This is a genomic window from Gammaproteobacteria bacterium (assembly GCA_032250735.1).
Taxonomy (GTDB): Bacteria; Pseudomonadota; Gammaproteobacteria; order SZUA-152; family SZUA-152; genus SZUA-152.
Genome location: JAVVEP010000010.1, coordinates 58,895 through 111,742 on the forward strand (window position 1 = coordinate 58,895; position 52,848 = coordinate 111,742).

Genomic DNA, 52,848 nt, shown 5'->3' on the forward strand with positions numbered 1-52,848 from the left:
TCGCCAATCACGGTGCAGATGATCGGCGTCTTGAGCTGCGACATCACAAACAGGTTGCGGGCGATGGCCTCGGACTGGCCACGCTCCTCGGCATCGATACCGGGATAGGCGCCGGGGGTGTCGATGAAGGTGAGAATCGGCATCCTGAAACGCTCGGCCAGCTCCATCAGTCGACGGGCCTTGCGATAACCCTCGGGACGCGGCATGGCGAAATTGCGTTTGAGCTTTTCGGTGGTGTCGCGGCCCTTCTGCTGGCCCATTACCATCACCGGTTTTCCGTCCAGTCGCGCCACGCCGCCAATGATGGCCGGGTCATCCGCAAAGGAGCGATCACCGTGTAATTCCTGGAAGTCGGTAAAGATGCGCTCGATGTAGTCCAGGGTGTAGGGGCGTTGCGGATGCCGCGACATCTGCGAGATCTGCCAGGGATTGAGATTGGAAAAGATCGACTCGGTCAGCTCCCGGCTCTTACTCTGCAAGCGGGAGATCTCGTCGGAGATGTTGATCTCGCTGTCGTTGCCCACATAGCGCAGCTCTTCGATCTTGGCCTCAAGCTCGGCGATGGGTTGTTCAAATTCGAGAAAATTCAGGTTCATAGGCGTTCAGAGTAAAGATAAAATGGGAAAGATAAAAGTGTCTGGCATTCTACCCTTTTCTCTTTACCCTTTCCTCTTTTCTCTGCCGTTTTAATACTCTACCCGCACCTGACCCCGGCCGGCGAGGTCGTCCAGCCGGCGGATCAGTTCGTCGGTCGGGCGTACCCGCCAGCCGGCACCCAGCTGGATCTGGGCGCTGGCATCGGCGCACAGATAATCGACCCGCACCGGGCAGTGGCCTTCGCGATAGGGGCCGAGCACCTCCGCCAGCTCACGGATAAAGCCGTTGGCGGCCTTGTTCTGATCCACTTTCAGCACCAGCTGGCGGGCGAAGGCCTCGCGGGCGTGATCGATGTCATAGATCTTGTTGGCGCTCATCTTCAGGCCGCCGGTGTAGTCGTCCGTCGTTACCTGGCCTTCCACCACCAGCAGGCGGTCTTTGGCGATCAGGTCACGATAGTGGTTGTAGGTCTCGGAAAACACCCCCAGTTCGAGGCGGCCGGTGCGGTCGTCGAGGGTGATGAAGGCGATGCGGTCGCCGCGTTTGGTGTTCATGGTGCGCATCGCCACCACCAGGCCGGCGACGGTGATGGTCTGGTCGCTCTTGGGGTTGAGCTCGGCGATGCGCATGGAGACAAACTGGCGTATCTCGTGTTCGTAGCGGTCGATGGGGTGTCCGGTGAGGTACAGGCCGAGGGTCTCTTTTTCACCGTTGAGGCGCTGCTCATCGTCCCAGTCCCTGGCCAAAATGAACTGCCCCGCCTCCTCTTCCGCCTGCGGCTGGGCGACGCCGAACATGTCATCCTGGCCGCTGGCGAGATTCTTGTGGTGCTGCTCGGCACGCTGCACGGCGGATTCCAGGGTGGCCATCAGGGTGGCGCGATTAGGGCCCAGATCATCCATGGCGCCGCAGCGGATCAGGCCTTCCAGGGTGCGTTTGTTGGCCTTTTTGAGGTCGACGCGCTGGCAGAAATCAAACAGGTCCCGGAACGGGCCGTCCTGCGCACGGCTGATGATGATGCCCTCGATAGCCCCCTCGCCCACCCCCTTGACGGCGCCGAGGCCGTAGAAGATGGCCCGGTCATCCTTCACCGTAAACTTGTAGTGACAGGCGTTGACGTTGGGTGACACCACCTCCAGCTTCATCTCGCGGGCGTCTTCGATGAGCGTCACCACCTTGTCGGTGTTGTCCATGTCCGCCGACATCACCGCCGCCATAAAGGCCGCCGGGTAATGCGTCTTGAGCCAGGCGGTCTGATACGAGACCAGCGCATAAGCGGCCGAGTGGGACTTGTTAAAGCCGTAACCGGCGAACTTCTCCATCAGGTCGAAGATGTAGGTGGCGGTCTTTTCCTCGACGCCACGCTCCAGAGCGCCTTTGGTGAACAGTTCGCGCTGCTTGGCCATCTCCTCGGGCTTTTTCTTGCCCATGGCGCGGCGCAGCATATCGGCACCGCCCAGGGTGTAGCCGGCCAGCACCTGGGCGATCTGCATCACCTGTTCCTGATACAGAATGACGCCGTAGGTGGGTTTGAGAATCCCCTCGATCTTCGGATGCGGGTACTGCGCCGCCTTCTTGCCGTGTTTGACGTTGATAAAGTCATCCACCATGCCCGAGCCCAGCGGGCCGGGACGGAACAGCGCCACCAGGGCGATGATTTCCTCGAAGGCATCCGGCTGCAGGCGCTTGATGAGATCCTTCATGCCGCGAGATTCCAGCTGGAACACCGCGGTGGTATTGCAGGCCTTGAGCAGCGCGTAACTGGCGGGATCATCCAGCGGGATGGTCTCGATGTCCGGACGGGCGTCTTTGCCCTTCTGTTTCTCGATATTGTCCAGCGCCCAGTCGATGATGGTCAGGGTGCGCAGACCCAGAAAGTCGAACTTGACCAGGCCCACCGCCTCGACGTCGTCCTTGTCGAACTGACTGACCACGTTGGCGCCGCCCTCTTCGCAGTACAGGGGGCAGAAATCGGTCAGCTTGGTGGGCGCGATGACCACACCGCCGGCGTGCTTGCCGGCGTTGCGTTTGAGGCCCTCCAGCGACTTGGCCATGTCGATGAGGGTGGCCACCTCCTCGTCCTGCTCGTAGAGCTCACGCAGGGTCTCCTCCTGCTCCATGGCCTGGTCGAGGGTGATACCCACCTCGAAGGGGATCATCTTGGAGATGCGGTCCACGAAGCCGTAGGGGTGCCCGAACACGCGGCCCACGTCGCGTACCACGGCCTTGGCGGCCATGGAGCCGTAGGTGATGATCTGCGAGACCTTTTCACGGCCGTAATGCTGGGCCACGTAGTCGATGACGCGGTCGCGGCCCTCCATGCAGAAGTCGACGTCAAAGTCGGGCATGGAGACACGTTCGGGGTTGAGGAAACGTTCGAACAGCAGGTCGTATTCCAGCGGGTCAAGATCGGTGATGGTCAGGGCATAGGCCACCAGCGAACCGGCGCCGGAACCACGCCCCGGCCCCACCGGCACGCCGTTGTTTTTGGCCCAGCGGATAAAGTCGGCAACGATCAGAAAGTAGCCGGGGAAACCCATCTCGATGATGACGTCGAGTTCGGTCTCCAGGCGTTCGTCGTAGGGCCGGCGGATCTCGGCGAAGTCGGGCGCGCTGCGGTCGAACAGCTTGTCGAAGCGGGCCTCCAGGCCCTTGCGGGATTCCTGGCGGAAATACTCCGCCTCGGTGAGCCCCGCAGGGATAGGGAAATCGGGCAGGAAGTTCTTGCCCAGGGTCAGCCCGACGTTACAGCGCTTGGCGATCTCGACGGTGTTTCCCAGCGCCTCGGGGATGTCGGAAAACAGCTCGGCCATCTCCTCGGGCGAACGCAGGTACTGCTGCTCCGTGTAATGCTTGGGACGACGGGGATCGTCCAGGGTGCGGCCATCGTGAATGCAGACCCGCGCCTCGTGGGCTTCGAAATCTCCGGCCTTGAGAAAGCGCACGTCGTTGGTGGCCACCACCGGCAGATCCGCCGACTGCGCCAGGGCCACGGCGGCGTGCAGGTAATCCTCTTCCTCGGGGCGTCCGGTGCGTTGCAGCTCCAGGTAGTAGCGATCGGGAAACAGCCGCTGCCAGCGCTGCAGACAGGTCTGCAGGCGGGCGCGATCCTCGGCCAGCAGGGCCCGGCCCACATCCCCCTCGCGGCCGCCGGACAGGGCGATCAGGCCCGCGCTGTGTCCGTCCAGCCAGGCGCTGTCGAGGATGGGAATGCCGCGGTGCTGGCCCTCGGTATAGCTGCGGGAGACCAGTTCGGTGAGATTGCGATACCCCTGATTGGTCTCGCACAGCAGGGTGAAGCGAAACGGCTGGGTGGGTTCGTCCTCATTGGCCAGCCACAGGTCGACGCCAATAATGGGCTTGATGCCCTGGGCCATGGCTGCCCGATAGAACTTGACCATCGCAAACAGGTTGCTCTGGTCGGTCACCGCCACCGCCGGCATGCCCTTTTTGGCCACGGCCTTGGCCAGGGGTTTGATGCGTACCACTCCATCCACCAGCGAATATTCTGTGTGCAGGCGTAGGTGAACGAAGCCGAATGTCATCCGGCGATTTTCCGGTGTAGTGGGGGAAGTTTCAAGACTTGACAGGCCACTTAATGGCCGATGATTTGCCGATAGCGGCAAACCCGCGAATAAACCCAAACACGGCCCGGATTGCTACAGCTCCAGTCGGGAGATCTGCTGTTTGGAATAACTCAGTTCCTCCTCCAGGATGGTCTTCAGCTCAATGCCCAGCGAACCCGGCTCCAGTACCTCGACAATGGACAGTGCCTGACCGGACTGTTCCCACACTGCGTTGGAGAGATTAATCAGCCGACGCGGCAGGTAGGCCTTGCCCTTCGCGTCCATCGCCAGCAACACGATGGGTTTGATGCGGTGATCCGCATCGGTGGCGACCACCACGCCAACGGCATTGGTATTCAGTCGCACCACACTGCCGATGGGGTAGATGCCCAGGCACTTGATGAATTTTTCCAGTAGCGTGACGTCGTAATTTCCGGCCGACCATTTGAACAGGTTCTCCAGCGCCAGGGCCGGAGCGATACCGTCATGGTAGCAGCGGTCGGAGGTGATGGCGTCATACACGTCCACGATACTGGAGATGCGCGTCAGCAGCGGGATCTCCTCCCCCGCCATGCCGCTGGGGTAGCCCTTGCCATCCAGGCGCTCATGGTGGTGCAGCACAATATGCAGGCTATCTTTATCCAGGTTATGGTCGTCCATCAGCATGGCATGGCCATGAGTTGGGTGCCCCATCATGATGGCGAACTCTTCCCTGGTCAGCCGTCCCGGCTTATTGAGCACGGCATCCGGCACCTGCATCTTGCCGATATCGTGCAACAGGGCGCCCATGCCCAGACGATGCAGCTGCGGGTCATCCAGCCCCAGCTCACGACCAAAGGTGAGGGCCAGGATGCAGACGTTGATGCAATGGGTCGCGGTGTATTCGTCCCGGCTGCGCAGATGGGTCAGCCAGATCAGGGCGTCCGGATTGGTGATCACCTGATCCGCGAGCTCGGTGACCAGCTCGCGCGCCCTCTGGGTATCGACACTCTCGCCCAGCCGACAGTCCTCCAGCATGGTATCAATCCAGCCCCGGGCGTCCTTATAGACAACGTGGGCCCTGGCCAGCGACTGGCGAAAGGCCATTTCAGAGAAGGGGGCGGCCTTTTTGGCCTTTTTGGGCGGCTTCTGGCCGACACTGCCGGGGCGGACGGGCCGAAACCCCGACATCACGCCGGGTTTTGAGCGTTCAGCATCGACATACACATATTCACAAACGGATCTTAACTCATTGATATCCTGTTCATTATTCAAGATAAAGCCCTGAAACAGGAAGCTCGTCTCCAGCCAGGGCCGGTCCAGTTCCGCGACATACATACCCAGCTGCAGGTCACTGGTATAAACCACAATTTTATCTACCACGAGGTCCATCTCTTGAAATGGGAACACCCATACTTTATCGGATGGCGCAGGAATGCCTTGATGATTTAACCCTATATTAAGAGAGTGAAAATGCCGCTTGCTGTTGTGCTCCTGGCCGAGGTGGCCCGGAACGGCCGGGAAGCGCAGGCGCCACCGGCCCGCCCGCTTTACTCGACGGGCATCGGCCCCATGCGATAGGTTTCCGGGAGCTTCTCCGGGGCGTCAATCATGATGCCCAGGTCATTCAGCAGCCCGTCCCGCAGGCCATACACCCAGCCATGCACCGCCAGCGCCTGCCCGCGCTGCCAGGCATTCTGCACGATGGTGGTATAACAGACATTAGCGACCTGTTCGAGGACGTTGATCTCACAGACACGGGCCTTGCGTTGCTGCTCATTGGCGATACCGTCAACCTCAAGCTTGTGTTTCTGGTAGATATCCTTGATGTGCCGCAGCCAGTTATCAATCAATCCGTGCTGGGTGTTTTCCATGGCGGCATGTACCCCGCCGCAGCCATAATGCCCGCAGACGATGATGTGCTTCACCTTCAGGATGTCCACGGCGTACTGGATCACCGACAGGCAGTTCATGTCGGTATGCACCACGACATTGCCGACATTACGGTGCACAAAGACCTCACCCGGATCCAGGCCGATGATCTCGTTGGCCGGCACCCGGCTGTCCGCGCAGCCGATCCACAGGTACTCCGGGCGCTGGTGGGTGGAGAGACGCTGGAAATAATGCGCGTCATCCGCGGTTTCATTCGCGGCCCATTGGGTATTGTTGTCGAGTAAATGTTGTAGTGGGTGCGTCATCGTCTTCACCTGGCACTTGTTGTCGTTCTTTACATAGGCCTGTCTGCAGGCCTTACATCGCAAGGTCAGCCCGAGGCATTAACCCCTAATCTATTGGCCATCATCCAATAATCGGCGCACGGGTGCAAAAGAGCGCCGGTGAATCGGGGTCACACCCAGTTCCTGCAAGGCCGCCACATGCGCCTGGGTGGGATATCCCTTGTGGCCCGCCAGCCCATAACCGGGATATTGCGCATCCAGCACCACCATCTCACGATCGCGGGTGACCTTGGCAATAATCGAGGCGGCACTGATCACTGGCACCGTGCCATCGCCCTTGATGATGGCCTCCGCACTACAGGCAAACACGGGGCAGCGATTGCCGTCGACCAGCACATGGTGTGGCGCAGGCGCCAACGCAGCCACCGCCCGCTGCATCGCTAGCAGGGTCGCCTGCAGAATATTCAGCGCATCGATTTCCTCGACCTCGGCACGGCCGATGGCCCAGGCCAGGGCCTTGTGCTGAATCTCATCAAACAGGGCCTCGCGACGTTTTTCCGTCAGGACCTTGGAATCGGCCAGCCCGGCAATCGGCCGCGCAGGATCAAGGATCACCGCCGCCGTCACCACCGGACCCGCCAGTGGTCCACGCCCTACTTCATCCACTCCCGCGATGTAATGTGGTGGTTCGGCCGTAAAGGCAAAATCGATTTGCTGGGTCATAATGATGTGTCTACTTAGCGTTTTATTTTGTGGCCATCGGCTCAGGAGGAGATCAGCGCCAGCACCGCATCCGCGGCGTGCTGACTGGCATCCTGTCGCAGGCTTTGGTGGATTTCGTTAAAACGTTGATTGACGGCCTCACTCAGCTGCGCGTTTTCAAGAAAATTCAGCACCGCCTGACCCAGGCGCTCCGGTGTCGCCTCATGCTGGATGAATTCAGGCACCAGCGTTTCGTTGGCCAACAGATTGGGCAGTGATACATTCTCGACCTTCACCAGCCACCGGGCCAGCCAATAGGTGAGTGGCGACAGTCGATAGGCCACCACCATAGGCCGCTTCAACAACATGGCCTCCAGTGCCGCAGTGCCGGAGGCCAGCAGCACCACGTCAGCGGCCGCCATCACCTCGCGTGACTGTCCATCGATCAGGGTCATCTCCGGCGCATCGGTGGCCTGCGCCATGGCCTGTTCAAACTGTGCGCGGCGCACCTCATTAGCCAGCGGGACGACGACCTGCAGTGCCGGATAACGCTGGCGCAACCAACGCACGGTCTCGATAAAACTGGGGGCAAGATAGTGTAATTCGTTGGATCGACTGCCGGGCAGCATCGCCAGAATGGTGCGCTCCATCGACAGACCCAGGGCCTTGCGTGCGGTGGACCTGTCGACCTGCAGGGGGATGGTGTCGGCCAGCGGATGGCCCACAAATTTCACCGGTACCTGATGCTGGCGATAGAACTCGGCCTCAAACGGAAACAGCGTCAGCATCAGGTCCGTCGATCGGGCGATCTTCTTGACCCGGCCCTGGCGCCAGGCCCACACCGAGGGACTGACATAGTGCACGGTCTTGATCCCCGCCTGACGCAACTGTTTTTCCAGGCCCAGGGTGAAGTCGGGGGCATCGACGCCAATAAAGACATCGGGGGGATGTTTGCGAAAGTGGTTGGCCAGTTGCCGACGGATACCCAACAATTCGCGATAGCGGCCCAGCACCTCAACAATGCCCATCACCGACAGGCGGTCCATGGGAAACAGGCTGCTCGCGCCGGCGGCCATCATCTGTGGCCCGGCAATACCTTCGAATACGGCATCGGGATAGCGTTGTCTGATGGCGCTGATCAGGCCCGCCGCCAATAAATCGCCCGAGGCCTCGCCGGCGACGATTCCGATACGCATGCGGGCTAGCGCACGATCCCGCGAGTGCTACCTTTCAGAAAAGTCAGCAATTGATCCACTTCCTTACAGGACTGGGCCTTGACCTCGATCTGCTCCACTGCCTGCTCCAGGGTCAGATTGGATCGATAGATGATTTTATAGGCACGACGCAGTTCGCGAATCGCCTCGCTGGAAAAACCACGCCGCTTGAGGCCCTCGGTATTGAGGCCGTGTGGTTTGGCCATGTGACCGGAGACCATCAGAAACGGCAGTACATCTTTCGAGATCACACTATTCATCGCGGTGAAACAGTGTGCGCCGAGTTTGCAGAACTGGTGCACCAGGGTGAAGCCGCCAAGGATGACGTAATCTTCGATGGTGACATGTCCCGCCAGGGTGACGCTATTGGCGAAGATGGTGTTGCTGCCGATCTGGCAATCGTGGGCGATATGTACCGTGGCCATGATCCAGTTGTCATCACCAATGCGGGTAACACCGGCATCCTGCACGGTACCGCGGCTGATGGTGCAATATTCACGAATCACATTGCGATCACCAATCTCCAGACGGGTCGGCTCACCGGCGTATTTTTTATCCTGCGGGTCGCCACCGATGGCGGCGAAGGAATAGATTTTGTTATCGCGACCAATGCGGGTGGGGCCATCAATCACCACGTGTGAACCGATCGTGGTACCTTCCCCAATCTCGACATCCGCCCCGATCACCGCGAAGGGGCCGACGCTGACACCATCGGCGATACGGGCACTGGGATCAATTATGGCCTGGGGGTGGATCAAGGATCACTTTCCTCTCACGATACTTTTTTAAACAATGCTGCTTTCTTTAACGACGCTGGCTGAGGGTAGATGTCTTGCACGTCTACTCTCATCGACAACCATAAAAAGATCCCGCCACTGGCGTGAGCCTGTCCGCTGGTTTTAGATGCTGCGCTCAGCACACATCAGTTCGGCAGAGCAGACGATGTTGCCATCCACCTTCGCAACACCGTTAAATTTCCAGACACCCCGCTTGGTCTTAACGAGATCGACCTCCAGCACCAGCTTGTCACCCGGCACCACCGGTTGTTTGAAACGCGCACCATCAATACCGACGAAATAATACAGTGACTCGTTATCCGGCACTTTTCCGCTGGTACGAAAAGCGAGAATGCCGGTGGCCTGCGCCAGGGCCTCCAGAATCAGCACGCCGGGCATCACCGCACGATTGGGGAAATGGCCCATGAAGTAGGGTTCATTGTAGGTGATATTTTTATACCCGATCAGGCTTTCACCCACCTTGCATTCGGTCACCCGGTCAATCAACAGGAAGGGGTAGCGGTGGGGAAGATGTTCCAGGATCTGGTAAATATCCAGCGTGTTCATCGATGAATCTAGCGGCTTACTCATTATTTTTCTTTTCACCCAAGTGTTCAATAGCGCCCATTTGTTTTTCCAGCATTTTCAACCGGCGCGACATGTCATCCAGCTGTTTTAAGCGGACAAAGTTACGGTGCCACTGCGCATTTTTTTCCAACGGGGTACCGGATGAATACACGCCCGCCTCCAGAACCGACTGGCTGACATGCGACATCCCTGTGATCGTGACATTATCCGCGATCTCGAGGTGGCCGACAATGCCCACACAGCCCCCAATTGCACAGCCTTTGCCGATGCGGGTGCTGCCGGCCACCGCCGTACAGGCCGCGATCGCCGTGTGGTCGCCAATCTGGACGTTGTGGCCCACCTGTATCAGGTTATCCAGCTTTACCCCGGTGCCGATCACCGTGTCATCAATAGCACCACGGTCGATCGTGGTATTGGCGCCCACCTCCACATCATCACCCAGCACCACCTTGCCGACCTGCGGCACCTTGACCCAGCGCCCCTTGTCATTGGCCAGGCCAAAGCCATCGGCGCCAATCACCACGCCGGGGTGCAGAATCACGCGCCGACCGATCTGCGAACCGTGACAGAGGGTGACATTGGCCGACAGACGCGTCTGTTCGGCGATCTGCACATTTCTGCCCAGCACGCAGCCCGGCCCAATGCGACAGTCCGCACCGACCACCACCCCGGCCTCAACCACACAGTGGGCGCCAATGGAGGCGGTTGGGTGTATCCGGGATTGCGGATCAATCGTGGCCGTGGGATGGATGCCTGCGGGACTATCCTCCTGCGCATACAACCAGCCCGCCACATGGGCAAAAGCCACATGCGGGTTATCGACCACAATGGCGTGCATGGGTAACTGCTCCCGCTCGGATTCCCGTACCAGCACCGCGGAGGCGGCGCAGTCCAGCAGACACTTTTTATAACGGGGATTGGCGAGAAAGGTGATCGCGCCCTTCGCGGCGTGGGTGAACGCGGCGACCGATTCAATCGGGCAATCTTCATCCCCTTCAAGACGCGCCGGGATGCCCTGCTCGTTAAGCCTATCGACGATTGCCTTCAGGGTTAACACGCGCGGTGCTTTATGGCTTGGTGGATGGCTTGAATTCCTGCTTCAGGCGATCAACCACCTTGCTGGTCATATCAACGCGCTCATTCGCATAAACCACGCCATCGCTGACCACCAGGTCATAGTTTTCCTTTTTCGAGATATCGGTAATCACCTCGAACACGCGGCGTCGCAATATATCAAAGGCCTCGTTGCGGCGAATATTCAGGTCTTCCCGGAACTCCTCCTGCGAGCGTTTCAGATCACGCTTCTGCGAAATGATGTCCCGCTCCAGCTTACGACGCTCGGACTCGCTCATGATCGCGCCGTCACGGGTAAGTTTTTCTTCCATATTTCGCACCGCCTGCTGCGCCTTCACCAGGGCCTGGTCGCGGGGGGCGAATTCCTGTTCCAGACGGTTGCGGGCGTCATCGGCCTGCGGCGCCTGTTCCAGCACCTGGGCGGCATTCACAAAGCCGATCTTCAGCTCAGCGGCCTGCGCCCCAAGTGTGGCAAAACACAATGACATTCCCATAAACGCTGTTGCCAGACGGTTAGTCCACATTTTCATGCTGATTCCCATGGTTGCGGTACACAAAGTTGCTGTACATAAAGTTGCTGTAACACTGGTGCCAAGATTACCCCGAACAGGCCCAGGATGACACAAAACCGGGGCCGGTCCGGCAATGATGCCACGAAAAACCCCGGCTTCACCAGTGGCGCCTGGCGCCGTCGCGGCTAGAAAGGCGCACCGATGGAGAACTGGAAGACCTCCGTCTCGTCACCCGCCTTGGCATTGATCGCCCAGCCCCAGTTAAAGGTCAGGGCCCCTACCGGCGTCAGCCAGATGGCGGACAGACCGTAGGCGGAGCGCAATTCCTTGCTATCAACATCCTCGCTGGTGGCAAAAACATTACCGGCATCAACGAAGGCGCTCAGGCGGAAGTTGCGCTCCGACTCGGCAAAGGGCGAAGGAAAGAACAGTTCCAGCTGGGTAATGATCTTGGTGTTGCCACCAATGGGCTCATCGGTGAGTGTGTCCCGTGGCCCCAGGCTATTGCCCCGGAAACCGCGCACAGAGCGCCCGCCACCGGCATAATAATTTTTGTAAAACGGCAATGCCGAGGTATCACCATAGGCGTCACCGTAACCCAACTCCGCGCCGAGTGACAGGGAGGTGCCCTTACCCATCGGCACATAATATTTCTGGCGCACGCTCAGTTTGTAATATTCCAGATCGCCACCCGGCAAGGCGACTTCGGCCGACAGCAGGCTGAAATAACCGCTGTCCGGGAAGATGGCCCGGTTACGGGTATCGTGCGACCAGCTCACCGTGCTCGAGAAGGTATCAAAGTTATCACCGTTCTCCGCCACCCACTCGGAGTAGGAGATCGGCGCCGTCGTCGTATTGATCTGCAGGTCCGTGTTTTCATAACCCAGACTCCAGGAGGCGCGATTGTATTCACTGATGGGGAACCCAAAATTCATGCTCGCGCCATAGGAATCCGTCGAATAATCGGCGAGATTGGCCTCTGCGGCATCGGTCGACTGCGAGTGCAGGCTAAATCCGCGGCTGATGCCGTCCTGAGTGTAATAGGGATTGGTATAACTGAAACGATAGACAGTATTCACTTTACTGTTATTCACTTCGGTGCTGATACGCTTACCCGAACCCATGAAGTTGTTAAACGTCACACTCATGTTAAACAACAGGCCCTGGGTGTCACCATAACCAAGACCCGCCGTGAAGTTACCGGTTGAACCCTCGGTCACATCAAAGTTCAGATCCACCTGATCGCTGGCGCCCACAACCGCAGGCGACTCCACGTTCACCGTGTCAAAATATCCCAGTTTCTGCAGGCGTATCTTGGAACGTTCAACCAGCGGTGACGACAACCAGCCACCCTCCATCTGTCGCACCTCGCGACGCACCACGTCGTCACGCGTCTTGGTATTGCCGGTAATATTGATCCGTCGCACATAGACCCGGTTGCGCGGGTTAATGACGAAATTGATGGCGATAGTGCGATCCTCATCATTGATATCCGGCACCGCATTCACATTCGCAAAGGCATAGCCATCAATCCCGAGACGCTCGCTGATCTTATTGCTGCTTTCCGCGATATTGCGCCGGGAAAAAATATCGCCGGCCTTTACGGTGAGCAACTGACGAAGCTCCTCTTCAGGCACCGGCATATCACCACTGAGTTTGACGTCACGTACGGTATATTGCTCGCCTTCCGTCACATTCACGCTGATGTAAACATCGCGCTTATCCGGGGTAATGGAGACCTGGGTCGATTCGATATTGAAATGCAGATAGCCTCGATCCAGATAATAGGAACGCAAACTTTCCAGATCACCCAGCATCTGCTGCTTGGAATAGGTGCCGCTACCGGAAATGCCCGACCACATCGTCGGGGTGGACAGCTCGAAGCTGTCCAGCAGGGTCTGTTCGTCAAATTTCTGCACGCCGATAATATTGATGAGCCTGATTTTTGCCGCATCGCCCTCGTCAATATCAATGGTGATCTCAACCCGGTTGCGCTCCAGCTCGGTCAGTTTGGTCTCAATCTTTACGCCATACTTGCCGAGGCTGAAATACTGCTGATGCAATTCCTGTTCAATCTGGTCCAGCAAGGAACGGTTGAAGATACGGCCTTCGGTAAGGCCGATGGTTTTCAACGCGGTATTCAGGTCTTCCGTATTCAGATCTTCATTGCCGAACACGTCAATTTTGGCAATCGAGGGACGCTCTTCTACATGCACCACCAGCACACTGTCCTCGCGCGTTAACTGCACATCCTCGAAAAATCCGGTCTTGTACAGCGCCTTGATGATCGCGCTGGCCCTGGCATCATCCAGGGTCTCTCCAACCTTTATGGGCAGATAGTTGAATGTGGTGCCCAGTGAGATGCGTTGCAGTCCCTGCACCTGGATATCCTGTACCACAAAGCTCTCAAAGGCCCAGGCGTTTACCGACAGCAGCAGCGACAGCGCAATTGCCAGCAGGCATTGCATTCTTGTTATTCGAGACACTAAACCCAAAATCACACCCCTACGACCCGGCAAACCCTGATCAGCTCATATCCAGCGGACTTCATCAAGAGTTAGCCAATAAACGCATGACGTCGTTGTATAACGCCAGACTCATTAAAACCAATAAAAACGCAATGCCGAGCTGTTGCAGCCTTAACTGCAACGCATCAGAGACAGGGCTGCCCTTCACCATTTCCACCAGGTAATACATCAGGTGCCCGCCATCCAGCATCGGTACCGGCAACAGATTCAGGACACCCAGGCTGATACTGACCACCGCCAGAAAATACAGAAAGGCGGTGAAACCAACGCTCGCCGTATAACCCGCATAGGTGGCGATGGTGATGGGACCGCTGAGATTTTTGACCGACACCTCCCCGACGATCATCTTACCGATCATGCGCAGGGTAAGCACGGACATCTGCCAGGTTTTGGCGGCCGCCACCGTCAGGGATTCGAACACGGGATATTCTTCACGGGCCAACAGCTCGGGTGGCAGAGGTCCGGCCGGTGCAGGTGCGGCCCCGATACGGCCGATATCGCCGCTGTCGGTTGGGCGGCGTTCGGTGGTGACCGTGATGGTCTGCACTACGCCGTCACGCTCGATCTCAAACTCGATGGCCTGGCCGGGATTGGCGCGCACCAGCTCCACCACCGCCATCCAGTCACCCATGGGCTGGCTATTGGCGCGCAGGATATGATCCCCCGCCTTCAGCCCCGCCGCCTGTGCCGGCCCGTCAGCGGATAATTCACCCAGCACCGCCGGCAGCACCGGCCGGACAGGCGCAATCCCCAGATGGCTCAGCAGCTGCTTCTGTTTGATCTCGTTGGAAATGTCGGCCACCGGGATGCGCAGGGTGTGGGTCTCGCCACTGGCGCCCTGCACCTGAAAGCTCACCTCATCGGAATTGAGCGCGGCATCCAGTAGATTGAACCGCGCCACGCCCCAGGTGGGTGTGTTGCGGCCGTTGATGTCGATGATGCGGTCACCCGCCCGAAATCCGGCAAGCGCCGCGGCGGACTGCGGGGTGACCTCACCGACGATGGGCGCCACGCCCGGCACGCCGATGAGATACATCATCCATAGCGCCAGGATCGCAAAAATGAAATTGAACAGCGGGCCCGCCGCGACAATCGCGAAACGTCGCCACACCGATTGGCGATTAAAGGCGCGATGCCGTTCCGACTCGGCGACCTCGCCCTCGCGTTCGTCCAGCATCTTGACGTAGCCGCCCAGGGGAAAGGCCGCCAGTACATATTCCGTCTGATCCGGCCCGTATTTTCGCAGCCACAGCGGTTTGCCAAAACCCACCGAGAAACGCAGCACCTTGACGCCCAGTTTGCGGGCCGTCCAGAAATGCCCGAACTCATGGAAGGCGATAAGCAGCCCCAGGGTCACCAGCAGGGCCAGGGCCGAGGTGATAAAGCCGCTCATTTCGCCTGCCCCGCCAGATTCGCCTGCGCGGTCGCTTTGACCAGCCGATCTGCCATCTCACGCGCCGCCTGGTCCGCCGCCAGCACCACCTCCAGCGAACGGACGGGCTGGGTTTCTATCGCGGCCATGGTCTGGGCGATAATCGTGGGGATGTCGGTAAAGCCGATCTCTGCGTCCAGAAAACTTTGCACGGCAATCTCATTCGCGGCATTCATAATCGCCGGGGTGGTACCGCCGGTCCTGGCCGCGCGATAGGCCAGCGACAGACACGGGAAGCGCTGCAGGTCCGGGCGTTCAAAATTCAGTTGGGCCACCGCAAACAGATCCAGCGCATCCACCCCGGAGCTGATGCGTTGCGGCCAGGCCATGGCATGGGCGATGGGGGTGCGCATGTCCGGATTGCCGAGCTGTGCCAGTACCGAACCATCGTCATACGCCACCATGGAGTGAATCACGCTTTCCGGATGAATCACCACCTCGATGTTATCCGCCGTGGTATTAAACAACCAGCACGCCTCGATGACCTCCAGCCCCTTGTTCATCATGGTGGCGGAGTCCACCGAAATCTTGCGCCCCATTTTCCATTTCGGGTGCGCACAGGCCTGCTCAGGTGTGACTTTTTCCAGTTGGGCGGGATCGGTGGTGCGGAAGGGGCCGCCCGAGGCGGTTAACAGAATGCGTTTAATCCCCAGCGTACTCAACGAATTGCTGGCCACATGCTTCGACTGGGCACAGGCATAGTCCGCCGGCATGCTCTGAAAGATGGCATTGTGTTCGCTGTCGATGGGCAACAGCTCGGCGCCGTTGTCGCGCACCGCGTCCAGCAGGATCTGACCCGACATCACCAGCGCCTCTTTATTCGCCAGCAGGATGCGCTTGCCGGCCTGGGCCGCCGCCAGCGTGGGCCGCAGCCCGGCAGCACCGACGATGGCCGCCATCACCTGTTGCACCTGCGTCAGTGCCGCGACCGTCTCCAGGCCGTCCACACCGCTCAGGACGATGGTATCCAGACCGGCATCACGCAATTTTTGCCGGGCCTGTTCGGCGCACCCGGCGTCAACCATCACTACATATTCCGGGGCAAAGGCGATGGCCTGTTCCACCAGTCGATCCACCTGGCGATGCGCGGTCAGGGCCACGACGCGATAGCGTTGCGGATGCCGGGCGATGACGTCCAGGGTGCTCAGGCCGATGGAACCGGTGGCGCCGAGGATAGTGACGCCGATGGGCCCACAGGGAATGGATCTGCTGGGCGTGCCGTCCAGCTGCACAGCGGCTTTCCCGGTAGTGTTCATAGTGGCGCTCATACTGGAGTTCATAGCAAAGAGATGCCGGCGCCGGTGAGGCCTGTGAACCCACCCAGCCAATAACCCACCACAAACACCGGCGCCGCCGCGGTCACACTGTCGATGCGATCCAGCACCCCGCCGTGGCCGGGCAGCAGCGTGCCGCTATCCTTAATCCCTGCATGGCGTTTAAACATACTTTCAGTGAGATCCCCCAGCACGGAAAACAAAACCGTGATCAGTGACAGGACCACAAACAACGGCCACTGGTTCCCGGGAAGTTCAAGCAGCTGCGCCGCGCCCAGCGCATAGGCCAGGCTCAGGAGCGCGCCACTGGCCACGCCCTCCCAGGTTTTTCCCGGGCTGACCGCCGGTGCCAGCTTATGCCGACCCCAGGCCCGGCCGCCGAAATAGGCACCGGAATCGGCCACCCAGATCAGGCTCAGCAGATACAGGACCAGCAGCGGGCCCTGCGCGCCACTCTCGTGCAGGGCGATCACCGCCAGCCAGGTGGGGACCAGCACGATCAGACCGATGAGGGACTGCGCCACCGATGAGGACCAGCGCGCCGCGGAATTCGGAAAATGCAGCACGAAGGCAATGGCCAGCAGCCACCAGAACAGGCTCAATACCGGCAACGCCATCCAGTTGGCGGCCGCGTCACGCAGCATCCACCATGCGCCCGCCAGGCTGGCCGCCACCACCAGGGTATACAGGCCCCGCTGCGCTACAGAGCGCATTTTCATCAGGCCGCTCCACTCCCAGCCGCCCTGGATCACAAACAGGGCCAGTACCAGGGCAAGGTAGTCGGTGGGTAAACGCAGAATGCCCCATACCACCAAAGGCACCAGAATCGCGGCGGTGAGCAGGCGCTGTTTCAGCATAATGGTGTCGGCATGTCAGGCACCCTTTTCCTGTTCGACCTGCTTGCCGGTACGACCAAAGCGTCGCTGCCGCGCGGCAAAGGAATCCAGCGCCGCCTGCAGTGCCGCCTCGTCGAAGTCCGGCCACAGGGTGTCGGTGAAGTACAGCTCGGTATAGGCCAGCTGCCAGAGCAGGAAATTACTGATGCGACTTTCGCCGCCGGTGCGGATGAACAGATCGGGCTCGGGCAGCTCGTGCAAACACACACACTCGGCCAGCAGCTCCGGCGTCACCTCTGCCACCTCCAGCTCGCCGTCCTTCACCCGTTGCGCCAGTTGCTGGGCCGCCTGGGCGATATCCCAGCGCCCCCCGTAATTGGCGGCCACCACTACGGTGAGGCCGGTATTGTCCTTGGTCAGCGCCTCGGCGCTGGCAATGCGCTTTTGCAGCGGCTGGCTGAAACGGTCAATGCCGCCAATCACCCGCAGCCGCACATTATTTTTGTGCAGGCGCTTCACCTCCCGCCCCAGCGCCGTCATGAACAGCTCCATCAGCAGTCCCACTTCCTGCTTGGGGCGACGCCAGTTTTCACTACTGAAGGCAAACAGTGTCAGCACCTCAATGCCCTGTCTGGCACAGCCGCTGACAACGCCACGCACCGCTTCGACGCCGGCGCGGTGTCCCATAATACGCGGCTGATTGCGTTTTTCGGCCCAGCGCCCATTGCCGTCCATGATCATGGCGACATGGCGGGGAATCCTGGCTTGATCAGCGGGTGTGCGCTCAGCCGTGCTCGTATCGTCCGCCATCACGAATCTCCCGCACCGGCTAGCCGGGGCTGATTCACGGGTTTCAACAAGAGACGGTAAGCGGCTGACACAGGAGTTTCAATTTCGATATACAGGAATAGTGGGAAACGGTGATGGTGAGGTCGTCTGCTCAGGCCATGAACACGGATAGTGGGCCCAGCGCGCCCGGTTTTTTCGTGGCGTAGCCTCGCAATAGCCGGCAATTAACTGCATGTTGCGCCTCGAATGTGAACATCGTGAACCTCAATATTTTTCGCCCGAACGCAATTTGCGTAACTCTGGGAATCTGTCTGTATGGCTCCAGGTATTAACAAGGCGCATGACACAACCGCCCTTACACCTCCAGCAAATCTTTTTCTTTGATCTCCAGCATCGCGTCAACTTCGGCCGTCCGCTTGTCGGTGAGCTTCTGTATTGCCGCCTCTGCCTGATGCTCCTGATCTTCGGAGATCTGTTTTTCTTTCAGCAGATCCTTGAAGTCGCCAATGGCATCGCGACGAATATTGCGAATCGCCACCTTGGTTTGCTCGCCTTCACCACGCACCACCTTGATCATGTCACGGCGACGCTCTTCGGTCAGCGCGGGCAGCGGCACACGAATCACCGTGCCGGAGGTGGCCGGATTCAGGCCCAGATTCGAGGTCATGATGGCTTTTTCCACCGCCTGCACCATGTTCTTTTCCCATGGCGTCACCGTCAGCATACGCGCGTCGCCAACACTGACTGTCGCCACCTGATTGAGCGCCGTCTCCGTGCCGTAATAATCCACCGTGATGTGATCCAGCAGACTGGTGTGCGCGCGACCGGTACGCAGCTTGGTCAATTCAGTTTTCAGGGTCTCGATGCTTTTACCCATTCGGGCATCGGCGTCTTTAAGAATGTCATCGATCATGGATTAATTCTCGTTGTCTGTTGTTGCAACTGGTTGTGCGTTTATCGTGGGCAGTGATGCGGTGCGTTGCCTGGGCGCCGGTTGAACCGATACTCAAACCTTACTTAACGAGCGTACCTTCCTGCGCCCCTCGCATAATCGCCATCAATGTCCCCGCCTTGTTCATATTAAACACCCGCACCGGCATGGATTGATCGCGACACAGCGCAATCGCCGTCGCATCCATCACGGCCAGACCCTTGGCCAACACCTCGTCATAGCTCAGGGTGTCATACAGGGTGGCGTTTTTGTCTTTCATGGGATCGGCAGAATACACGCCGTCCACCTTGGTGGCCTTGAGCACCAGCTCAGCGCCGATTTCGATGCCGCGCAGACTGGCCGCGGAGTCGGTGGTGAAAAACGGACTGCCGGTACCGGCGGCAAAGATCACCACGCGGCCCTTCTCCAGGTGGCGTACCGCACGGCGTTGAATGTAGGGCTCACAGACCGTGTCAATCGGCAAGGCCGACATCACCCGCACCGGCATGCCGTGGCGTTCCAACGCATCCTGCATGGACAGGGCATTGATGACGGTCGCCAACATGCCCATGTAATCACCGGTCGTACGATTCAGGCCACTCGCGGCCAGACTGACGCCGCGAAAGATATTGCCGCCGCCAATCACCAGCGCGACCTCGATACCCGCATCCACCAGCTCTTTGACTTCCAGCGAGGTTCGGTCGATAACGCCGGGGTCAATGCCAAACTCGGCATCGCCCATCAACGCCTCGCCACTCAGTTTCAGTAGGATACGCTTATAAACCGTGGTCGCCGTTGTGCCCGTCATTCCCCGTCCTTCTTAATATATCGCCAGGATGTCTGTGTAGTATTGTGGGCAGCGCGCGCCTCCGCTGCGCTACGCCGCCCGTAGTTTATCGATGGCCTTCCTGTTTTATACACCGAAAGATACGCATCGAAAGATATGCGTCGAAAATTGTACGTCGAAAATCAGTGGCCACGTGCCTGCGCCATGACTTCCTCGGCAAAGTTTTCGACCTTCTTCTCGATACCTTCGCCTACTTCCAGACGGTCAAAACCGACCACGGTGGCGCCTGCCGCTTTCAGCAGCTGCTCAACCGTCTGATCCGGGTTTTTCACAAACGGCTGGCCGGTCAGGGTAATCTCCTTGAGGAATTTCTTGATCCGACCGTCGACCATCTTTTCGATGATTTCCGCGGGCTTGCCACTCTCGGCGGCCTGCGCGACAAAGATCTCTTTCTCTTTTTCGATCAGCGCCGGCGACACTTCCGCCTCGGAAACACAGGCAGGATTGCTGGCCGCCACATGCATGGCGATATCTTTCGCCAGTGCCTCATCGCCACCCTGCAATTCCACCAGCACGCCGATACGGCCACCGTGCAGGTAACAGCCCAGCACGCCGTCAGTGGTTTTGCTCACGAAACGACGCACATTCATGTTCTCACCCACCTTGGCGATCAGGTTCTTGGTGGCCGCTGCCACCGTCTCGCCATCGTCCATCGTCAATGCCAGCAGGGCATCGATATCGGCCGGCTTCTTGTCCAGCACCAGTTGCGCAACCGCCGAGGAGAAATTCAGGAAATCATCACCCTTGGTGACAAAATCTGTCTCGCAGTTCACCTCGACCATCGCGGCATTTTTGCCGTCAGCGCTGGACTTGAATACGATCAAGCCTTCAGCCGCCGTACGTCCGGCCTTTTTGTCGGCCTTGGCCGCGCCACTTTTACGCATCAGCTCGATGGCGGCATCGATATCGCCGTCCACTTCCACCAGTGCCTTCTTGCATTCCATCATGCCGGCGCCGGTGCGCTCGCGCAGTTCTTTTACTAACCCAGCAGTAATTGCCATTGTATTGTTCCTCGAATTAGGTCTTCGAATTCGCGGTTCGAATGTATTCCGCAAATGTCAGATGTTGTCTGTACTGCCGAAACCACCCGCAGGTGTGTGACAGTCCTTAAACAAATGTCGACCGGGTTGAGCCGGTCGACATGTTTGTTGCCTGCAGAGAGATAGTTAGCTGGCGGCCGCGGTTTCGTCGATTTCGACAAAGGCGTTTTCATCCGCGCCCCTGGGCTGCAAGGCAGCCGCACGACTCTCAACCACCGCATCGGCCACACCGCGCACGTACAGCTGAATGGCACGCATGGCGTCATCATTGCCGGGAATCACGTAATCAACGCCGTCCGGATTGGTGTTGGTATCCACGATACCCACCACCGGGATGCCCAGCTTGCGGGCTTCAGAGACGGCGATCTTTTCGTGGCCCACATCAATGATGAACACCGCCGCAGGCAGACCCGTCATGTCCTTGATACCGCCCAGGCTGCGTTCCAGCTTTTCCATCTCGCGGGTCATCATCAGCGCTTCTTTCTTGTTGACCTTGGCAAAGCTGCCGTCGGCCGCCATGACTTCCAGCTCCTTGAGACGCTTGATGGAATTCTTCACGGTGTTGAAATTGGTGAGCATGCCGCCCAACCAGCGGTGATTGACGTAAGGCATACCCGCACGATCGGCATGTTCCTTGATGCTGTCACGGGCGGCGCGCTTGGTGCCGACGAACAGGACCTTGCCCTTGCCGGCAGCCAGTTTGCCCAGGAAGTTGGTTGCCTCTTTATATAAAGGCAGGGACTTTTCCAGGTTGATGATATGGATTTTATTGCGTTCGCCAAAGATGTAGGGTGCCATCTTGGGATTCCAATAACGGGTTTGGTGACCGAAATGAACGCCGGCCTCCAGCATTTGACGCATAGTAATTTGAGACATAGTAAACTCCTTCTGGGTTAAGCCTCCACGCGTCCCATACGCCAACCCTGTGCTGACTAGACCCTAACGAAACGTTAGCTAGCACAGCAGGGGCACCCTGGCATACGTGTCGACACGTGTGTGGATTACAGGGTCAGACAATGGCAACATGGCCATGCTTTCCCCAGTGATTGCTCTTTCATTGCGACGCTTTGCAAAAACAGCGCGGGCTTTATACCATACCCGGCCTTTTACAACAATCTGTTACCTCGATTTTGGGGTCAAACCGGCAGTAAAAAACACTATGAGCATTACCCTGAAAACCCCCGATGAGATCGAAAAGATGCGTGTGGCCGGCCACTTAGCGGCCGAACAGCTGCGAATGATCGCCCCGCACATCAAGCCTGGCGTCAGCACCGACGAACTCGACCAGATCTGCCACGATTACACCCTGAACGTGCAGCAGGCGATCCCGGCGCCGCTGAACTACCACGGCTACCCCAAATCCATCTGCACCTCGGTGAATCACCAGGTCTGCCACGGCATCCCCAGCGACAAAAGGCTGAAAAACGGCGACATCGTCAATATCGACGTCACCGTCATCAAGGACGGCTACCACGGCGACACCAGCAAGATGTTCTTTGTCGGCGAGCCCTCGATCCTCGCCGAGCGGCTCTGCCGGGTGAGCCACGAGTGCATGAAACTGGGCATCGAGATGGTCAGACCGGGCATTCATCTGGGCGATATCGGCCATGCCATCCAGCGACACGCCGAGGCCAATCACTTTTCTGTGGTGCGGGAATACTGCGGCCACGGCATCGGCAAGGTGTTCCACGAGGAGCCCCAGGTGCTGCACTATGGCAGCCCGGGTACCGGCATCATCCTCGAACCGGGCATGACCTTCACCATCGAACCCATGATCAACGCCGGCAAGCGCCATGTGAAAATGCTCAATGACGGCTGGACCGTGGTCACCAAGGATCGCAGCCTCTCCGCCCAGTGGGAGCACACCCTGCTGGTCACCAAAGATGGCCACGAGGTACTGACCCAGCTCCCGGGTGACGAACTCTAACCGTCTGCCGGACTCAGGATGGCGGGGCCGCAGGGATGCCCATCCGCCGCTCACAACACCATTCATCCCCAGCCAAAATCCCCAACCAAGGCCCCGCAATGAAGACTCCATGCGATCAACTCTGTAACTGGCAGGAATTTGATACCGCCGTCGCAGAGGCCCGCACGCCATTAAGCATCTTTCGCGCCCAGCTGGAATCCGCCAAGCGGACGCTCAAGGCGCAATTTGAGTCCGGCACCCCGGTGCAGGAACTGGTGGCCCAGCGGGCGAGCCTCATTGACGAAATGCTGGTGCGCATCTGGTCCCGCTACCTCGGCGACAGTCAGGACATCGCCCTGGTCGCCGTCGGCGGCTATGGCCGCGCCGAACTGCACCCGGCCTCGGACATCGATCTGCTGATCCTCACCGCCGATAGCGCAGTCATCGAGCACTACGCGGCGAAGATCGAGCAGTTCCTGCTGTTTTTATGGGACCTCGGGCTGGAGGTGGGACACAGCACCCGCAGCATCACCGACTGTGTCGAACAGGCCACCGCCGACATCACCATCGCCACTAACCTGATGGAGGCCCGCCTGCTGACGGGGCCGGAGGCGCTGTTCGGGAAGATGAAACAGGCCGTCGGCCCGGAACGGATCTGGCCCAGCCTGAAATTTTTCCGCGCCAAACGGGAGGAGCAGATCGCCCGGCATCGCCGCTTTCATGACAGCGCCTACAATCTGGAGCCCAATATCAAGGAAAATCCCGGCGGCCTGCGGGATCTGCAGGTCATCGGCTGGGTCGCCAAACGCCATTTCGGCGTCGACACCCTGCACGACCTGGTCGGCCACGGCTTCCTCACCGAGGATGAATTCCACACCCTCATCGAGGCGCAGAATTTTCTCTGGCGCATCCGCTTTGCCCTGCACACGCTCACCGGCCGGCGCGAGGATCGGCTACTGTTTGACCATCAGCGCACCCTGGCCACACAGTTTGGCTACAGGGATGAGAAAAACCGCCTGGCCGTCGAACATTTCATGAAGGAATACTACCGCACGGTGCTGGAGCTTTCGCGGCTCAACGAAATGCTGCTGGACCTGTTTGAAGAAACCATCCTCTTTCAGGGTAACCATGAAAAGCCTCTAGCCATTAATGAGCGCTTCCAGTCACGCCACGGCAAACTGGAAGTCACCCACCCCGAGGTATTCGTACAAACCCCCTGGGCCCTGCTGGAACTGTTTGTCCTCGGCGCGCGCGACCCCAAACTGCGCGGCGTTGCGGCAAACACCATTCGTCTGATACGCCAGCACCATTATCTGATCGACGAAGACTTCCGCAACAACCCGCACTGCCACCAGTTGTTCCTGGAGCTGTTCCGCCAGGGTGCCGGTTTAACCCATGAGCTGCGGCGCATGAATCGCTATGGCGTACTGGCCGCCTACCTTCCGGTGTTCGGCAACATCGTGGGACAGATGCAGCACGACCTGTTCCATGTCTACACCGTCGATGAACACACCATGTTTGTGGTGCGTAATCTACGCCGCTTCACCGTACCCGAATTTGCCGACGAATTTCCGCTCTGCAGCAGGATCATCCAGCGCATCGAGCGACAGGAAGTGCTGATGCTGGGTGGATTCTTTCATGACATCGGCAAAGGCCGCGGCGGAGACCACTCCAGGTTAGGCGCCATCGATGCCGCCATCTTCTGCCGCAAACACGGCATTGACCCACACGATACCGAGCTGATCAAGTGGCTGGTGGAGAGCCATCTCATCATGTCCTCCACCGCACAGCGCAAGGACATCAGCGACCCGGAAGTGATCGCCGAATTTGCCGCACAGGTCGGCGACCAGCAGCGACTGGATCATCTCTACCTGCTGACCGTGGCCGACATTCGCGCCACCAGCCCCAGCCTGTGGAATTCCTGGAAAGATGCCCTGCTCGCCGAGCTGTATCACGCCACCTCGCGCGCCCTCAGCCAGGGGCTGGACAAGCCGCTTGATCATCAGGAGCTGGCGGAAGACACGCAGGCCGAGGTGCTGGATCAATTAAAGCAAACCGAGACCGACACCAAGGCGATCGAAAACCAGTGGCAACACCTGGGACAGGACTATTTTTTACGCCATTCCGCCGAAGAGGTCGCCTGGCACACCCAGGCCATCATCGAACACCGCAAGCGGTATCAACAACAGGATGTCCCACTGGTGGTTATGCGCGGCGAGACGGACCGTGGCGGCTCCGCGATCTTTGTCTATACCCGGGACAACAACTATCTGTTCGCCACCATCACCGCCACCCTGGAGCAGCTCGGACTGGACATCATCGATGCGCGGGTTATCACCTCGGACGATGGCTTCACGCTGGATACCTTCCTGGTCCTGGATCACAACCAGGAACTTATCACCGCCCCGGCGCGCAAAAAAGAGATCTGCGAGCGGCTCAACGAGAGCCTGCAACACCCGGAACAGATCGCCCAACCCAGCACCCACTTTACGCGCCAGCAAAAGCATTTTCCCATTGCCACCAGGATATTGTTCCGCGAAGACCACAACAACCAGCGCACCTGCATGGAGGTCATCACCAACGACCGCCCCGGCCTGCTGGCACGCATCGCCCGTGGCCTGCTGACCTGTAACATCCTGTTGCAGAACGCCAAGATATCCACCTTCGGCGAACGGGCCGAAGATATCTTTTTTATCAGCAACCTCAAAAAGCAGCCACTACTGGATGAAGAAAAGCAATGTCTGCGCGCGACCATTCGCCAACTGTTGGAGAAGTGAAATGGGAAACCATGCGTGGCAAATGACTAAGGCATCAAGTTTACGATCGACTCCAAAACCATAAGCGGCAAACCACAATGAACCTCTACCCCATCATCCTCGCCCTCGTCGCCCTGGGCGGTATCGGCATCAGCCTCTGGGGCTGGATGATCCTGCAAAAATCCCGCCGCACCCGACAATGGCCCCGCACCACAGGCAGGATCGAGGTCTCTGAACCGCGCTCCGCAGAAAACGACCTGTTGCCCGAGATCGTCTTCAGCTATCGGCTTGATGGAAAAGACTATCGCCGGCCGTTCACCTTTCCCGAAGGCACCCACCCTCTGCCGGAATTCGCAACCTTCTACAATAAAAAATACCCGGTCGGCGCAGCAGTGGACATCTATTACAAGCCCGACCAACCTGAAATAGCCACCCTTGAACCCGGCGCGCAAGGCGACTGGATGATTCTGGCCATGGGTATTGCAATGACCCTGGGTGGTACACTGAGTTTATTGCTGTAGCGGGACAACACCGTGCAGCTAAGGCGACAGCCGCTGCCGGCGACCGTTAATCCGCATTTTCAGCCAACCACACTCATACCCCCACCTGCTGACTGACTGCAGTTTCGCAAAATAATGTCTATGGTTATAGCATGCGGCCGCAACCCGGCGCGTTATGCCGCCTATTTATACCGACAAGGAGAAAATAAACCGTGGAATTTTTTGAGATGGAATTTATGGGCAATGATCTGCTCGACTGGCTGATCGCGTCGACGATCCTGGTCTCCAGCGTGATCCTGCTATGGATATTTCGCCGCCTGGTCGGCGGTCGCCTGAGCCATCGCGCCAGCCTCAGCAAGACCCACTGGAACAACATTATTGCCAAGCAGATTACCCGCACAAAATTACTCTTTCTGGTTGTGGTGGGACTCTATCTGGGATCGCTGTTTGTGGAACTCCCCGCACGCCTGGATGCCATGGTTTACAGCATTCTGGTGATTGCGCTATTGATTCAGGTCGGCATCTGGGGCGTCATACTGATCAGCGAACTGCTGGAATTATATGAGCGGCGCGCACTGGAAAAAAATGCGGCGGCAGTCGCCACCATCAACATCATCGGCCTGGCCAGCAAACTGGTGTTGTGGTCCATTGTGGCCCTGCTGGCCCTCGACAATCTCGGCATCAATATCACGGCCCTGGTGGCCGGCCTGGGCATCGGCGGCATCGCGATCGCCCTGGCCCTGCAAAACATTCTCGGCGACCTGTTCGCCTCGCTGTCCATCGTGTTCGACAAGCCCTTTGTGATCGGCGATTTTGTGATTATCGATGAATACCTCGGCAGCATTGAGCACATCGGGCTGAAAACCACCCGCATCCGCAGCCTCTCCGGAGAACAACTGGTTTTTTCCAACTCGGACCTGCTCAACAGCCGGATACGCAACTATGGCCGCATGTTCGAGCGGCGCGTGGTCAGCAGCCTCGGCGTGACCTATCAAACGCCACGAGAAAAACTCAAACTCATTCCGCTCATCATCAGGGAGGCCGTCGAGGCCCAGGAAAAAACCCGCTTCGACCGCGCCCACTTCATGAAATACGGCGACTACGCCCTGGCGTTCGAAACTGTCTACTACGTGTTATCCCCGGACTACAACACCTACATGGATATCCAGCAGGCGATTTACTTCGCCATTCACGAGCGCTTTGAACAGGAACAGATCGAATTTGCCTACCCGACCCAGACCCTGTTTATTTCTCAGCAAACCGAAAGCCAGCAGACCGAAAGCGCCGGCGGATAACCGGCCCTGGAAGGGCCGGTAGGGTGGGCACGTCTTTTGTGCCCACGCGGCATGGATGAACAATAACTAATGTAATGCTGCAAAACCTGAAGGTCTGTTGCGACCTCGGCGTGGTCAGCCTCTCTCGCCCGATTCCAGCTCTTCCCAGCGCGCAAAGCACAGTTCCAGTTCGTTGCCGACCTTTTCGAGCCGTGCCAGTGTGTTTGCACTTTGTTCCTTGTCCTGCTGATAGAACTCCGGGGCATTAATCTGCTTTTGCAGTTCGCCTTGCTCGGCTTCGAGCGATTCCATCTTTGCCGGAAGGCCATCCAATTCCCGTTGCTCTTTGTAGCTGAGCTTTTTTGTCTTCACCGCGGCCTCGGTCTTCACCGTGTCGGCCTGACTGACTTTTGCGGTCCTCGCCACGGCCTTGTCACCGGGCTGGCGACGCTGGCGTAACCAGTCCTCGTAGCCACCGACGTAGTCATTCACCACGCCATCCCCTTCGAATACCAGGGTGCGGGTGACGACGTTGTCGAGAAAGGCGCGGTCATGACTCACCAGCAGCAGGGTGCCGGTGTATTCTCCCAGCAGCTCTTCCAGCAGCTCCAGGGTTTCAACGTCGAGGTCATTGGTCGGTTCGTCCATCACCAGCAGGTTGGCGGGCTGGGTGAACAGGCGCGCCAGCAACAGACGATTGCGTTCACCGCCGGAGAGTGAGGAGACCGGTGAGCGCACCCGCTGTGGGGGAAACAGGAAATCCTGCAGGTAACTGATGACGTGTTTTTCACGGCCATTCACGGTCACCGTGTCGCTGCCGAAATTGAGGTTGTCCATCACGGACATATCCGGGTCGAGCACGGCACGCTGCTGGTCAAAATAGGCAATTTCCAGTTTGGTGCCCAGCTGCACGCTACCCGTTGTCGGTTGCAACTCGCCCAGCAGCAATTTCAGCAGGGTGGTTTTGCCCGCCCCATTGGGGCCGATGATGCCGATGCGGTCACCGCGCTGGATGCGGGTGGAAAAATTGCGCACGATGGTTTTATCACCATAGCCGACGCTGGCATTCTCCACCTCGACCACCAGCTTGCCGGAGCGATCGGCCGTTTCGAGTTTCAGGTTGACCTTGCCCTGCACCTGACGGCGATCACTGTATTCACGGCGCATGGCCTGCAGGGCGCGCACCCGGCCTTCGTTGCGCGTGCGGCGGGCCTTGATGCCCTGCCGTATCCAGACCTCTTCCTGTGCCAGCCGTTTGTCGAATTTGGCATTGTGGTCCGCCTCGATGGCGAGCGCCTCTTCTTTCTTTTGCAGATAGTTCTGGTAGTCCCCCGGCCAGGAGCTGATGTTGCCACGGTCCAGTTCCACGATGCGGGTTGCCAGGCGTTGCAGGAAGGCGCGGTCATGGGTGATGAACAACACGCTGCCATTCCAGCCCAGCAGGAATTCCTCCAGCCATTGAATGCCGGCGAGGTCGAGATGGTTGGTGGGCTCATCCAGCAGCAGCAGGTCGGGCTCCTTGACCAGGGCCTGCGCGAGCATGACCCTGCGCTTGAGACCACCGGACAGATCCGCCAGAGGCGTGTCGGCGGGCAGGTCCAGGCGGGTGATGACATCCTCCACCTTCTGTTCCAGGCGCCAGCCGTCCTCGGCCTCCAGCCTGCCCTGTAGCTCGGAGAGCCGATCCAGCACCGCGGCCGAGGCATCCTGCTCCAGCGACAGCACCACATGGTGATATTCGGCTAGTAGTTCGCCGACCCCTTCGAGGCCGGCGGTTATCACCTCAAACACCGTCTGATTCTGGTCCGCCGGGACCTCCTGTGCGAGATAGGCGATGCGCAAATTCTGCTGGCGCCAGACGCTGCCGTCATCCGGCAGTACGGCGCCGCGCAGGATTTGCATCAGGGTGGACTTGCCAGTGCCATTGCGCCCCACCAGGCAGACGCGCTCACCGGGGTCAATCTGGAAATTGACCTTGTCCAGCAGTGCAACGTGGCCAAAGGCCAGGGAAACATTATCGAATTTTATAAGGGCCATAAAAGGGACTTTAGGGGGTGCTCAGCAGGCCTGCAGCGAAAACTGAAACCGATTTGAAGGAGCCGCGTATTCTAGTGCAGGTCGTTACGCATTACATCACCATCACACGGCTATTTTGGTGAGATGATGGATGAGCTTACGGAAATGATTAAATGCGAAATGATGAAACACGGAGGGTATTGGTGCGGGGCACATTAAACAGTGAGCGATTAAAAAAGTGTATGCCCTGGACGGGCCAGGGCAAACACTTTCCTCCCCCCCTGTTCGAGGTGTGCAAGCATCTTACCCGCATCTCAAAACAGGTCAAGAGCCAAACCGCAAAAACTGGGCCGGACATTTTTAGCCCCTTGTTTTAACGCGCTATTTAGTAGGACTTAGTAGGACATTAGTAGGGCATTAGCACGGCCCTTTTGCCGGGACCCCTGCGCGGCAGTGATGGCGGTGACAGACCCGTGCCGGGCCTCTGCCTTTCGCGGTCCCTCCGCCGCCCGCCACACGGGGCCGGAAAAGTGGACAAAACTCACCTTTTTTGTCCACTTTCCTTGACATTTTGCCGGTACTGACCACAATTGGCCCCGATCTGGTCAACATTTACACAGCCGCAAAATGCCACGGTTTAACCGTTGGCATAACGCAGTGGAGGGGCGATGAGCGATACAGGATTTACCTGTCAGCAAGTGATGAAGATCACCGGGCTGAGCCGCCGCCAACTCAGCTATTGGCGCAAGACCGGCCTCATCACCCCACAACAACACACCAGCGGCGGCCACGCCCGTTATTCCTTTGCCGACCTGCTGACGCTGAAGACCGCCAAGAAGCTGATTGATGCCGGTCTGTCCCTGCAACGCATCCGCAAAAGCATCAGCTCGCTGGCCAATTTTCTGCCCTCCTGCACGGCGCCGCTCACCGAGCTTTCCCTGGTGGTGACCGGCGATGTAATTCTGGTGCTGCACCGGGAGACGGCCTTTGAGGCATTAACCGGCCAGGAATGGATCTATCCCGTCGCCGAGCTGGCCCGCGAGGCCGAGCGCAGCCGCGGCATCCGCGAGCCGGAACAGCGTCTGCTGTTCGCCAGGCCCGAGGCCGCGCCCGCCAGCGAGGCACCGGCGAAAAAGACCGCCCATGCATAAGAAACACAATCTGCCCCGCTGTACCGTACTCACTGCGGTGCGATCCAATGCAATAGGAATGACGATGCCGCACCCACACCATGCCCAAGCGCCAATGTCCCGGGGGATTGTATGAAGATTATTGCCATCGCCAATCAGAAAGGGGGCTGCGGGAAGACCACCACCGCCATCAACCTGGCCGCCAGTTTGGGCGCAAGGGGGCTGCGCACCCTGCTGGTGGATGCCGACCCCCAAGGCCATGCCTCGCTGGGACTGGGCCAACGCCGCCAGGATGAGCCCGGCCTGTACGAGGTCTTTGCGCTGGATTTCCCCCTCTCCGAGGCGATCATCACCGAGGTGGCCACGGGCGTGGACCTGGTGCCCGCCACCATCTCCCTGGCGGCGGTTGAGCATGTGCTTGCGGGTATGCCGAAACGCGAACGCCAGCTCACCGACCACCTGCAACCGCTGGCAACGATTTATGACTACGTGGTGATCGACTGCCCGCCGGCCCTGGGCCTGCTGTCGATTAACGCCATTCGCGCGGCCAGCCGCATCATCGTGCCCCTCGACATGAGCCTGTTCTCCATCGACGGCATTGAACGGCTCAGTGAGACGGTGGATCTGGTCGCCCAGAAATACGACCTCAGCATCGAAATCAATCTGCTACCGACCCTGGTCGACAAACGTACCCGCCTGTGCCGGAAGTTCCTGCTGGGCATCTGGGAGCGCTATCAGGACAACGTGCTGTCTGCCATGGTGCACCACACGGTACGCCTCAAGGAGGCGGTTATTGCCGGCCAGTCCATCCTGCATTTTGATGCCAAATCCATCGCCGCCCGGGATTACCAGGATCTTGCGGAGGAGATCATCCGCCGCTCTGCCGATGAAAAATCCGTTATCCAGCAGGAGACCTCCTGGTTGCTGGATCATCTCGACAGCGGCAGAGCACCAGACCGGGCAGACAGGGCAATAGAGGCCAGCGAGATCCCCACCCTGGAGATCACCCGGATGGTCGCCCTGCGGGATGCCAGCGATATCCCCGTGGCCGCCAGCCCCGATGCACCCCGGCCGTACGCAGACCGCGATCCCGGCGGGGACGCCCGCACCCCGCTGCATCGGGTCGAGCTCCGCTATCAGGATTATTACGAGCGCGATCTCCAGATTGCCGGTGAGTTCAATGGCTGGATTCCGGATGAGGGGATTGAGACCGTGGAGGAAAACGGCACCCTGCGAAAGATATTCTTTGCCCCCGCCGGTGAGTACCAGTACCGGCTGGTCATCGACGGAAAATGGCGCAACGACCCGACCAACCCCGAGCAGGTGTTAAATCCCATGGGGGTGCACAACTCCATGCTGCGCGTGGGTGATGAGCCGCAAGCCTCCCGCCATTATCATCAACACTAACGGATACCAGAGTGCGCCAGCGCTGATTCGCCAATAGGATACTTCCAGACCATGTCGACCACCATCAACAACACACCACACCTGCCCGGTGTCAGCCGATCAAAACACCGTTTGGCGGATATCAGTCATCATTTTTTGAGCAATGAAAATGAGCGCTCCCCCGCCTGGCAGAATACCGCCATCATCCCGATCCTGCTGGGCGCCCGACGCGATGACTACATTGTCTATGAACTGAACCGCGCCTTTAATCGACAGGATGGCCACCAGCAGAGCAGCTGCATGGTGCTGAATATCGAAAACCGCGCCGGCGCTTCCAGCATCGCCTCCCCGTCGGCAGAAAAGCTGACGCGGGCACTCGCGTCGACCGATGATCTGGAGGACGGCGGCATGCCGGATTACTGCCTTGTGCCGGTAACGTCGCCCTCCACCACCCTGGCATTGCAAAGCGACCGCTGCATTATCGCGGTGCATTCCTCGTTAGCGGGGGTGCGTATCGCCTACGACCAGCTGGCCTTCATGGCCTCGCTGGAGACGGATTTTGACGTCTGCGTGATTATGCTGGATGCGAAGACCATTCGGGATGCCAAACGCTTTTTCGGCTTTCTCTGCGCCAATGCGAAATCCCTGTTGGCGCTTGAGCTGGAGTGCGGGGGCCTTTTACTGCAAGAGCGGCATGACCGATCGGCCACGGGTGTTGCGACAGAAACGGGTTCGATGGATGACGAGATGGCAACCGACCTGGACAGTGTGGCGGGCGAGATCCTGCGGAAATTCACCGCGGGCGCCAGGCCTGGACTCGCAACCCCACTGCCCGCTCCTGTCGGCGTTGCCGGCCTGCTCAGCTAGGAGGCTCTCAGCTGTCCCGGCGACGCCCCGGCACCTCATTTAACTCCAGCCAGTAAATGCCCAGCTGTTTGACCACCTCGGTAAACTGATTGAAATCGACGGGCTTGCGCGTATAGCTGTTCGCGCCATTGGAATAGCCTGTGGTGATATCGGCCTGTTCACTGGAGGTGGTCAGAATCACCACCGGTTGCAGGGCGGTACGTTTATCCGCGCGCAGGCGTTTCAAGACCTCATGCCCACTCAGTTTTGGCAACTGCAGATCCAGCAGGATGACCTGTGGCTGAATACTGGTGTCGCGGCCCTCATAGCGGCCCGCACCAAAAAGGTACTCAAGGGCCTCTTCGCCATCCCGCGCCACAACAACCTCATTGAGGATGTTGTTTTTCTTCAGCGCCCTGATGGTCAAGGCCTCATCGTCTGGATTATCTTCTACCAGCAATATGACTTTATCCGACATCCCTTTCCCTCATGGGCTTTACAACCCAACCAATGATCACCAATAAACGGCCAGCCAACCACGGCTGTCCAGGCTCCAGAACTTACTGCCTTTGGGCACAATCACTATCACGATCTACAGCCATACTCGAACAGGGCAATTCAGAGCGCCATTACCTGGGTCACAGAAATCGGTTTCTGCTATTGCGCGATTCCATCAGGCCACATCATCGTGGGACTCTATGTATTTCTTGTCTGCAAGGATCATCTCGGCAGAGGACTTGGCCAGGGTAAAGTGCAGGGTCGCGCCCCTACCGACCGCGCCCTCTCCCCAGACCTCTCCGCCATGGCGCAGGATAATACGTTTAACGGTAGCGAGCCCGAGGCCGGTACCGGGAAACTCTTCGGAATTGTGCAGGCGCCTAAAGGGCAAAAATAATTTTTCTGCATATTGCATATCAAAGCCGGCGCCATTGTCTTTCACCGAATAGACGACCTTTCCATCAATGGTCTCGCGGTAAAACTCAATCTGTGGGCGTTCGGTCTGGGAGCTGAATTTCCAGGCATTTTCCAGCAGGTGCTCGATGACAATACTCAGCAGTTCTGGATCACCGTAGGCGACAACCTCTTTTTCAATCCTGCAGTCAACCTTTGCGTCGCCATATTTTTCCCTCAGCCCCTGGACGATCTGCTCGGCAATATCGCTCAGGTTTACCTTCCGCCGATACAGGTCCTGCCGGGTGACGCGGGACAGAATGAGAATATCGTCAATCATCCGGCCCATTTCTTCCGTGCCATGACAAATACGTTTCAGGTTGTTGCGTCCCTCTTCATCCACAACATCCGCATAATCTTCCAGCATGGCCTTGCTGAATCCATTGATCACGCGCAGTGGCACACGTAAATCCTGTGACAGGGAATGGGCAAAGGATTGCAGTTCCTGATTCACCGACAACAGCTCGGCGGTTCGTTCATCCACCACATTTTCCAGATGTTCACGATAGAGCTGCAACTCCATTCTGGCGTTGACGCGCTCGCTCACATCAAACATAAAGCCCTGCAATACAGGGGAACGAGGATCCTTACTGGATTTATGCACCCAGTCCCTTACCCACACCACCTTTCCAGAGGCGTTCAACATGCGATATTCGATCTCTTTCTCCTCGCCACCAGAGGCGACACGGCGATAAAAATCTTCCGCCATTTTCACATCTTCGGGATAGACATGATTCAGCCAGAATTTTTCCTGGCACCATTCCTCAACGCTATAACCAAGAATATCGGTTATCTGCGGACCGACATAGGTAATGCGCCGGGAGTTGAGGTCCAGTTCCCATGGAATCACATTGGCCGTTTCGACCAGCTGTCGATAATGCGACTCGCGCTGTTCAAGCTCCAGGTAGGACTTTTGCAGGTTGGCGATCATCGCATCAAAGGCGCAGGCCAACACACCCACCTCATCATTTCGGTTTCGCAACGCATCGCCGATAACACGATGAGGGCTATCGAACGAGGTTGAGGTGATGCGCTGTGTCAGCGCCGAAAGCGGATTGATTGATCGGCTGAGGACAATAAAAATCGTCGCCATCGACAGCAGCCAGGTCGCAATCAGGGCCAGGATGATCTCGTTACTGCGCCGTCCCTGAAAAAGGGGGCTGATATCCTCGAAATGGCCCACATGAACATTGCCGAGATGGATGGGGCTATCCGTGCGCATTCCCATGATCGGGTAAACCACCTCCCGAACCGGGCGGCCCTGATACGAGACGTGGCGGGTGTGGGGCGCATCAATCGGCTGGATGATCGCGATCGCGGCGGCGTCAATCGCCGTATCGGTGCCAATCACCTTGCCCTGCGTATCAATCACCAGGGCATAGGCCAGATGGATTTGGGGCTCGGCTTGCGCAATAACAACCTGCAGACTATTGCGAAGCGGATCAGGCTGTCCCTGCTGCTGCAGGGCCTGACGCGCATCATCAACCAGGCTCAGGGCAGCCAATTTTACCTGCGCCAGCTGATTCGAGGAAAACTGCAGCGCGCTGGACTGCAGCAGCACATATCCCAGGCCCAGCATTGCCAGACACAACACGCTGCCCAGACTGACCGTGACCCGGCTATACAATCCCCATTTCATATTCGTGTCATTCTCTCGCTGTGTGGCAATCGGTCAATGATTGCTACTGAGATCGGCCCGCCCCATGGGGGCTGGAATATTGCGGTATATCAAAGCCGGCAATGATATCGCCTATACGGTCGACAAAAAAGCATTTGTAACGGAACGCTGGGACTCCTGCCACCTGAGCAAACAGATCCTGCCAGGGGAGAGGGGAAATCAGGACGGTGTGCTTGCGATGAAGCGGGAGACCAGTTCATCGCTCGGCATGGGGCGATCATAATAGTAGCCCTGCGCATTATCGCAACCATGCTCACGCAGAAAATCCGCCTGCGCCTCGGTCTCCACGCCTTCGGCAATCACCGACAGGTTGAGCCGGTGCCCCATCGCGATAATGGTATCGATAATGGCGACATCATCGTTGTCTGCGGGCACATCCGCCACAAATGACTGGTCAATTTTCAATACGTCCAGCGGGAATTTTTTCAGATAACTCAGTGACGAGTAACCGGTGCCAAAATCATCAATCGCGATCCGCATCCCCATCTCATGGCATTCCTGCAAGATATGCAGGGCCATTTCCGGATCATCCATGACGCAGCTTTCGGTAATCTCCAGTTCAATCATCCGCGGCTCGGTATCCGTTTCTTTCAGTACCCGGCGAATCATCTCCACCAGGCCCTGATCACGAAACTGACGCGCCGATAGGTTCACCGCGATGGGTATCGCGCCATTTCCCGCCGTTTTCCAGGCCAGATGGTCGGCGCAGGCCTGCCGCAATACCCATTCGCCCACGGATACAATCAGGCTGGTTTCCTCCAGCAGGGGAATAAACCGGGCCGGCAGCATCATCTCTCCACCCTCCCGCTGCCAGCGGAGCAGGGCCTCGACGCCAATAATCTGTTTCGTCTCCAGCGACAGCTGCGGCTGGTAATACAGCTGGAACTCCTCGCGCTCCAGGGCACGGCGCAGAGCGTTTTCCATGCTCAGGCGGTCGTCCGCATCCACGTGCATGGAGGTCTTGTAGAATTGATAACTTGCCCCGCCGTGGCGCTTGGCGGAATGCACTGCGGTATCGGCAAAACGCGCCAACTCCTCATATTCCGTCGCATCGTCCGGGTAGATGGCAATCCCCACACTCGGCGCCAGAAAGATTTCCTGACCAGCGGCGGGAAACGGTTCGGCAAAGGCACCGGTCAACAGGCGCACCATTCCCTCGATGTCGGTGCCAGACTCGAGATCAACCAGCGTGATGCCGAATTCATCACCGACAAAGCGGGCAATCAGGTCCTCCTGTCGTATGCTGCCCGCCAGACGCTGTCCAACCTGCTGCAGCAGCTGGTCACCAACCTTGTGCCCCAGGGTGTCGTTGATGGTAACGAAGCGATCAATATCGATATGCAGGTAGGCGACGCACCTCCTGTCCTTTTTGGCGCGCTGGATGGCCCGTTTGCATCGCTCCCTGAACAGGGTACGGTTGGGCAGGCCCGTGAGGGCGTCGTAAGACATCAGATGCTGGATACGGTCTTCGGCCTGCTTTTGCTGACTAAGATCGGTAAACCCCGCGATGAGGTGGCTCACCTGCCCCGCCTCATCGGTCACCGCACTGATGGTTAACCACTCGGGAAAGATCTCACCCGTTTTACGCCGGTTCCAGATCTCACCCTGCCAGTAGCCATGGTCGTTAATCGACGACCACATGCCGCGATAAAATCCCTTGTCATGGCGCCCGGACTGCAAGATGCTGGGGTTCTTCCCAATCATGTCCGTTTCTGAATAACCGGTGATTTCGGTAAAGGCCTTGTTGACGCGCAAAATGTTCGCTTGATAATCGGTGATCATCACGCCCTCGACGCTGGATTCAAACACCTTGGCGGCCAGTCGCAGATCGGCCTCGGCGCGTTGCTGTGCGCGGCGCACCTCGGCTTCGCGCAGCTCGCGCTCAATGGCCGGCACCAGGCGCGCCAGGTTATCCTTCATGATGTAGTCGTGGGCACCCGAGCGCATCAATTCCACTGCGGACTCTTCGCCCATGGCGCCTGAAATAACGATAAAGGGCAGATCGATATGCATGGATTCCAGCAGGGCCAACGCGGCGGGGCCACTGAAGATCGGCATGTTGTAATCAGAAAGCACGACGTCCCAGTCACGCGTCTCCAGGGCCGCCCGCATATCTTCCGCTGTGTCGACCCGCTTGTAGGCAGGCTCGTAGCCCCCCTTTTTGAGCTGGCGCAGGGTCAGGGCCGCGTCATCCTCGGAATCCTCCACCAGCAACACGCGCAGGGTCTGCATGCTCAATATTTCTCTCGGCAAAAGGCGGGGCTGGACGGCATCATTCTTACTATGATCGGCACGAAATTCCTACGGTTAATAATTTTTTTAGTCTCAAGCCTACAATACCTCTCTAGCTTCCTTAACACTCAACCTGGTGGGTTCGATACAGGCCTGGCGGACACGGTGCCGACTGGAGAGCTTAACCTACTGATTCACCTTGGCACCATAGCCGCCTGAGGCAAACCTGTGGCCCTGTCGACGGGCGCCTGAAATTCCAGTGCAGGCCTGATATTCTTCGCCAGTCGTGGCACAATTCTGCCGCATCCTTCACAGGCCATCAAATCGTGTCCATGAAACATCACGCCCCCGCTGCCCCATTGCTTATCCTGTCGGTGCTGCTGGCCATCAATCCGGGCATGGCAGCGGAACGCGACATCGACAAGCTGAAGACGCAGCAACAGCAACTCCAGTCATTATTGGCGGATATCGAGCAGACCGCTCAGCAACGCGCGCAGCATCACGCACAGATCAAACGACTCAAACACCAGCTCGAATGCAACTGGACGCTGATCCGCAGCTACGAAGTCTGCGGCCAGTTGCATCACGACAATCCACAGGCGCATCTGGACTGCTCCTCAACCGCCAGGCGCACCGCCGCGACCTGCCTGGACTCAGGCGATACAGAATAACTGCGATCCCCGATGGGGTTTGCGTGCGCCGGGAAAACCGGCACCTCGTCATCGAAATGGATCGGATCAGGGGGCTAGGAGGCTCTCAGTCGTCGAACAGGGGTTCTCATCCAGAACTCCATCACCGAAACACTAAAAAAGGCCACCCTAATGGGCGGCCTTTTTTAGTGTTTGGCGGAGAAGGAGGGATTCGAACCCTCGGAACTCGTAAGAGTTCACTTGATTTCGAATCAAGCCCATTCGGCCACTCTGGCACCTCTCCAAAAAGTTTGCGTAAACTACGCGTCGTACAAAAAATTTCCTCTACCTGGCAACCGATGCCGCTTCCATGTCCAGATACACGTAATAGGCATTGAAACGATTTGCCTTGGCGGCCGGCATGTTCTCATAGAGAGACCAATCCATGGCTGCGTACGCCTCGTCGAATGGTACAAGATTTTCTACCGCTTCGCCCATATGCTTTTGTAAAAAAAGCAGATATTCCAGGGTAAAACTCACCGCTGTGGCGGGCCTGGTGGATACCGGCCCATGCCCCGGCACAATCGCCTTGAGTCTGCTGGTATCCATATTGGTCAGGCTTTCTATCCAATACTTCGGCTTGGCACCCGCAACAAAGGGGATACGCCCCTCAAAAATCAGGTCCCCCGCAAACGTCACGCCGCTCTGGACAACATTCAGCATCAGGTCGCCTTCTGAATGTGTTGAGCCCAGCGGGATAATCTCAAAATCGAGCCCCCCTAGCTGGAACTGCATTTTCTGCGCAACATAGACATCCGGCTCAACCAGGCGGGCATTCTCGTCGACCCAGGGAAACAGTGCTTCGCGGCGCTGCTTCAGGCGTCCCTCTGCCGCCGGCGATGCCAGATAGTCCTTGACGCCCAGCGGGGCAATAATTTCCGCGCCCTGATCCTTAAACACCTGCAGGCCGTAAATATGGTCCGCGTGGTAATGCGTAACCACCACCTTGACGACGGGTTTATCGGTAACGGCACGAATCTTGGTTAACAACAGATAGCCCAGCGACGGCGTGCCCAGGGCATCCACCACCACCACCCCCTGCTCGGTCACGACCACCCCGGCATTCGACATAAAGCCCTGATTATCCGTAGCCTCGCCGGCAACCCCTTGCACGTAGTACGTATTGGGGGCCACTTCGATCAGATTCATCTCTACGTCAGTGGGCTCGTAGGGTACGTTCGCCCAGGGATTCTCCGCCTGCGCCGCCGCCACAAACAATCCGCCGCACAGCAGCATCACACCAACAGCAATATCTTTCACGGGCATGGTCATCCAGTCATTTAATGTTAATTGTATTAGCCCTGAATCCGTGGCTTAACCACGGATTCAGGTTAGCGTCTGGCGCGGAAAAACCGCCGCAACAGATCACCGCATTCCCCTGCCAGCACACCACCCTCAACCTGCACGGCATGGTTAAACTGATCACTGCCCAGCAGGGAAAACGCGCTGCCGGCGGCGCCGACCCGCGGATCCGTTGCACCATACACCACCCGCGCAACACGCGCATGAATAATGGCCCCGGCGCACATCACGCAGGGTTCCAGTGTGACGTAGAGCGTGGTGCCGGGCAGGCGATAATTCTCCTCTGCCAGGCCCGCGGCGCGCAAGGCCATCACCTCGGCATGCGCGGTAGGGTCATGGCTGACTAGCGGCTGATTCCAGCCTTCGGCAAGCAACCCGCCCTCGCGCACAATCACGGCACCGACCGGCACTTCACCTTGTTGCTCAGCGCGCTGTGCCAGCAACAGGGCATGGCGCATCCAGTGGCTATCGTTCATTAGCATATCAGCATCAGCGCAAATAATGGAGTGATTGGCTATTCCATTCGACTGTAAACAAGCCACAAAAAGCCGGTGATGACGCGGTTTTTTCGGCCATCATCAGTGTCGATACCATGAAAAATACCCTGTTCAATAATTCTTTAGAGGGCACATTATGAGGCATACCCGCGATGGCGGCCAGAAGGGCCTGCTGTTCTGGATAACAAGCCATCCCAAGCCATCAATGTCCCGCAAGCGCCGCTCCCAAATCGTCATGTTGCCATGCGATCGATCCCGGTTTGCATGAGACCCAATCGCGCGGCCTCTTCACGCCAGGTTGCAAGCGCATGCCCGACCTTCGAGGTCGCCCACCCACGGCGGACGAGGGTCGTGCTATGTACGTCAGCGTACAGATCGCGCGTGATAATACGACTAATCTTTTGCCTCATCCGGAGTTTTCCCTGCGATCGATGCAGGACGTCGCTGCGCAGGATGCGCCAGCGGTGAAAGGCGGGCTCCGGCATCCGGCTACCCGGATGGCTATTTCCGCCCGTCGGGCTGCCCAGGAACAACCTAACCAGCAAGGAGCATCAAGATGTATAACATACGAAGCCAAGTCCGCTCACTCGCGCTCGCGACGGCCGCCATCGTCACCATAAGCGTAATGAATCAGGCAGGCGCGGCAACCGCTGAGGATCTGGATAAGGATTCCCGGCAGGCCTTGCAGACGCTCTATCAAACCGAACCTGTTGCCAAAACGCTTTCGAGCACGGCCAAGGCGGTGTTGGTGTTCCCCAATATCATCAAGGCCGGCCTGGTGTTTGGCGGCAGTTATGGCGAAGGCGTGTTGATAAAGGGCTCGAAAGTCACCGATTATTACAACTCCGTTACCGGATCCTGGGGTCTGCAAATAGGTGCCCAGTCCTACGGATACGCCGTGTTTCTGATGACGGATAAGGCGGTTAGTTACGTCGAAAAGACCCAGGGCTGGGAAATTGGCGTGGGTCCGACCGTTGTTGTGGTCGACGAGGGGGTGGCAAAGAATCTTTCGACATCCTCGCTAAAGAATGATGCCTATGCGTTTATTTTCAGCCAGCAAGGATTGATGGCGGGCATCAGCATCGAGGGCACGAAGATTTCCCGGATCAAACGCTAAATCAACAAGGGACCGGAGGCAAGCTGCCTCCGTCCTGACAGGGGAAACCCTACTGGCGCTCGTGAATTACCCGTCGACCCATGCGGAAAAGGGTGTTTGGTGTTTATGCTGCTTATACTTTCGTTGGCAAGCTGTACGCCTGGTTTTCATGCCTGTTCACGGATAACAGGACTTTATCAAAAAATAATCAACGCATATAAATTGCACTATAGTTATATAGGGCTTAAGCAGTTCAAAAATGGTAACGTGGTTTTTGCGGTGCTTTTAATCCCCGAGTCCGCTCGTGAGTAAAGTGATTTTTTCCCCATCCGGGTGAAACTTTCAGGATGAATAACGAATACAAGGAATGAATCTGATGAACGCACCAAAATACTTGTCACTACTGTCATTGACGGTAATCACTACGCTTTACGGCGCCTCCCCGGTATTGGCGACGCCATTGCTGGGTTCCGATTTGGCGAGCTTTACGGTTCTAGGCGCCTCGACCGTGACCAATGTCCCCACAAGTACCATCGTTGGCAATGTCGGTGTCTGGTCAAGCGGTGGCGCGAATGCGATTACCGGATTTAACTCCTCACCCGGCGTTGGGGTCTCGGACCCGCAGGTGACAGGAGGAAGCGTATATGCCGGCGGTGCACTCGCGCAGTCGGCTCAGGATCAACTCACCACTGCGAGAAACAATCTTGCCTCTCTGGGGTCAGGTACCGTCCTGATAGATGCGGATCTGACGCTTGCAGGGACGCTCGCTCCGGGCGTCTATACAGTCCCGGCGGGAACGACCAATTTGTCCGGGTCTCTGACGCTTGACGGCGGGGGCAACGCCAATGCGGCCTGGGTGTTTCAGATGCCGAGCACGCTGATCACCTCGCCCAATTCTGTCGTGAACCTGATCAATACCGATGACGGCGCCGGTGTCTATTGGAATGTCGGCAGTTCCGCGACCATCGATGTAAACACGACATTCCTCGGGAACATTCTCGCGCTCACCGACATCGGCATGTTCACCACCTCAACGGATCTTTGCGGTAGAGCCCTGGCGGATACTGGTCAGGTAGTGTTGCAACAAAACAGCCTCTCCGGCATTTGCACGGGTGTTCTGGCCGGCAGCAACGGCTTGAACGGCGGCCTTGATGTTACAACGACACCCGGCGGCACGATGGAGGTCGCCTTTCTTCCATACGCCCCTGTTAACGGTGGTGGTGTGAGCGTACCCGAGCCGGCCACGCTGGCGCTGATGGGACTCGGACTCACGGGGCTTGGATTTCGTCGACGTCGTCGGCACGGTTGAGATAAACGACCCGCCACGCCAAGCCCTGCTTCGGTAAGGTTTGGCGTTTGTGCGCTGCCGGGAACAGGGTTTGTCTGTATACAGCCTGCGGGTCGCTCTTGATCGGCTGAGATCAGTATCGAGGGCTCAAAACTTTCCCGGATCAAACGCTAAATCAAACGCTAAATCAACAAGGAGACGAAGGCAAATTGCCTCCGTCCTGACAGGAGAAACTGCATGCCTCTGATTAATCTGATCGTCATCCTGATCGTGATTGGCGTACTGCTTTGGCTCGTCAATACCTACATACCCATGGACCGCAAGATCAAAAATATTCTAAATATCGTGATCGTCATTGCTGTCGTACTATGGCTACTGCAGGTTTTCGGCGTGCTGGGATCTCTGGACAACATACGTATCGGCGGCTGACCAATCTCCGCCTGCCGAGTCCGACCGGCTGTAACCGCCAACACAATCACACCGCTAACTACAACTACACGTTTTGTCCCGGCGTTCCGAATGAAGGGTATCCTTTTCATGCGCCTTGCTGGTATGTGCCGCGCCGTATTTTCATCACCTGCCGTTCGCCTGCACTAACCGTCAAAGGTTACTTGTTATCGTCCTGTGTCTTATCCTCGATGGCATCACCGGCTTCTTCGATTTTATCTCCTGCCTTCTCTGCCGCATTGTCGATACTCTCGCCGGCTTTCTCCGCCGGGCCCTGCTTCTCGCAACCGGGGAGTGCTACAAATAACGCAATTACCACCAGGGCTGCACTGACGATCTGGACTGGTTTCATGATTCATACCTCTTTAAAAAATTGACATGGAAATGAGAGCAACTGTGTCAGTCATTCTCGTTATGGGATCAGAACAATGTGCGACTGCGACTCACCCGCCGATCAGCGCAGCTCACGTTGATCATCATTTATCGTCGTCGACTTCGTGGCCGATGATGCCACCGACCGCGGCGCCGATAGTTCCAGCCTATGCAGAGCGCCCCTCGCCATCTGTCTGCTAGTACTCCTTCAACCTAATAATGACGGGCTCAGTTGGCCTGTCAGCGTTCAGGGCAAGGCGTGCCTCGCAACTAATGGCCGTAGCCCTTAGTAAGAGGCGCAACGCCGCCATGGACGCTGACAGGTCAACCCTTCGGGCGCTCCTGTGGTGTCCCGCTGCCGCGTTGCAGTGCTTGACAAGGACTATGGCCATTGCCTGCGCACTGCGCCTTGCCGCGAAACACCACAGGAACGCTGAGCCCGTCATTATTAGGTTGAAGGAGTACTAGCGTACATAAACGGCAATCGCAGGGTGTGCCTGTCGTGTCATCTGCCCGACCTGCCTGCTACGTCTGTGCGCTGTCGCGCACACGCAAAAATGGGTGGTCTATACTGCTCTATTATCGGCAGTACCAGGTTCTGCCACGTCCCTAAGGCAGTTTAATCGCAACCAAAAGCTTGGAGTTCGCCTATGCACGACCAGCACACCCCCCATCAGAATCACCTGCTCGCCGCACTCCCGGAGGAGGAATACGCGCGCCTGTCCTCGCATCTTGAGCTGGTCCCGATGCCGCTCGGCATGGTGCTCTACGAGTCCGGCAGCGAGTTGCATCATGTCTATTTTCCCACCACGGCTATCGTCTCCCTGCTCTACGTCATGATGGATGGCGCGTCGGCCGAAATCGCCGTGGTCGGCAATGAGGGTATCATCGGTGTCGCCCTGTTCATGGGCGGCAGAACCATGCCCAACCGGGCCGTCGTGCAGAGCGCCGGCCATGCTTACCGGTTGAAGGGGCGACTGCTCAAGCAGGAATTCAATCGCTCCGGCGAGCTGCAACATCTGTTACTGCGCTACACGCAGGCCTTGCTGACGCAGATGGCACAGACTGCGGTGTGCAACCGCCATCATTCTCTCGATCAGCAACTGTGCCGCTGGCTGTTGCTGAGCCTCGACCGTCTGCCCTCCAACGAATTGGTCATGACCCAGGAGTTAATCGCGAATATGCTCGGCGTGCGCCGCGAGGGCGTCACGGAGGCGGCGGGCAATCTGCAGAAGGCCGGCCTGATCAGGTATCAACGTGGCCACATCACGGTGCTCGACCGCCCCGGACTGGAAGCGCGTGCCTGCGAGTGCTATGCGGTCGTCAAGAAGGAATTCGACCGCCTACTCCCGGTTACTCACGCGCTGAGGTCAGCATGGATTCCGGACATTCCCGTCAGCGCCAGCGCAAGACAGCACTGAGCTTGGCGATGATGACTTCGACACGGCGATTTTTTCACAGGCTCTCACCCTTTCCGGAAACAACGAGGCGACATTTTTTATTAAACGCTGGAATCCGCTTCTGTGTTTAACGAGTAGTTATCGAGTAGTTATATGTCATCCTGGCGAAGGCCGGGAGCCATTGCGTGCGGCCTCTGAGCATGCGCCGGTATGACGGACAACGGCCGGCTGCACAAACCTATGTACGCTAGCAGACAGATCCGGCCTGACCATGCAACTAAGCTAGCATTCCGGTCACGAAAGGATTTCGGTATGGATTGGGATATCATTGAACGCAACTGGAAGCCGTTCAAAAGCAAGGTAGAGCTGCTGTTCAACAGTCTCAGCGATGCCCACCCCGGCGCGCTTTCTGCCAGGCGCGTTGACGACACCACTAACAACCTCATCGGACCACAGATCAAACGCTTTGACAGCAGCAGAACCAGGCAGCGTGTCCCCAGCATCGCCGGCGGCAGGATCAGGTCCGGCAAGCGACCGGCTGCCGCGACTACCGTACTTTTCGTGGAACAGGAACCCGGTGTTTCCGGGCTGATCCAGGCGGGATTTGCCGACACACAAGGCGGCGCATTCCATGTCGAACGGGTGACGCGGCTCACCGACGCACTGCAACGCCTGGGCAAGGGAGGTGTCGAGGTGGTCATGCTTGACCTTACACTTCCCGATGGCCAGGGCCTCGAGGTATTCGACCAGATAATCGCGGCCGCGCCAAACGCCCTGATTTTTATCCTGACTCCGGCAGACGATGAAGACCTGGCGCGCCAGGCCGTACAGCGTGGCGCACACGACTATTTCCTCAAAGGCCATGTAGACAGCCACTGGTTGTCGCGTACCCTGCGTTACGTCGTTGACGGCAAGGCCACCCGGGGAGCACTGCTGAGCAGTGAGGCGCGCTTCCGCGCGATAAGTGATGCCTCTCCGCTGGGCATCTTCGTCTCCGATGCCCAGGGCAGTTGCGTGTATACCAACGCGGCCTATCAAAGGATATCCGGGCTGAGTTTCGAACAGGCGCTGGGCACGCGTTGGAGCATGGCGATTCACCCGGAGGACCGGCAGCGCGTGATCGACGATTGGCGCGCCGCGGCGCACAGCAATGCGCCGTTGCGGGCAGAGTTCCGCTTTCAGCGGCAAGATGGCAGCGTGGTGTGGACGCGCGTCAACAGCGCCGCCATGGGCGACGGCGTGGCGCCGCACGGGTATGTGCAGACGGTCGAGGATGTCACCGCGCGCAAGTCAACGGAATTCGGGTTACGGAAGGCGGAAGAGGCATTGTTCGAGGAGAAGGAGCGCGCCCAGGTGACCCTCAACTCCATCGGCGACGCCGTGCTGAGCACCGATAATCTCGGCAACATCACCTATTTGAACCTGGTGGCGGAGACCATGACCGGCTGGTCCAGCGAGGAGGCACTGGGGCGACCCTTTACGGAGGTGTTCAGGATCATCGACGGCAAGACCCGCCAGACCGCCGTGAATCCGGCGCAGCGCGCGCTCGACGAGGACCGGATCGTGGGCCTCTCCGCGGATTGCGTACTGATTCGCCGCGACGGGTCCGAGTCCGCCATCGAGGACTCCGCCGCGCCCATCCACGATCGCGACGGTAACGTCAGCGGCGCAGTGATTGTCTTCCATGACGTCAGCCAGTCGCGGGCTATGGCGTCGAAAATGGCCCATCAGGCCAAACACGACTTTCTCACCGATCTGCCCAATCGCACGCAGTTGATGGAACGGCTCTCCCAGGCCATAGGGCTGGCCCGAAGGCACGGAAAACAGGTCGCGTTGCTGTTTCTGGATCTGGATGATTTCAAACGCATCAACGACTCGCTGGGGCATGCGATCGGCGACCAGCTGCTGCAGTTGGTTGCGGAACGCCTGCTGGCGAGTGTGCGCAGCACCGACATGGTATGCCGCTATGGCGGGGACGAATTCGTGATCCTGCTGGATGAAATTAAGTTTCCGCAGGGTGCCGACCTGGTTGCGGAAACCCTGATCACCGCATTTGCCGCGCCGCATGTCATCGACCAACAGGAGCTCGATGTTACCCTGAGCATCGGCATCAGCGTATATCCGGTCGACGGCGACAACGTGGACGCGTTGATAAAGAACGCGGATACCGCGATGTTTCACGCCAAGGCGGACGGCCGCAACACCTACCAGTTTACAGCACCGACATGAACATTGATGTGAGTCATCGTCTGGCCGTGCAGAGCCATCTGCAGCGTGCCCTGAAGGAGCGCGAGTTCCTGCTGTACTACCAGCCGCAGATCAATCTCGTGTCAGGGGCGATGACCGGCGCCGAGGCGCTGATCCGCTGGCAGGATCCCAAACTCGGACTCGTATACCCCGGACATTTCGTGCCGATTGCCGAAGAATGCAGACTCATCGTGAAGATTGGCCGCTGGGCGCTGCGCGAAGCCTGCAGGCAGGTGCGGGCCTGGCAGGTTGCCGGTCTGCGCGTCGTACCCGTGACCGTCAATGTTTCCGCGGTGGAGTTCAGGCACAAAGGGTTCATCGAGGGAGTCGAGCAGATCCTACGGGAGACCAGCCTGGCGCCGGACCTTCTGGAACTGGAACTGACCGAAACCGTCCTCATGCACGACGCCGAGTCCTCGGCGTCTGTGCTTAACGCGCTCAAGGCCATAGGCGTGCGCCTGGCCATCGATGACTTCGGTACGGGTTATTCGAGCCTCAGTTATCTGAAACGCTTTCCGATCGACACCCTGAAAATCGATCAATCCTTCGTGCGCGACATCGTCAACGACGCGGACGGCGCGACCATTGTGGCCGCAGTGATCGGCCTGGGCAAAAACCTCAAGCAACGGGTCATTGCCGAGGGGGTGGAGACCCCCGAGCAACTTGCATTCCTGCGTAATCAACAGTGCGAAGAGGGGCAGGGTTTTCACTTCAGTCACGCCGTGCCCGCCGAGTCCTTCAGAAAGCTGCTTGAGACCGGACAACGCTGGTGATGTGGCACCCTCTCACTTTTCGGCCTTAATTCTGACAGGACCTGCTATTGCCCGCCGTCGTAGTAAGCACTGAGAGCCTGTGAAAAAATCGCCGGTCGTAGCGAGGGCATTACAGACGTCGACCCTGAATGAGCTGAACCAGAATCACGATGACCGCAATCACCAGGAGCACATGAATAAATCCGCCCATGGTGTACGCGGAAACAAAACCCAGAAGCCAGAGTACAATCAGGATGACTGCGATGGTCCATAACATTGTTCTTCTCCTTTTTTAATATTTTAATTATCGGGTGAATCGAAAATCTGTCGCCGTCTTCCCACGGAAAACCTCTGACCTGATTCTGAAATTAGAATCGCGGTGGGTACACAACACTTGCGATAACCAGCAGGACTTGTATAAGCACGCCCATGGTGTTCCCTGTAAAAAAACTTTAAGCCAGTGGACAACGAGAATAATTTCAATGATATCGAGTATCGAACTTCTTCATCAGCATTCAGAAACGCGATACCGCCATGTATATATCCGCGACGGGATCGGCTGAATATAACCTGAACCCGTGGCTTAACCGAGAATCCAGGTATAAATCTATCCAGACAAGTCTTTAAATATCTGTCGGCCGCTCTTGTTTTGTCTGGTGCTAACTTCGCGATCCTGCTGCAGCCGATTCTCAAACGCAAACTGGTCATTCAGAAACTCAACCAGACCCTTCCTTGCCGAGGCTCGCGTCGGATAAGGCCCCTGATCCGGACCGCGCCGAATTGCAAACCACCATTCACTCTCGACCGGATAAAATCGTACGCTCCGAATGGGAACGGAACCTTGTTCTCCGTAACGACTATGTAACTGATCCATAACCGACCTCCGAACATATCAAACGGGTACTGAATTAGTGGCCATCCGTGGCCCGGTGCGTAGAGAACTACGCGTCCTTGCCCAAACCTGAACCGCAGTGGCTCATGCTCGGGGAAATTAGTGGTCTATATTTCCTATAATTCCAGGGTGGCCAGGGCAATCCCCGCCGAACTTGAATGATTCGCAGCAAAATAAATCAGCGCGGATCGACTTCACGTTCATCCTCGGAAATGACAATCTCCACGCGGCGATTGAGTTGTCGCGTGGCAGCGGTAGCGTTGCTGGCAACTGGATTCGACTCGCCATAGCCACGCGCGGCGACGCGGTCTGCGCTGACGCCTCTGCGGATCAGAAATGTGCGCACAGCTTCGGCGCGCCGTTCCGAGAGCACCTGGTTATAGCTTTCACTGCCGGTGCTGTCGGTGAAGCCTTCGATTAGCACCTTGCGTTCCGGGTACTCCCGCAAAAAATCGGCGATCTTCTGCACATTGCGCTCGGATCCCGGTTTCAGCTCGGCCTGGTTGACATCGAACAGAACGTCGCCGAGCGTGATGACCAGTCCACGTTCGGTTTTCCGCGCATTCAATTCCGCAAGCTCTTTCTCCATCTCACTCACTCTTGTGGTTGCGGCACCCAATTCAGCAGCGGCCTGTGCGGCAGCGGCCGCGGTGATCTCGGCCTGGCGAAGTTTGCTTCTTTCTCTTAAGGCTTCGGCGGCGGCCGTTTCCTGCGCCTGTTGCACAGCGGCCTCCTGCGCTATCCCCACCTGCTTACGAGCCGCATCGGCTTCGGCAGTTCGGAGTTCGAGGCGGACCGCGTCGCGCCTTTCGTCGGCACTGACGACATCCATTTCGGCGGCACGCAGCTTTCCCGTGTCCTGGGCGATCAACGCGCGCTGCTTGGCGAGGTAGGCCAAATGATCGACCAACTCCTCATCTTCCTTTTTGCTCCAGGCATTTTCCGCGCTTTCCAGCGCCTTGCCAGCTTGTTGCAGTTCCACTGCCGCATGTTTGGTGACGTCGGGATTGCTCTGCGCCGCAAGGTAATTGCTACGGGCTTCTTCAAGAACAGCGTGTTTCTCCGGTACGGTGCTGCAACCCATAAGGGTGGCGCCGATGACAAGGAGGGTGGGTACAATAGGGTTGCTTCGCATGATCAATTCCTTTGTGTGCATTTATACAGGTTGCTGTTGGCGCCATTCTGATTCACGGCGCGATACGTTCGAATTCCTCGCGCAGAATGCGATTCGACTCCTCCGCATTTTTAACCGCCAATTGGGCCTTGGCTAAAGCGGCTTTGGTTTCGGCGAGCTTGGCGTCGACCTGTGCCTGTTCCGCCAGACGTTTTGCCTTGACGTAGTCCTCGTCGGCCATTGCCTGTTCGGCAGCATTCATTTTTTCGGTGGCGGTTTTTAATTCCACGGGGGCATACTCATTGCCTCCGACACTGGCCGCGCGAGCGACCGTCGCCTTTGACACCGCGATCTGTTCCGTTGGCGGCGGCATGCTTGCACAGCCAATCATTAACAGCGTTATGCCAGCAATACCGACCAGGCCGGCTCGCGTCATGATGCGCGTCATGATGCGCGTCATGATTCGAAGAGCATCGTGGTGATTGGATATTTTCATAGTCTTTTCCGTCCGTGTAGAATTGAAGTAGATTGCAGGCAGAATCAACACTCCAGGTTTGTCAATAAGGACTGCTAGCCTTGTCGTGAATCATATAGGGCTGCGCAGATTGCATCTGTACGTTATCGAACATAGGACGAGAATTTTTCGATGTCCCGCGTGCTGTGCGCGTGACGTGCTATGTGCGTGAGATGATGGGGAGAAAAATTGCATGATCGTGTGGGTCGCATGGCGTTCCAGTCACGCATTTACAGGTCGTCCATAAACCAGTCTCTCGACCTACCCCAGCATACGCGCGTAGCTTGCCTTGTCGTCGGCGTAACACTGACAGGAAGCCGCTTCCAGACCGCGCGGGTTGAGAATCGTAATATCCCCACGCTGATAGCTGATTAACTTGCGAGCCTGCAGCGAACTGGCGGCCCGGGTGATGCCGACGCGGCGCACACCCAGCATGTAGGCGAGGAATTCATGGGTGATGTGGAACGTGTCTGAGTGTGCCCGATCACGCATCATCAGCAGCCAACGGGCCAGGCGTGCCTCGACGACGTGGAAGCGGGTGCAGGCCGCCGTCTGTGCAATCTGTTCGATCATGACGTGCAGATAGCGCTTGAGCAGATGCTCCAGGATGGGGCTGCGAGCGAGCTCACGGCGCAGCGGCACGACACCAATGCGCAGAGCCGGGCCCGCGCCCAGCACCAGGGCGTGCAGCGGCGACACCTCCACCCCCAGAATAAGGGACACACCCAGCATGCCTTCATTGCCGACCAGTCCCACCTCGAGACTGCTGCGTGGATCCATCGGCATCATGAGCGAGATACAAGATTCGCTCGGAAACCAGGCATGACGAATGAGCTCCCCGGGCTCGGCGAGAATCTCGGCAAACACCAGTTCGACGGGCTCGCACACCGCCAGGAAACGCTGTCGATCCTCGCGCGGCAAGGCGGCGAGTATGCGATTAACGGCGGGTACTGGTTTTTTGCCTGGCAACCGGCTATTCCTTGTATTGTGCATAATCACGACGGCATAACATGGCGCAGGATCCGCCAGGCGTCTGTCCGTTAGCACACAGATGAAACTGATCATTTGAAACTGATCATTGGCACGCAACGCAGCCATTGAGTGGTGCGGCCTGGACAAGGCACAAGTGAACGCGCCGCGAGACACACAGGCGTTGCGTACGATAGCGCACAGACCGTCAATGTCTGTGCACTATAGATTTAGTAACGGTAATCAAATCGTCAATCAAAGGAGCAGATTATGAACTGGGATATGGTCCAGGGAAACTGGAAGCAATTTAAGGGCAAGGTAAAGTCGCAATGGGGAAAACTCACCGACGATGAACTCGATGTGATTAACGGCAAGCGCGACCAATTGGCGGGCAAGATTCAGGAATCTTATGGCATCACCAAGGACGAAGCAGAGCAGCAGATCAAACGATTCGAAGACAGCAACAAGGAATAAGGTTTCCTTGCTAACCGCTGGAGTAAGAGAACGGGACTGAAGACAGGACTGGGTCTGACCCGCATCACTTAATCCCTAATGACTCACAACTTAACAACAACTTAACAACAACTGGAGAAGCCAACATGAAACACAACAATAAGTATCTTTCTGCACTGTTCCTGGCCGCAACACTGGTGTCCGGCGCAGGCCTGGTTACCCTTGCGGGCTGTGCCTCCACAGAGAAGCAGGAAGGGACCGGCGAATACGTCGACGACACCCTCATCACCACCAAGGTGAAAACGGCCATATTAAATGATGCAAACCTGAAATCTGCCGAGATCAATGTCGAGACCTTCAAGGGCGTGGTACAACTGAGCGGCTTCGTTAATTCTCAGGCGGACATCAACCGGGCGGTTGAGGTGGCGCGCCGCGTCAAGGGTGTGGTATCCGTCAAGAATGACATGCGGGTTAAGTAACGGCAGGCCAGGCGTGTCTGCCGAGGAACGCTGATGCAGGCACGTCAGAATAGCTGTTGCGAATACCTATTCAGCCGATACCTATTCAGCCATGGAACAAGCAATAATATGTGATTCTGGTGCAGGAGCGGCGAGCCGCCGCTCCTACATGAGTAGTGTCTTGCATAAGACAATCGGTCACGTGGATAGAATTTTGGAACCGTTATATAACATAGGCTTGTAGTAGATGCTGATGCCAGCCATCAAACCTCGCAGAGTGAAGATGACCGCATAGGTCGTCCTCCACCGTGGAGATCGACAGGTGTTTCGCCACGCCCTCTTCGACCACGCCCGCCCGGATGGAAATGTTTACTGTCTGCTTATCTCTGGTGAACGCCGACGCCGAACGACGCGTCCTGGCCGATATGCAAATAATGCTGCGCCTCATGTCTACTTCCTAACTTTCTTTCGATCTCCTGAGCGAATCACGCCACCCTGCCCGGTTCATCGTGAAGGTGTGTCAGCATTGTCGGCAGCGGACGGTCGGCAGCGGACGATTTCAAACGAGATGCGCCGAAACAATCACGTCAACCGAGAAACCCAATGAATCGAACGCACCATGACTAACGCACAATGGTTTTTACTCGTGGGCGGCATGCTGCTCGTGAGGGGCCTGACGGCGCCGATACTCCAGCGCCTGCCGGTCACCCCGGCCATTATTTATCTGGCGGTGGGACTGCTGGTCGGACCGACGGTGCTCAATCTGTTTCACTTCAACCCGCTCAAGGAATCGGCGCTGCTGGAAGTGCTGACCGAAGTGG

Annotated in this window: 48 protein-coding genes and 1 tRNA gene (1 of these 49 running past the window's edge); 17 read left to right on the forward strand and 32 right to left on the reverse strand. The window is 57.8% G+C overall.

What is annotated here, in order from left to right; translation table 11 throughout:
- From accA to rpsB, 19 genes are all read right to left on the reverse strand, one after another.
- A protein-coding gene (gene accA, locus RRB22_07785; GenBank protein MDT8384300.1) for an acetyl-CoA carboxylase carboxyl transferase subunit alpha crosses the window boundary here: on the reverse strand, window positions 1-596 show its 5' portion. It extends 364 nt beyond the left edge of the window; the window shows 596 of its 960 coding nt (coding positions 1-596); the start codon lies at window positions 594-596; the stop codon falls past the left edge of the window.
- Between the two features lie 90 nt (window positions 597-686).
- Window positions 687-4,142, reverse strand: a complete 3,456-nt coding sequence (gene dnaE / locus RRB22_07790; protein ID MDT8384301.1) for a DNA polymerase III subunit alpha — start codon at window positions 4,140-4,142, stop codon at window positions 687-689.
- A 114-nt stretch (window positions 4,143-4,256) separates the two neighbouring features.
- Window positions 4,257-5,525, reverse strand: coding sequence for an HD-GYP domain-containing protein (locus tag RRB22_07795; GenBank protein ID MDT8384302.1), 1,269 nt, complete (start codon window positions 5,523-5,525; stop codon window positions 4,257-4,259).
- Between the two features lie 167 nt (window positions 5,526-5,692).
- The gene (gene can / locus RRB22_07800; GenBank protein ID MDT8384303.1) at window positions 5,693-6,340 is read right to left on the reverse strand and encodes a carbonate dehydratase; all 648 of its coding nucleotides are present in this window, start codon (window positions 6,338-6,340) and stop codon (window positions 5,693-5,695) included.
- 90 nt (window positions 6,341-6,430) lie between these two features.
- Complete coding sequence (rnhB, locus tag RRB22_07805; protein MDT8384304.1) at window positions 6,431-7,087, reverse strand: ribonuclease HII; 657 nt, start codon at window positions 7,085-7,087, stop codon at window positions 6,431-6,433.
- The gene (gene lpxB, locus RRB22_07810; GenBank protein ID MDT8384305.1) at window positions 7,084-8,217 is read right to left on the reverse strand and encodes a lipid-A-disaccharide synthase; all 1,134 of its coding nucleotides are present in this window, start codon (window positions 8,215-8,217) and stop codon (window positions 7,084-7,086) included. Before lpxB ends, rnhB begins: the two co-directional genes overlap by 4 nt.
- Window positions 8,218-8,222: 5 nt before the next feature.
- On the reverse strand, window positions 8,223-8,993 hold the full coding sequence (gene lpxA / locus RRB22_07815) for an acyl-ACP--UDP-N-acetylglucosamine O-acyltransferase (GenBank protein ID MDT8384306.1): 771 nt from the start codon (window positions 8,991-8,993) through the stop codon (window positions 8,223-8,225).
- A gap of 141 nt (window positions 8,994-9,134) precedes the next feature.
- Window positions 9,135-9,578: a 3-hydroxyacyl-ACP dehydratase FabZ gene (gene fabZ, locus RRB22_07820; protein ID MDT8384307.1), complete on the reverse strand. Its 444-nt coding sequence runs from the start codon at window positions 9,576-9,578 to the stop codon at window positions 9,135-9,137.
- A 16-nt stretch (window positions 9,579-9,594) separates the two neighbouring features.
- Entirely contained in the window at window positions 9,595-10,656 is a 1,062-nt protein-coding gene (gene lpxD, locus RRB22_07825; protein ID MDT8384308.1) for a UDP-3-O-(3-hydroxymyristoyl)glucosamine N-acyltransferase, read from the reverse strand.
- A 10-nt stretch (window positions 10,657-10,666) separates the two neighbouring features.
- Complete coding sequence (locus RRB22_07830) at window positions 10,667-11,203, reverse strand: OmpH family outer membrane protein (protein MDT8384309.1); 537 nt, start codon at window positions 11,201-11,203, stop codon at window positions 10,667-10,669.
- Between the two features lie 167 nt (window positions 11,204-11,370).
- Window positions 11,371-13,653: an outer membrane protein assembly factor BamA gene (gene bamA / locus RRB22_07835; protein ID MDT8384310.1), complete on the reverse strand. Its 2,283-nt coding sequence runs from the start codon at window positions 13,651-13,653 to the stop codon at window positions 11,371-11,373.
- Window positions 13,654-13,735: 82 nt separating this feature from the next.
- Entirely contained in the window at window positions 13,736-15,106 is a 1,371-nt protein-coding gene (gene rseP / locus RRB22_07840) for an RIP metalloprotease RseP (protein ID MDT8384311.1), read from the reverse strand.
- Window positions 15,103-16,413, reverse strand: a complete 1,311-nt coding sequence (ispC, locus tag RRB22_07845; protein ID MDT8384312.1) for a 1-deoxy-D-xylulose-5-phosphate reductoisomerase — start codon at window positions 16,411-16,413, stop codon at window positions 15,103-15,105. The genes rseP and ispC overlap by 4 nt, the downstream gene beginning before the upstream one ends.
- A gap of 8 nt (window positions 16,414-16,421) precedes the next feature.
- Window positions 16,422-17,276, reverse strand: coding sequence for a phosphatidate cytidylyltransferase (locus RRB22_07850; GenBank protein MDT8384313.1), 855 nt, complete (start codon window positions 17,274-17,276; stop codon window positions 16,422-16,424).
- A gap of 15 nt (window positions 17,277-17,291) precedes the next feature.
- Window positions 17,292-18,065, reverse strand: a complete 774-nt coding sequence (locus RRB22_07855; protein MDT8384314.1) for an isoprenyl transferase — start codon at window positions 18,063-18,065, stop codon at window positions 17,292-17,294.
- Between the two features lie 334 nt (window positions 18,066-18,399).
- Window positions 18,400-18,957: a ribosome recycling factor gene (frr, locus tag RRB22_07860; GenBank protein MDT8384315.1), complete on the reverse strand. Its 558-nt coding sequence runs from the start codon at window positions 18,955-18,957 to the stop codon at window positions 18,400-18,402.
- A gap of 100 nt (window positions 18,958-19,057) precedes the next feature.
- Complete coding sequence (gene pyrH / locus RRB22_07865; protein MDT8384316.1) at window positions 19,058-19,783, reverse strand: UMP kinase; 726 nt, start codon at window positions 19,781-19,783, stop codon at window positions 19,058-19,060.
- A gap of 161 nt (window positions 19,784-19,944) precedes the next feature.
- Window positions 19,945-20,823, reverse strand: coding sequence for a translation elongation factor Ts (gene tsf / locus RRB22_07870; protein MDT8384317.1), 879 nt, complete (start codon window positions 20,821-20,823; stop codon window positions 19,945-19,947).
- A 165-nt stretch (window positions 20,824-20,988) separates the two neighbouring features.
- Entirely contained in the window at window positions 20,989-21,738 is a 750-nt protein-coding gene (rpsB, locus tag RRB22_07875) for a 30S ribosomal protein S2 (protein MDT8384318.1), read from the reverse strand.
- 283 nt (window positions 21,739-22,021) lie between these two features.
- Here rpsB and map point away from each other — a divergent pair, with 283 nt between their 5' ends.
- The 4 genes from map (at window position 22,022) to RRB22_07895 (ending at window position 27,319) form a co-directional block, all read left to right on the forward strand.
- Window positions 22,022-22,789, forward strand: a complete 768-nt coding sequence (map, locus tag RRB22_07880; protein MDT8384319.1) for a type I methionyl aminopeptidase — start codon at window positions 22,022-22,024, stop codon at window positions 22,787-22,789.
- Between the two features lie 98 nt (window positions 22,790-22,887).
- Complete coding sequence (gene glnD, locus RRB22_07885; protein MDT8384320.1) at window positions 22,888-25,545, forward strand: [protein-PII] uridylyltransferase; 2,658 nt, start codon at window positions 22,888-22,890, stop codon at window positions 25,543-25,545.
- A gap of 77 nt (window positions 25,546-25,622) precedes the next feature.
- Window positions 25,623-26,045 carry a DUF3592 domain-containing protein gene (locus RRB22_07890; GenBank protein ID MDT8384321.1) on the forward strand — a complete coding sequence of 141 codons (423 nt, stop codon included), beginning with the start codon at window positions 25,623-25,625 and terminating at the stop codon, window positions 26,043-26,045.
- Between the two features lie 191 nt (window positions 26,046-26,236).
- The gene (locus RRB22_07895; protein ID MDT8384322.1) at window positions 26,237-27,319 is read left to right on the forward strand and encodes a mechanosensitive ion channel; all 1,083 of its coding nucleotides are present in this window, start codon (window positions 26,237-26,239) and stop codon (window positions 27,317-27,319) included.
- A gap of 114 nt (window positions 27,320-27,433) precedes the next feature.
- On the opposite strand, the gene RRB22_07900 is transcribed toward RRB22_07895, so the two are convergent.
- Window positions 27,434-29,335, reverse strand: a complete 1,902-nt coding sequence (locus tag RRB22_07900; protein ID MDT8384323.1) for an ATP-binding cassette domain-containing protein — start codon at window positions 29,333-29,335, stop codon at window positions 27,434-27,436.
- A 647-nt stretch (window positions 29,336-29,982) separates the two neighbouring features.
- On the opposite strand from RRB22_07900, the gene RRB22_07905 reads away from it, so the two are divergent.
- From RRB22_07905 to RRB22_07915, 3 genes are all read left to right on the forward strand, one after another.
- Entirely contained in the window at window positions 29,983-30,465 is a 483-nt protein-coding gene (locus RRB22_07905; protein ID MDT8384324.1) for a MerR family transcriptional regulator, read from the forward strand.
- 111 nt (window positions 30,466-30,576) lie between these two features.
- Window positions 30,577-31,851 carry an AAA family ATPase gene (locus RRB22_07910; protein ID MDT8384325.1) on the forward strand — a complete coding sequence of 425 codons (1,275 nt, stop codon included), beginning with the start codon at window positions 30,577-30,579 and terminating at the stop codon, window positions 31,849-31,851.
- A gap of 51 nt (window positions 31,852-31,902) precedes the next feature.
- On the forward strand, window positions 31,903-32,697 hold the full coding sequence (locus RRB22_07915; GenBank protein MDT8384326.1) for a hypothetical protein: 795 nt from the start codon (window positions 31,903-31,905) through the stop codon (window positions 32,695-32,697).
- Between the two features lie 7 nt (window positions 32,698-32,704).
- On the opposite strand, the gene RRB22_07920 is transcribed toward RRB22_07915, so the two are convergent.
- From RRB22_07920 to RRB22_07930, 3 genes are all read right to left on the reverse strand, one after another.
- Window positions 32,705-33,154, reverse strand: coding sequence for a response regulator (locus RRB22_07920; GenBank protein MDT8384327.1), 450 nt, complete (start codon window positions 33,152-33,154; stop codon window positions 32,705-32,707).
- A gap of 195 nt (window positions 33,155-33,349) precedes the next feature.
- On the reverse strand, window positions 33,350-35,266 hold the full coding sequence (locus tag RRB22_07925) for an ATP-binding protein (GenBank protein ID MDT8384328.1): 1,917 nt from the start codon (window positions 35,264-35,266) through the stop codon (window positions 33,350-33,352).
- A gap of 198 nt (window positions 35,267-35,464) precedes the next feature.
- A complete protein-coding gene (locus tag RRB22_07930) occupies window positions 35,465-37,537 on the reverse strand; it encodes an EAL domain-containing protein (GenBank protein ID MDT8384329.1) in 2,073 nt (690 codons plus the stop codon).
- Between the two features lie 332 nt (window positions 37,538-37,869).
- Here RRB22_07930 and RRB22_07935 point away from each other — a divergent pair, with 332 nt between their 5' ends.
- A complete protein-coding gene (locus tag RRB22_07935) occupies window positions 37,870-38,208 on the forward strand; it encodes a hypothetical protein (GenBank protein ID MDT8384330.1) in 339 nt (112 codons plus the stop codon).
- A 172-nt stretch (window positions 38,209-38,380) separates the two neighbouring features.
- On the opposite strand, the gene RRB22_07940 is transcribed toward RRB22_07935, so the two are convergent.
- The 3 genes from RRB22_07940 to tadA all read right to left on the reverse strand — a co-directional run bounded on the left by RRB22_07940 (window position 38,381) and on the right by tadA (window position 40,004).
- Window positions 38,381-38,470, reverse strand: a tRNA-Ser gene (locus RRB22_07940).
- 41 nt (window positions 38,471-38,511) lie between these two features.
- The gene (locus tag RRB22_07945) at window positions 38,512-39,486 is read right to left on the reverse strand and encodes an MBL fold metallo-hydrolase (protein MDT8384331.1); all 975 of its coding nucleotides are present in this window, start codon (window positions 39,484-39,486) and stop codon (window positions 38,512-38,514) included.
- Between the two features lie 71 nt (window positions 39,487-39,557).
- Window positions 39,558-40,004, reverse strand: coding sequence for a tRNA adenosine(34) deaminase TadA (gene tadA / locus RRB22_07950; GenBank protein MDT8384332.1), 447 nt, complete (start codon window positions 40,002-40,004; stop codon window positions 39,558-39,560).
- Between the two features lie 577 nt (window positions 40,005-40,581).
- Between tadA and RRB22_07955 the strand changes: the two genes are divergently transcribed.
- The 3 genes from RRB22_07955 (at window position 40,582) to RRB22_07965 (ending at window position 42,838) form a co-directional block, all read left to right on the forward strand.
- On the forward strand, window positions 40,582-41,142 hold the full coding sequence (locus RRB22_07955; protein MDT8384333.1) for a YSC84-related protein: 561 nt from the start codon (window positions 40,582-40,584) through the stop codon (window positions 41,140-41,142).
- A gap of 346 nt (window positions 41,143-41,488) precedes the next feature.
- The gene (locus tag RRB22_07960) at window positions 41,489-42,430 is read left to right on the forward strand and encodes an ice-binding family protein (protein MDT8384334.1); all 942 of its coding nucleotides are present in this window, start codon (window positions 41,489-41,491) and stop codon (window positions 42,428-42,430) included.
- A gap of 216 nt (window positions 42,431-42,646) precedes the next feature.
- Window positions 42,647-42,838 (forward strand): Thivi_2564 family membrane protein, encoded by a 192-nt coding sequence (locus RRB22_07965; protein MDT8384335.1) that lies wholly within the window; start codon window positions 42,647-42,649, stop codon window positions 42,836-42,838.
- Window positions 42,839-43,016: 178 nt separating this feature from the next.
- On the opposite strand, the gene RRB22_07970 is transcribed toward RRB22_07965, so the two are convergent.
- Window positions 43,017-43,208, reverse strand: coding sequence for a hypothetical protein (locus RRB22_07970; GenBank protein MDT8384336.1), 192 nt, complete (start codon window positions 43,206-43,208; stop codon window positions 43,017-43,019).
- Between the two features lie 670 nt (window positions 43,209-43,878).
- Between RRB22_07970 and RRB22_07975 the strand changes: the two genes are divergently transcribed.
- From RRB22_07975 to RRB22_07985, 3 genes are all read left to right on the forward strand, one after another.
- Window positions 43,879-44,649 (forward strand): Crp/Fnr family transcriptional regulator, encoded by a 771-nt coding sequence (locus RRB22_07975; GenBank protein ID MDT8384337.1) that lies wholly within the window; start codon window positions 43,879-43,881, stop codon window positions 44,647-44,649.
- 291 nt (window positions 44,650-44,940) lie between these two features.
- On the forward strand, window positions 44,941-46,857 hold the full coding sequence (locus RRB22_07980; protein ID MDT8384338.1) for a diguanylate cyclase: 1,917 nt from the start codon (window positions 44,941-44,943) through the stop codon (window positions 46,855-46,857).
- A complete protein-coding gene (locus RRB22_07985) occupies window positions 46,854-47,648 on the forward strand; it encodes an EAL domain-containing protein (protein ID MDT8384339.1) in 795 nt (264 codons plus the stop codon). Before RRB22_07980 ends, RRB22_07985 begins: the two co-directional genes overlap by 4 nt.
- A 109-nt stretch (window positions 47,649-47,757) precedes the next feature.
- Here the strand turns inward: RRB22_07985 and RRB22_07990 are convergent, their stop codons facing one another.
- The 5 genes from RRB22_07990 to RRB22_08010 all read right to left on the reverse strand — a co-directional run bounded on the left by RRB22_07990 (window position 47,758) and on the right by RRB22_08010 (window position 51,116).
- Window positions 47,758-47,904, reverse strand: coding sequence for a lmo0937 family membrane protein (locus RRB22_07990; GenBank protein MDT8384340.1), 147 nt, complete (start codon window positions 47,902-47,904; stop codon window positions 47,758-47,760).
- 330 nt (window positions 47,905-48,234) lie between these two features.
- Window positions 48,235-48,501, reverse strand: a complete 267-nt coding sequence (locus RRB22_07995) for a DUF6316 family protein (GenBank protein ID MDT8384341.1) — start codon at window positions 48,499-48,501, stop codon at window positions 48,235-48,237.
- A 196-nt stretch (window positions 48,502-48,697) separates the two neighbouring features.
- Window positions 48,698-49,654: an OmpA family protein gene (locus RRB22_08000; protein ID MDT8384342.1), complete on the reverse strand. Its 957-nt coding sequence runs from the start codon at window positions 49,652-49,654 to the stop codon at window positions 48,698-48,700.
- A gap of 52 nt (window positions 49,655-49,706) precedes the next feature.
- Window positions 49,707-50,069, reverse strand: a complete 363-nt coding sequence (locus tag RRB22_08005; protein MDT8384343.1) for a DUF4398 domain-containing protein — start codon at window positions 50,067-50,069, stop codon at window positions 49,707-49,709.
- A 339-nt stretch (window positions 50,070-50,408) separates the two neighbouring features.
- Complete coding sequence (locus RRB22_08010) at window positions 50,409-51,116, reverse strand: Crp/Fnr family transcriptional regulator (protein ID MDT8384344.1); 708 nt, start codon at window positions 51,114-51,116, stop codon at window positions 50,409-50,411.
- A gap of 270 nt (window positions 51,117-51,386) precedes the next feature.
- Between RRB22_08010 and RRB22_08015 the strand changes: the two genes are divergently transcribed.
- The 3 genes from RRB22_08015 to RRB22_08025 all read left to right on the forward strand — a co-directional run.
- Window positions 51,387-51,590, forward strand: a complete 204-nt coding sequence (locus tag RRB22_08015; GenBank protein ID MDT8384345.1) for a CsbD family protein — start codon at window positions 51,387-51,389, stop codon at window positions 51,588-51,590.
- A gap of 125 nt (window positions 51,591-51,715) precedes the next feature.
- Window positions 51,716-52,048: a BON domain-containing protein gene (locus RRB22_08020; GenBank protein ID MDT8384346.1), complete on the forward strand. Its 333-nt coding sequence runs from the start codon at window positions 51,716-51,718 to the stop codon at window positions 52,046-52,048.
- 598 nt (window positions 52,049-52,646) lie between these two features.
- A partial coding sequence (locus tag RRB22_08025; protein ID MDT8384347.1) for a sodium:proton antiporter occupies window positions 52,647-52,848 on the forward strand: 202 nt, incomplete at its 3' end.

Coding starts and splice junctions, on each gene's coding strand:
- dnaE (MDT8384301.1), bottom strand. CDS start 4,142: ATGACATTCGGCTTCGTTCACCTACGCCTGCACACAGAATATTCGCTG.
- can (MDT8384303.1), bottom strand. CDS start 6,340: ATGACGCACCCACTACAACATTTACTCGACAACAATACCCAATGGGCC.
- lpxB (MDT8384305.1), bottom strand. CDS start 8,217: ATGCGTATCGGAATCGTCGCCGGCGAGGCCTCGGGCGATTTATTGGCG.
- fabZ (MDT8384307.1), bottom strand. CDS start 9,578: ATGAACACGCTGGATATTTACCAGATCCTGGAACATCTTCCCCACCGC.
- RRB22_07830 (MDT8384309.1), bottom strand. CDS start 11,203: ATGAAAATGTGGACTAACCGTCTGGCAACAGCGTTTATGGGAATGTCA.
- bamA (MDT8384310.1), bottom strand. CDS start 13,653: ATGCAATGCCTGCTGGCAATTGCGCTGTCGCTGCTGCTGTCGGTAAAC.
- rseP (MDT8384311.1), bottom strand. CDS start 15,106: ATGAGCGGCTTTATCACCTCGGCCCTGGCCCTGCTGGTGACCCTGGGG.
- ispC (MDT8384312.1), bottom strand. CDS start 16,413: ATGAGCGCCACTATGAACACTACCGGGAAAGCCGCTGTGCAGCTGGAC.
- RRB22_07850 (MDT8384313.1), bottom strand. CDS start 17,276: ATGCTGAAACAGCGCCTGCTCACCGCCGCGATTCTGGTGCCTTTGGTG.
- RRB22_07855 (MDT8384314.1), bottom strand. CDS start 18,065: ATGGCGGACGATACGAGCACGGCTGAGCGCACACCCGCTGATCAAGCC.
- frr (MDT8384315.1), bottom strand. CDS start 18,957: ATGATCGATGACATTCTTAAAGACGCCGATGCCCGAATGGGTAAAAGC.
- pyrH (MDT8384316.1), bottom strand. CDS start 19,783: ATGACGGGCACAACGGCGACCACGGTTTATAAGCGTATCCTACTGAAA.
- tsf (MDT8384317.1), bottom strand. CDS start 20,823: ATGGCAATTACTGCTGGGTTAGTAAAAGAACTGCGCGAGCGCACCGGC.
- rpsB (MDT8384318.1), bottom strand. CDS start 21,738: ATGTCTCAAATTACTATGCGTCAAATGCTGGAGGCCGGCGTTCATTTC.
- map (MDT8384319.1), top strand. CDS start 22,022: ATGAGCATTACCCTGAAAACCCCCGATGAGATCGAAAAGATGCGTGTG.
- glnD (MDT8384320.1), top strand. CDS start 22,888: ATGAAGACTCCATGCGATCAACTCTGTAACTGGCAGGAATTTGATACC.
- RRB22_07890 (MDT8384321.1), top strand. CDS start 25,623: ATGAACCTCTACCCCATCATCCTCGCCCTCGTCGCCCTGGGCGGTATC.
- RRB22_07900 (MDT8384323.1), bottom strand. CDS start 29,335: ATGGCCCTTATAAAATTCGATAATGTTTCCCTGGCCTTTGGCCACGTT.
- RRB22_07905 (MDT8384324.1), top strand. CDS start 29,983: ATGAGCGATACAGGATTTACCTGTCAGCAAGTGATGAAGATCACCGGG.
- RRB22_07910 (MDT8384325.1), top strand. CDS start 30,577: ATGAAGATTATTGCCATCGCCAATCAGAAAGGGGGCTGCGGGAAGACC.
- RRB22_07915 (MDT8384326.1), top strand. CDS start 31,903: ATGTCGACCACCATCAACAACACACCACACCTGCCCGGTGTCAGCCGA.
- RRB22_07920 (MDT8384327.1), bottom strand. CDS start 33,154: ATGTCGGATAAAGTCATATTGCTGGTAGAAGATAATCCAGACGATGAG.
- RRB22_07925 (MDT8384328.1), bottom strand. CDS start 35,266: ATGAAATGGGGATTGTATAGCCGGGTCACGGTCAGTCTGGGCAGCGTG.
- RRB22_07930 (MDT8384329.1), bottom strand. CDS start 37,537: ATGCAGACCCTGCGCGTGTTGCTGGTGGAGGATTCCGAGGATGACGCG.
- RRB22_07935 (MDT8384330.1), top strand. CDS start 37,870: ATGAAACATCACGCCCCCGCTGCCCCATTGCTTATCCTGTCGGTGCTG.
- tadA (MDT8384332.1), bottom strand. CDS start 40,004: ATGAACGATAGCCACTGGATGCGCCATGCCCTGTTGCTGGCACAGCGC.
- RRB22_07955 (MDT8384333.1), top strand. CDS start 40,582: ATGTATAACATACGAAGCCAAGTCCGCTCACTCGCGCTCGCGACGGCC.
- RRB22_07960 (MDT8384334.1), top strand. CDS start 41,489: ATGAATCTGATGAACGCACCAAAATACTTGTCACTACTGTCATTGACG.
- RRB22_07965 (MDT8384335.1), top strand. CDS start 42,647: ATGCCTCTGATTAATCTGATCGTCATCCTGATCGTGATTGGCGTACTG.
- RRB22_07970 (MDT8384336.1), bottom strand. CDS start 43,208: ATGAAACCAGTCCAGATCGTCAGTGCAGCCCTGGTGGTAATTGCGTTA.
- RRB22_07975 (MDT8384337.1), top strand. CDS start 43,879: ATGCACGACCAGCACACCCCCCATCAGAATCACCTGCTCGCCGCACTC.
- RRB22_07980 (MDT8384338.1), top strand. CDS start 44,941: ATGGATTGGGATATCATTGAACGCAACTGGAAGCCGTTCAAAAGCAAG.
- RRB22_07985 (MDT8384339.1), top strand. CDS start 46,854: ATGAACATTGATGTGAGTCATCGTCTGGCCGTGCAGAGCCATCTGCAG.
- RRB22_07990 (MDT8384340.1), bottom strand. CDS start 47,904: ATGTTATGGACCATCGCAGTCATCCTGATTGTACTCTGGCTTCTGGGT.
- RRB22_07995 (MDT8384341.1), bottom strand. CDS start 48,501: ATGGATCAGTTACATAGTCGTTACGGAGAACAAGGTTCCGTTCCCATT.
- RRB22_08000 (MDT8384342.1), bottom strand. CDS start 49,654: ATGCGAAGCAACCCTATTGTACCCACCCTCCTTGTCATCGGCGCCACC.
- RRB22_08005 (MDT8384343.1), bottom strand. CDS start 50,069: ATGACGCGAGCCGGCCTGGTCGGTATTGCTGGCATAACGCTGTTAATG.
- RRB22_08015 (MDT8384345.1), top strand. CDS start 51,387: ATGAACTGGGATATGGTCCAGGGAAACTGGAAGCAATTTAAGGGCAAG.
- RRB22_08020 (MDT8384346.1), top strand. CDS start 51,716: ATGAAACACAACAATAAGTATCTTTCTGCACTGTTCCTGGCCGCAACA.